The organism is Methylobacterium haplocladii, assembly GCF_007992175.1.
In the GTDB taxonomy this organism is placed as follows: Bacteria; Pseudomonadota; Alphaproteobacteria; order Rhizobiales; family Beijerinckiaceae; genus Methylobacterium; species Methylobacterium haplocladii.
This window is the reverse complement of the sequence record NZ_BJZT01000013.1, coordinates 1-57,671: the sequence shown is the minus strand read 5'-3', so window position 1 is coordinate 57,671 and position 57,671 is coordinate 1. Positions and strand designations below refer to the sequence as shown.

Annotated in this window: 42 protein-coding genes and 2 pseudogenes (1 of these 44 running past the window's edge); 25 read left to right on the top strand and 19 right to left on the bottom strand. The window is 69.0% G+C overall.

Annotated elements, in window-relative coordinates; genetic code table 11:
• On the bottom strand, positions 1-75 hold the start of the coding sequence (hemH, locus tag MHA02_RS06815) for a ferrochelatase (protein ID WP_147077863.1). It extends 1,020 nt beyond the left edge of the window; 75 of the gene's 1,095 nt are visible here — the first part of the coding sequence; its start codon is at positions 73-75; its stop codon lies off the left edge, out of view.
• Positions 76-288: 213 nt separating this feature from the next.
• Here hemH and MHA02_RS06810 point away from each other — a divergent pair, with 213 nt between their 5' ends.
• From MHA02_RS06810 to MHA02_RS06795, 4 genes are all read left to right on the top strand, one after another.
• Positions 289-1,245: a class I SAM-dependent methyltransferase gene (locus tag MHA02_RS06810; RefSeq protein WP_147077861.1), complete on the top strand. Its 957-nt coding sequence runs from the start codon at positions 289-291 to the stop codon at positions 1,243-1,245.
• A gap of 21 nt (positions 1,246-1,266) precedes the next feature.
• Positions 1,267-1,974, top strand: a complete 708-nt coding sequence (locus tag MHA02_RS06805; RefSeq protein ID WP_147077859.1) for a uracil-DNA glycosylase — start codon at positions 1,267-1,269, stop codon at positions 1,972-1,974.
• Positions 1,975-2,035: 61 nt separating this feature from the next.
• Positions 2,036-2,284, top strand: a complete 249-nt coding sequence (locus tag MHA02_RS06800) for a FitA-like ribbon-helix-helix domain-containing protein (RefSeq protein WP_147077857.1) — start codon at positions 2,036-2,038, stop codon at positions 2,282-2,284.
• The gene (locus MHA02_RS06795) at positions 2,281-2,703 is read left to right on the top strand and encodes a type II toxin-antitoxin system VapC family toxin (protein ID WP_147077855.1); all 423 of its coding nucleotides are present in this window, start codon (positions 2,281-2,283) and stop codon (positions 2,701-2,703) included. The genes MHA02_RS06800 and MHA02_RS06795 overlap by 4 nt, the downstream gene beginning before the upstream one ends.
• Positions 2,704-2,713: 10 nt before the next feature.
• Here the strand turns inward: MHA02_RS06795 and MHA02_RS06790 are convergent, their stop codons facing one another.
• Together MHA02_RS06790 and alaS are read right to left on the bottom strand one after the other, a co-directional pair.
• Positions 2,714-4,120: a phosphatase PAP2 family protein gene (locus MHA02_RS06790; RefSeq protein WP_147077853.1), complete on the bottom strand. Its 1,407-nt coding sequence runs from the start codon at positions 4,118-4,120 to the stop codon at positions 2,714-2,716.
• A 122-nt stretch (positions 4,121-4,242) separates the two neighbouring features.
• The gene (gene alaS, locus MHA02_RS06785; protein WP_147077851.1) at positions 4,243-6,933 is read right to left on the bottom strand and encodes an alanine--tRNA ligase; all 2,691 of its coding nucleotides are present in this window, start codon (positions 6,931-6,933) and stop codon (positions 4,243-4,245) included.
• Positions 6,934-7,123: 190 nt separating this feature from the next.
• Here alaS and MHA02_RS06780 point away from each other — a divergent pair, with 190 nt between their 5' ends.
• Complete coding sequence (locus MHA02_RS06780) at positions 7,124-7,939, top strand: phosphotransferase family protein (protein ID WP_147077849.1); 816 nt, start codon at positions 7,124-7,126, stop codon at positions 7,937-7,939.
• A 181-nt stretch (positions 7,940-8,120) separates the two neighbouring features.
• Here MHA02_RS06780 and MHA02_RS06775 read toward each other — a convergent pair whose 3' ends face one another.
• Positions 8,121-9,479 carry an MFS family transporter gene (locus tag MHA02_RS06775; RefSeq protein WP_147077847.1) on the bottom strand — a complete coding sequence of 453 codons (1,359 nt, stop codon included), beginning with the start codon at positions 9,477-9,479 and terminating at the stop codon, positions 8,121-8,123.
• A gap of 458 nt (positions 9,480-9,937) precedes the next feature.
• On the opposite strand from MHA02_RS06775, the gene MHA02_RS06770 reads away from it, so the two are divergent.
• A complete protein-coding gene (locus MHA02_RS06770) occupies positions 9,938-10,807 on the top strand; it encodes a DUF1236 domain-containing protein (RefSeq protein ID WP_147077846.1) in 870 nt (289 codons plus the stop codon).
• Between the two features lie 61 nt (positions 10,808-10,868).
• Here the strand turns inward: MHA02_RS06770 and hrcA are convergent, their stop codons facing one another.
• Together hrcA and MHA02_RS06760 are read right to left on the bottom strand one after the other, a co-directional pair.
• Positions 10,869-11,963: a heat-inducible transcriptional repressor HrcA gene (hrcA, locus tag MHA02_RS06765; RefSeq protein WP_147077844.1), complete on the bottom strand. Its 1,095-nt coding sequence runs from the start codon at positions 11,961-11,963 to the stop codon at positions 10,869-10,871.
• Between the two features lie 132 nt (positions 11,964-12,095).
• Entirely contained in the window at positions 12,096-12,674 is a 579-nt protein-coding gene (locus MHA02_RS06760) for a type 1 glutamine amidotransferase domain-containing protein (RefSeq protein ID WP_147077997.1), read from the bottom strand.
• Between the two features lie 149 nt (positions 12,675-12,823).
• Between MHA02_RS06760 and MHA02_RS06755 the strand changes: the two genes are divergently transcribed.
• Complete coding sequence (locus tag MHA02_RS06755) at positions 12,824-13,045, top strand: hypothetical protein (protein WP_147077842.1); 222 nt, start codon at positions 12,824-12,826, stop codon at positions 13,043-13,045.
• An 80-nt stretch (positions 13,046-13,125) separates the two neighbouring features.
• Here the strand turns inward: MHA02_RS06755 and MHA02_RS06750 are convergent, their stop codons facing one another.
• A complete protein-coding gene (locus MHA02_RS06750; protein WP_147077840.1) occupies positions 13,126-13,515 on the bottom strand; it encodes a hypothetical protein in 390 nt (129 codons plus the stop codon).
• A 304-nt stretch (positions 13,516-13,819) separates the two neighbouring features.
• Between MHA02_RS06750 and MHA02_RS06745 the strand changes: the two genes are divergently transcribed.
• Both MHA02_RS06745 and MHA02_RS06740 read left to right on the top strand, forming a co-directional pair.
• A complete protein-coding gene (locus MHA02_RS06745) occupies positions 13,820-14,029 on the top strand; it encodes a cold-shock protein (protein ID WP_147077838.1) in 210 nt (69 codons plus the stop codon).
• A gap of 256 nt (positions 14,030-14,285) precedes the next feature.
• Positions 14,286-14,528, top strand: coding sequence for an AsnC family transcriptional regulator (locus MHA02_RS06740; protein ID WP_147077836.1), 243 nt, complete (start codon positions 14,286-14,288; stop codon positions 14,526-14,528).
• Positions 14,529-14,630: 102 nt separating this feature from the next.
• Here MHA02_RS06740 and MHA02_RS06735 read toward each other — a convergent pair whose 3' ends face one another.
• Positions 14,631-15,473 (bottom strand): inositol monophosphatase family protein, encoded by an 843-nt coding sequence (locus MHA02_RS06735; RefSeq protein WP_147077834.1) that lies wholly within the window; start codon positions 15,471-15,473, stop codon positions 14,631-14,633.
• A gap of 647 nt (positions 15,474-16,120) precedes the next feature.
• Between MHA02_RS06735 and MHA02_RS06730 the strand changes: the two genes are divergently transcribed.
• The 10 genes from MHA02_RS06730 to MHA02_RS06690 all read left to right on the top strand — a co-directional run bounded on the left by MHA02_RS06730 (position 16,121) and on the right by MHA02_RS06690 (position 27,079).
• Complete coding sequence (locus MHA02_RS06730) at positions 16,121-16,432, top strand: acyl carrier protein (protein ID WP_147077832.1); 312 nt, start codon at positions 16,121-16,123, stop codon at positions 16,430-16,432.
• Positions 16,429-17,625 (top strand): beta-ketoacyl-[acyl-carrier-protein] synthase family protein, encoded by a 1,197-nt coding sequence (locus MHA02_RS06725; protein WP_147077830.1) that lies wholly within the window; start codon positions 16,429-16,431, stop codon positions 17,623-17,625. Before MHA02_RS06730 ends, MHA02_RS06725 begins: the two co-directional genes overlap by 4 nt.
• A 180-nt stretch (positions 17,626-17,805) precedes the next feature.
• Positions 17,806-18,351, top strand: a complete 546-nt coding sequence (locus MHA02_RS06720; protein ID WP_147077828.1) for a MaoC family dehydratase — start codon at positions 17,806-17,808, stop codon at positions 18,349-18,351.
• 242 nt (positions 18,352-18,593) lie between these two features.
• Complete coding sequence (locus tag MHA02_RS06715) at positions 18,594-19,949, top strand: TolC family protein (RefSeq protein WP_170249072.1); 1,356 nt, start codon at positions 18,594-18,596, stop codon at positions 19,947-19,949.
• Positions 19,950-20,254: 305 nt separating this feature from the next.
• Positions 20,255-20,386, top strand: coding sequence for a hypothetical protein (locus MHA02_RS22825; RefSeq protein ID WP_280177967.1), 132 nt, complete (start codon positions 20,255-20,257; stop codon positions 20,384-20,386).
• A 160-nt stretch (positions 20,387-20,546) separates the two neighbouring features.
• Positions 20,547-21,923: an aspartate aminotransferase family protein gene (locus MHA02_RS06710; protein WP_238180316.1), complete on the top strand. Its 1,377-nt coding sequence runs from the start codon at positions 20,547-20,549 to the stop codon at positions 21,921-21,923.
• Positions 21,924-22,216: 293 nt separating this feature from the next.
• Positions 22,217-23,158 (top strand): LpxL/LpxP family acyltransferase, encoded by a 942-nt coding sequence (locus tag MHA02_RS06705; RefSeq protein WP_147077824.1) that lies wholly within the window; start codon positions 22,217-22,219, stop codon positions 23,156-23,158.
• A complete protein-coding gene (locus MHA02_RS06700; protein WP_170249070.1) occupies positions 23,145-24,476 on the top strand; it encodes an HlyD family secretion protein in 1,332 nt (443 codons plus the stop codon). Before MHA02_RS06705 ends, MHA02_RS06700 begins: the two co-directional genes overlap by 14 nt.
• Complete coding sequence (locus tag MHA02_RS06695) at positions 24,473-26,608, top strand: peptidase domain-containing ABC transporter (RefSeq protein WP_147077821.1); 2,136 nt, start codon at positions 24,473-24,475, stop codon at positions 26,606-26,608. The genes MHA02_RS06700 and MHA02_RS06695 overlap by 4 nt, the downstream gene beginning before the upstream one ends.
• Before the next feature lie 246 nt (positions 26,609-26,854).
• The gene (locus MHA02_RS06690; RefSeq protein ID WP_147077819.1) at positions 26,855-27,079 is read left to right on the top strand and encodes a hypothetical protein; all 225 of its coding nucleotides are present in this window, start codon (positions 26,855-26,857) and stop codon (positions 27,077-27,079) included.
• A gap of 199 nt (positions 27,080-27,278) precedes the next feature.
• Here the strand turns inward: MHA02_RS06690 and MHA02_RS06685 are convergent, their stop codons facing one another.
• A complete protein-coding gene (locus tag MHA02_RS06685) occupies positions 27,279-29,474 on the bottom strand; it encodes a xanthine dehydrogenase family protein molybdopterin-binding subunit (protein WP_147077817.1) in 2,196 nt (731 codons plus the stop codon).
• Positions 29,475-29,521: 47 nt separating this feature from the next.
• Entirely contained in the window at positions 29,522-29,977 is a 456-nt protein-coding gene (locus tag MHA02_RS06680; RefSeq protein ID WP_147077815.1) for a (2Fe-2S)-binding protein, read from the bottom strand.
• 355 nt (positions 29,978-30,332) lie between these two features.
• Between MHA02_RS06680 and MHA02_RS06675 the strand changes: the two genes are divergently transcribed.
• Positions 30,333-31,883, top strand: coding sequence for a sensor histidine kinase (locus MHA02_RS06675; protein WP_147077813.1), 1,551 nt, complete (start codon positions 30,333-30,335; stop codon positions 31,881-31,883).
• Positions 31,884-32,089: 206 nt separating this feature from the next.
• Positions 32,090-32,470 carry a nuclear transport factor 2 family protein gene (locus MHA02_RS06670; protein ID WP_147077811.1) on the top strand — a complete coding sequence of 127 codons (381 nt, stop codon included), beginning with the start codon at positions 32,090-32,092 and terminating at the stop codon, positions 32,468-32,470.
• A 129-nt stretch (positions 32,471-32,599) separates the two neighbouring features.
• Here MHA02_RS06670 and MHA02_RS06665 read toward each other — a convergent pair whose 3' ends face one another.
• From MHA02_RS06665 to cobT, 5 genes and pseudogenes are all read right to left on the bottom strand, one after another.
• Positions 32,600-32,803, bottom strand: a complete 204-nt coding sequence (locus tag MHA02_RS06665; protein ID WP_147077809.1) for a CsbD family protein — start codon at positions 32,801-32,803, stop codon at positions 32,600-32,602.
• Between the two features lie 74 nt (positions 32,804-32,877).
• Positions 32,878-33,072, bottom strand: a pseudogene (locus tag MHA02_RS06660) (PhnA-like protein); the annotation flags it as partial.
• Positions 33,073-33,097: 25 nt separating this feature from the next.
• Positions 33,098-33,304, bottom strand: a pseudogene (locus MHA02_RS22620) (helix-turn-helix transcriptional regulator); the annotation flags it as partial.
• Between the two features lie 19 nt (positions 33,305-33,323).
• Positions 33,324-33,461, bottom strand: coding sequence for a hypothetical protein (locus tag MHA02_RS22070; RefSeq protein ID WP_210245054.1), 138 nt, complete (start codon positions 33,459-33,461; stop codon positions 33,324-33,326).
• A 126-nt stretch (positions 33,462-33,587) separates the two neighbouring features.
• Positions 33,588-34,607 carry a nicotinate-nucleotide--dimethylbenzimidazole phosphoribosyltransferase gene (gene cobT / locus MHA02_RS06650; protein ID WP_147077807.1) on the bottom strand — a complete coding sequence of 340 codons (1,020 nt, stop codon included), beginning with the start codon at positions 34,605-34,607 and terminating at the stop codon, positions 33,588-33,590.
• A 133-nt stretch (positions 34,608-34,740) separates the two neighbouring features.
• On the opposite strand from cobT, the gene MHA02_RS06645 reads away from it, so the two are divergent.
• The 3 genes from MHA02_RS06645 to MHA02_RS06635 all read left to right on the top strand — a co-directional run bounded on the left by MHA02_RS06645 (position 34,741) and on the right by MHA02_RS06635 (position 36,552).
• A complete protein-coding gene (locus tag MHA02_RS06645; protein WP_147077805.1) occupies positions 34,741-35,571 on the top strand; it encodes an adenosylcobinamide-GDP ribazoletransferase in 831 nt (276 codons plus the stop codon).
• Between the two features lie 73 nt (positions 35,572-35,644).
• Positions 35,645-35,860, top strand: a complete 216-nt coding sequence (locus tag MHA02_RS06640; RefSeq protein ID WP_147077803.1) for a DUF1289 domain-containing protein — start codon at positions 35,645-35,647, stop codon at positions 35,858-35,860.
• Positions 35,857-36,552, top strand: a complete 696-nt coding sequence (locus tag MHA02_RS06635) for a retropepsin-like aspartic protease family protein (RefSeq protein ID WP_147077800.1) — start codon at positions 35,857-35,859, stop codon at positions 36,550-36,552. Before MHA02_RS06640 ends, MHA02_RS06635 begins: the two co-directional genes overlap by 4 nt.
• 7 nt (positions 36,553-36,559) lie before the next feature.
• On the opposite strand, the gene dusA is transcribed toward MHA02_RS06635, so the two are convergent.
• The 4 genes from dusA to MHA02_RS06615 all read right to left on the bottom strand — a co-directional run bounded on the left by dusA (position 36,560) and on the right by MHA02_RS06615 (position 55,257).
• Complete coding sequence (gene dusA / locus MHA02_RS06630) at positions 36,560-37,531, bottom strand: tRNA dihydrouridine(20/20a) synthase DusA (protein WP_238180321.1); 972 nt, start codon at positions 37,529-37,531, stop codon at positions 36,560-36,562.
• Positions 37,532-37,720: 189 nt separating this feature from the next.
• Complete coding sequence (locus tag MHA02_RS06625) at positions 37,721-41,557, bottom strand: glycosyltransferase (RefSeq protein WP_147077796.1); 3,837 nt, start codon at positions 41,555-41,557, stop codon at positions 37,721-37,723.
• 120 nt (positions 41,558-41,677) lie between these two features.
• Positions 41,678-42,298, bottom strand: a complete 621-nt coding sequence (locus MHA02_RS06620) for an invasion associated locus B family protein (RefSeq protein ID WP_147077794.1) — start codon at positions 42,296-42,298, stop codon at positions 41,678-41,680.
• A 107-nt stretch (positions 42,299-42,405) separates the two neighbouring features.
• Entirely contained in the window at positions 42,406-55,257 is a 12,852-nt protein-coding gene (locus MHA02_RS06615) for an autotransporter-associated beta strand repeat-containing protein (RefSeq protein WP_147077792.1), read from the bottom strand.
• Between the two features lie 394 nt (positions 55,258-55,651).
• Between MHA02_RS06615 and MHA02_RS06610 the strand changes: the two genes are divergently transcribed.
• On the top strand, positions 55,652-57,671 hold a 2,020-nt coding region (locus MHA02_RS06610), incomplete at its 3' end, for an nSTAND1 domain-containing NTPase (protein ID WP_244612406.1).

Below are 57,671 nucleotides of genomic sequence, written 5' to 3'. Positions count from 1 at the left end.
GACCGGCAGAGGCACGGGCTCGTGCGAATGCACGGTCTCGGGCTGCAAGGTCTTGGGCTCGACGCGTTCGTTCATCACGCTTCCGGTCACGGCAGGGCGTCTCCCCGCGGACGATCAACGCCGATAGAGGGAACGCGGTCCGGTTGTCTGCAGGCTAATCTTGCGCCAAAGCGCGCAGTCTGCCGGTCTCGAGTTGCCATCGGACGATCCTCGAGCCGTCCTCAATCGTGTTTTCGCCACACGACCCGATCACACATCGCCCGAAATTGCCCCGGAGGCCAGCGCGGCATGCCGTCCCCCCACTACTTCCTGAAGCATTTCGTGCCGTTCACGGGCTACCCGTACAAGGGGGCACCGGCCGCCTGCAACCTGTGCGGCGCGCATGAGGCGATCACCGTCGCGGAGACCGACCGGCGGCTCAAGACGCTGAAATCCATCGCCTGCGTCCAGTGCGGCCTGATCCGCACCGACCCGATGCCGACACCGGACGAGCTCGCCGAGTACTACACCACCTCCTACCGCGCCGATTACCAGCTCGCCTTCTCCGGCGGCCCGCCGCGCCACCACCTCAACCGCTCGGCCCGCGAGGCGGTGTTTCGCGCCGACCTCCTGTCGGCCAAGCTCGTGCCCGGCGCGCGGCTGCTGGATTTCGGCTCCGGCTCGGGCGAGTTCCTGGCCGAAGCGCGCCGGCGCGGCTGCGAGGCGATCGGCGTCGAGCCGGGCCGCGACTACGCCAATTACGCCCGCGAGCATCACGGCGTCGAAGTCCTGGACGAGGCGGAAGACGCGGGCCGCTTCCCCGCCGGGCATTTCGACGTGATCTCGACGCACCACGTGCTGGAGCACCTGCGCAACCCGGCCGAGGCCGTGGAGCGGCTGGCCGGCTGGCTGAAGCCCGACGGGGTGCTCTACGCGGCCGTGCCGAACATGGCCGCCACCGGCAAGCCGCCGCACGAGCGTTTCCACTTCGCCCACGTCCACGGCTACGTCCGCGAGACCTTCGACCTCCTCGCCCGCCGCGCCGGCCTGGTGCCGCACACCGATTACTGGCGCGAGGACACCACGGTGGTCTATCGCAAGACCGACGCCCCCATCGGCCGCCTCGCCAATCCGGGCTTGGCCGAACGCCTCGCCGTCGACCTCAAGCCGATGCCCGCGGGCGTCTACCTCGCCTCCGGTGCCTGGATCTGGCCGGCGATCCGCCGCAACGCCAAGGCCGTGCGCGACGGGCTGGCCAAGCGCTAGGGCATCTGCGATTCGGCGGCGATGTCTCACGGACCCGTCGCCGACTCCCTGAAAGCATTTCGCGCCAGCGGCTCGCCCTGGCTCACGCTGCCGTTCTTTTCCGACGGGGGCGCCGAGGCTGTGGCCGAGCGGATCGACTCTCGCGCCGCGGCGGGTGCCGAGCTCCTGCCGAGTCCCGAGAACATCTTCCGGGCGCTCTCGCTGACGCCCCTCGATCGCGTCAAGGCGGTGATCCTCGGGCAGGACCCCTACCCGACACCGGGCGACGCCAACGGGCTCGCCTTCTCCTATGTCGGCCCGCGTCGCCTTCCGGCCTCGCTCAAGGTCATCCTGTTCGAAGTGGTCGAAGCGGCACACGGCGAGAAGCCCGTCTTCCGGACCGGCGACCTGACGCCGTGGGCCAAACAGGGCGTGCTCCTGCTCAACGCGGCGCTGACGGTGGAGGCCGGCAAGGCCGGGGCGCACCTGCGGCTCGGCTGGTCGCGGCTGGCGGACGAGGCGGTGGGGGCAGTTTCCGCTCGGACCTCGCCCTCGGTCTTCCTGCTCTGGGGCGCCCAGGCCCGCGCGCGCGCGCCGCTGATCGACGCCGCCCGCCACGGCATCATCGCCTCGGGCCACCCCTCCCCGCTCAACCGCGCCCGCGATTTTCCGGGCTCGCGGCCTTTTGCGCGGGCGAATGCCTGGCTGGTGGAGCGTGGACTGGCTCCGATCGACTGGCGCCTCGAATAGCGGTCTTGCCCGCGCGTCAGTCGATGACTAATCTGCAGTCATTGACTGACGAGAGCGGCCAATGGCGGTCATGACGATCCGCAACATCGACGACGCCATCAAGACGCGGCTGCGCGTCCGCGCCGCCATGAACGGTCGCTCGATGGAAGAGGAGGCGCGCGACATCCTCCGGTCCGCTCTGTCGACGGAGAACCCGGTCCCACAGCATCTCGGTCGGGCAATCCACGGACGATTCTCGACGCTCGGCGGTGTCGATCTCCCGGACGTTTCACGTGAAGCCGCGCGGGAGCCGCCGGACTTCTCGGCGTGATCGTTCTGGATACCAACGTCATCGCCGAGTTGATGCGCGGGATACCGAACGAGCGGGTTCTTGCCTGGATCGGAGATCAGCCGAGCACGGGCCTGTTCACCACGACCCTGACCCAGGCGGAGGTATTCTACGGCTTGAGCCTCTTGCCGACAGGCCGACGCCGGACCGATCTGGTGCAATTCGCACGTCCGATCTTCGAAACCGACTTCGCAGGACGGGTGCTTCCGTTCGATTCCGATGCGGCGCTGGCTTATGCCGAGATCGCAGCCGAGCGCCGCCGTGCCGGGCGGCCGATCAGCCAGATCGACGGTCAGATTGCGGCCATCGTCCGATCACGCGGCGCCCGTCTGGCGACGCGAAGCACGCGCGACTTTTTGGCGTGCGGGATCACGCTCGTCGATCCATGGGCGGCAGGTTAGGCGGCTCGAGTCACGGCGCCGCTGGTTTTCCCGCCGCCAGTGCCGCGGCTTTCCCTGCAGCCGCATAGAGATCGAGCCGCGAATACAGCCCGAACGCCGACCCATCGTCCAGAAATCCGCCGCCCGGCCCGAGGGTCGCCGTCAGGATCGCGTTCGCTTCGTCGAGCGTCAGGGACGGGAAGGCGGCGGTCAGCAGATAGCCGGCTTCGGGTGCCGTCTGGCCGACATCCACCGCACGCCCGGCGGTTGCCGGATACACCACCGGCAGGCCGTAGGTCTGGGTGGTCTCGTAGAAGGCCCGGTTGGCGAATGCATCCTTGAACCGGCCGAGATCCGTCGCGGCGCAGGCGGCGACAGGGCCGCCGCAGGAGGCCGTCAGGAAAGCCGTGAGGTCCGCGCGTGCCACCTTCAGAGCGGCCGGGTAGTCGGCGATGACGACGCCCTCGCCTTCGGTCTGCCCCATCGCGTTGATGACGGCCGGATTCTTCCGGGCCTGACCGACATAGTCCGGGTGGTTGGCCAGGAGATGCGCCACGGCGTGCAGCGCCACGGTGCGCCCGCCGAGCACGTCCATCGCGTAATGCGCGCCGATCACGATACGGTTGTTGCCGTATTCGGCCGCCCGCGTGATCATCTGCTGATAGCGCTCCGGCACCAGGATCGCGAGGAGCACGGACTCGGTGTAGCCGTAGGTGGTGTGGCCGCTGGGGTAGGACGGGCTATCCGTCAGGTTCTGGCTCGGCCCCCGCAGCCAGTCGAGGCTGTGCGACGGCATTCCGAAATAGTCCGCGCCGCGGTAGGCGAGGAGGATCGGATCGGTCTGGAACGGCCGCGAATTTCCGAAAGCGTCGGCGCCGACGCTGCCGGCGAGACGGCCATAGGCCTTGCCGAAGACGTCGGTTGTACCGCCATTGGCGGTGAGGATGGCGGAGGCGGCCAGCGAGACCGGCTCCTTGCCGTGCGTGGTGGCGTTGGCGAAGAAATACTTGCCGGCGTTCGAATCGGACTTGGTGACGTTGTTCGTGTAGCCGATCAGGTCGGCGACGGATTTCGAGACGCTCGAAAAATCCTTGAAGGTCTCGTAGCGCGCCTTGGCCTGATAGGCGCCGCCGAGGGTACTCCCCAGACCATCGGCGAGTTCGGTGGCGTTGCCGTCGGTGATGAAGGCGTCGCGCAGGGCGAGCTGCTGCTGCTCGGCGAAAGGCAGAAGCAGCGGCTGCGTGAGCGCGCCGGTCTGGATACCGCCGGTGACGCTCAGGTTCGCGCGCAGCGCCGCCTGCCCTTCGGGTGTGTTCAGCAGGATGCTGACCGGAGCGAGACCCTTGAGTGCGGCGACGTTCGCCGCCGATTGCGCCCGGGCCTGGAGCGGAACCAGCGCCGTCAGGAGTGCGAGCCCGATTGCCGTGCGATGGCCCATGGTCGTCTCCCGTCGTCCTGCCGGCCGCAATGGAGCGAGCCGGCCGGTCCCGCCGTCTCTCTCACCATCGCTGGTGAAAGGGATATGACAGGACGGGTGCGATTCGAAACGAAGTCGCCGAATCAGGCTGCCGTCAGCGCCGCGACGATCGCCTCCAGCGCTGCGTTGGCACCGGCCCCGTCCGGGCCGCCGGCCTGGGCCATGTCGCGGCGACCGCCGCCGCCCTTGCCGCCGAGATGGCCGGCGCCGGCACGGACGAGAGCCACGGCGTCGTAGCGCTCGGCGAGATCTTCGGTGACGCCGACGACCAATCCGGCCTTGCCGTCGGCCGCGACGCCGACGATGGCGACGATGCCGGAGCCGAGCCGGGTCTTGCCTTCGTCGGCGAGGCTCTTGAGATCCCGCATCTCGACGCCCTCGACGACGCGGGCCATCACCTTGACCCCGGCGATCTCGCGGGTGCCGTCGTCGCTCCCGCCGGCTGCGTTGCCGCCGCCGCTCATCGCGAGCTTCTTCCGAGCGTCGGTGAGCTCGCGCTCCAGCCGGCGGCGATCCTCGACCAGGGCGGCGATGCGATCGGTGACGTCGGCGACGGGCGCCTTGAGCAGGCCGGCGAGCTGGCTCAGCGTCCGGCTCTCGTCGGCGCGGTGGCGGCGGGCGCCATGGCCCGTCATCGCCTCGATGCGGCGAACGCCGGCGCCGACCGCGCTCTCACCGAGCACGGTGATCTGGCCGATATCGCCGGTGCGGCCGACATGGGTGCCGCCGCAGAGCTCGATCGAGAAGTCGGCGAGCCGGCCGCCCTCGACCTCGGTGCCCGCGTCGTCGACCGGCTTGCCCATGGAGACGACGCGCACCTCGTCGCCGTACTTCTCGCCGAACAGCGCACGCGCGCCGGATTCGATCGCCTCGTCCACCGCCATCAGGCGCGTGATGACGCTTTGATTTTGGAGAAGCACCGCGTTGGCGATCTCCTCGACCTTGCGCAGCTCGTCCGCCTCGATGGGCTTCGGGTGGCTGATATCGAAGCGCAGGCGATCCGGGGAAACGAGCGACCCCTTCTGCGCGACGTGGTCGCCGAGCACCTGACGCAGGGCCTCGTGCAGCAGGTGGGTCGCCGAGTGGTTGGCGCGGATCGCCGAGCGGCGGCCATGATCGACCTTCAGCTCCACCGCCGCGCCGAGGGCGAGTTTTCCCTCGACGACCTCGACATGGTGGACGAACAGGTCTCCGAGTTTCTTCTCGGTCGCGGTCACGCGGGCACTGAGACCGGGGCCGGTGAGGCTGCCGGTATCGCCGACCTGACCGCCGGACTCGGCGTAGAACGGCGTCTGGTTCAGAACCGCGAGCCCGCTCTCGCCGGCCGAAAGGGCCTCGACCTCGGCGCCGTCGCGCAGCAGGGCGCCGACGACGGCCTCCGCCTGCTCGCTGTCGTAGCCCAAGAATTCGGTGGCGCCGGTGCGCTCGCGGACGGCGTACCAGACCGTCTCGGTCGCCGCCTCGCCCGAGCCCTGCCATGCGGCCCGTGCCGCCTGCTTCTGGCGCAGCATCGCCGCGTCGAAGGCGGCCGTGTCGACGCCGATGCCACGGGCCTTGAGGGCGTCCTGCGTCAGGTCGAGGGGGAAGCCGTAGGTGTCGTAGAGCGTGAAGGCGGTCTCGCCAGACAGGTTCTGGCCGGACTGCAGATCACGCGTCTCGGTATCGAGGATGGTCAGGCCGCGTTCGAGCGTCCGGCGAAAGCGGGTCTCCTCGAGGCGCAGCGTCTCCGAGATAAGCGGCTCGGCCCGGGTCAACTCCGTAAAGGCCTGCCCCATCTCGCGGACCAGCGTCGGCACGAGGCGGAACATGGTCGGCTCGCGGGCGCCGAGCAGCTCCAAGTGGCGCATGGCGCGGCGCATGATCCGGCGCAGGACGTAGCCGCGGCCCTCGTTCGAGGGCAGCACGCCGTCGGCGATCAGGAACGAGACCGAGCGCAGGTGGTCGGCGACGACCTTGTAGGAGGCGACCGTGGCCGGCTCGGGCGGCCGACCGACGACATGCGCCACCGAATCGATCAGAGCCTTGAACAGGTCGGTCTCGTAGATCGTCGGCACGCCCTGGAGGATCGCGGCCATGCGCTCGAGGCCCATGCCGGTATCGATCGAGGGGCGCGGCAGGTCACGCCGGTCGCCGGGCGCGACTTGGTCGTACTGCATGAAGACGAGGTTCCAGAACTCCAGGAAGCGGTCGCCGTCCTCGTCGGCCGAGCCGGGCGGGCCGCCGGCGAAGGCATCGCCCCGGTCTATGAAGATCTCCGAGCATGGACCGCAGGGGCCGGTATCGCCCATCTGCCAGAAATTGTCGGAGGTCCCGATCCGGATGATCTTGTCGTCGCGGAAGCCCGCGATCTTTTTCCAGAGACCGGCGGCTTCGTCGTCATCCGCGTAGACGGTGACCAGCAGGTTGTCGGGCTTCAGCCCGAACTCCTTGGTGATCAGCGTCCAGGCCATCTCGATCGCCTGCGGCTTGAAGTAGTCGCCGAAGGAGAAGTTGCCGAGCATCTCGAAGAAGGTCAGGTGGCGCGCGGTGTAGCCGACATTGTCGAGGTCGTTGTGCTTGCCGCCGGCGCGCACGCACTTCTGCGACGAGGTCGCCTTGACGTAGGGGCGCTTCTCGATCCCGGTGAAGACGTTCTTGAACTGCACCATGCCGGCGTTGGTGAACATCAGCGTCGGGTCGTTCTTCGGCACCAGCGACGAGGACGGCACCACGGCGTGGCCCGCATCGCGGAAGTAGTCGAGGAAGGTCGACCGGATCTCGTTGACGCCGCTCATCGTGGATCGCTCGGGGGTGTGGAAATGCGTCCTGGGTCGGCCGGGCGCGCGTCACGCCCCGGCCATGCTCGCGTCCTCATAAGGAGGCGCGGACCCCGAGTCACGGGTGGTGTGCGGCCGAGACTGCTTGCCGTCGCCGGCGGGCGCATCTACCCCGCGAGCCGCGCATCAGAGGGCGAGATCGGACCGCATGCCTGCCGAAGGGAATCCAGCCGGCCCGGTGCCCGTCGATTCCGGCCTGAGCTCCGAGGTCTTCCTGCACGGCACCGACCGGGTGCTGAAGCTCTACCGGGAGCCCTCCGAACCCGCCGCGATCGAGAATGAATTCCGCGCCAGTGCCCTGGCGCATGCGCGCGGCCTGCCCGTGGCGCGACCCATCGCGCTGCTGAAAAGGGACGGGCGCACCGGCATCCTGTTCGAGCGCCTGCACGGCCCGACCATGCTGAAGCGCTATGCGAAGAATCCGCTCGGGATGATGCTGGCCCTGCGCCGGCTCGCCGCGATCCAGCACGCGATCCACGCCCTGCCCGCCCAAGATCTGCCCCTGCAACGCGCCCGCTTGGCGCACGATATCGGCTGGGCCCGCGTCTCCGAGGCGACGCGCGAGGCGGCTTTGGCCGCGCTCGATCGCCTGCCCGGAGGCGACGCGTTCTGTCACAACGACATCCATCCGGGAAACGTGCTGTGCACCCCGGCCGGCCTCGCCGTCATCGACTGGCAGAAGGCGGGTGCCGGCTGCCCGGCCGCCGATGTCGCCCGCACGGAACTGATGATCCGCTACGGCCGCCTGCCGAAGGACCGGTCGGGAAAGGCCGACAAGCTCCGGGGCGTCGCAGCCGATTGGTACGTCCGCTGCTATCGCCGCTTGAGTGGTCTCAACCGCGAAGAGATCCGGGCTTGGCACCTGCCGCTGATGGTCGCCCGTCTCTGCGCCCAGCGCATCGACAAGGACGTTCAGATCCTGGAAGTCGTCGACCGGCTGCTGAGCGCCCGGCGCGCGGCCTGAGGCGGCGGCCGATCGATCCGACCGGCCGGAACGCCATGGCCCGATCCAGGAGAACCTCCAGGACGCGTGATCGCCACATGCCTTCACGAGGAAGGCGCTCCCAGTGCTTCCCACAACATTCCCGCGGGGACTCCTTGGGCCGGGGGAGAACTCCCGGGGAACGGGCGTGTTGCGAGAGACCCTACGCCGTCGCCAGCCGGGTCTTGCGCATCAGCGCCTCCTCGACGGTGCCGTCACCGTCGAGATAGCCGTGGCGCTTGGGGTTCGGCATGATCAGCGAGGCGACGAAGGAGATCGCGAGCATCACGGCGACGTACCAGAAGAAGGTGCTCTCCATGCCTTCGTTCTTGAACCACAGCGCCACATATTCGGCTGTGCCGCCGAACATCGAATTCGCGATGGCGTAGGACAGTCCGACGCCGAGCGCGCGGACGTGGGTCGGGAACAGCTCGGCTTTCACGATGCCGCTGATACCCGTGTAGAAGCTGATCGCGACGAGCCCGGTCATGATCAGGCCGAAGGCGAGGACCGGATCGGTGTTGCCGCCGATCGCCGTCATCAGCGGCACGATCAGCAGCATGGTCAGGCCGGAGAACAGCAGCATGTTGGTCTTGCGGCCGATCCGGTCGGAGAGCCAGCCGAAGAACGGCTGGATGATCATGTAGGTGAACAAGGCCGCCGTCATCGTGCGTGAGGCGACGATGGGATTGATGTGCGCCGTATTGACCAGATACTTCTGCATGTAGGTCGTGAGCGTATAGAAGCTCAGCGAGCCGCCGGCCGTATAGGCGAGCACCACGCAGAACGCGCGCCAGTGCTTGAACAGGGCCGAGAAAGTGCCCGACTCCTTGGACTCGAGGTTGTCCTTCGTCGCCGTCTCGGCGAGCGAGCTGCGCAGGAACAGCGCGACCACCGCGGCGAGGGCGCCGATCACGAACGGGATGCGCCAGCCGCCGCCGACAAGCTGCTCCTTGGTCATCACCGTTTGCAGCGTGACCAGCACCAGCGAGGCCAGGAGCTGTCCGCCGATCAGCGTGACGTACTGGAACGAGGCGTAGAACCCGCGCTGCCCCTTGCTCGCGACCTCGCTCATGTACGTGGCGCTGGTGCCGTATTCGCCGCCGACCGAGAGGCCCTGGATCATCCGCGCGAGAAGCAGGAAGACCGGCGCCAGCGTGCCGACGGTTTCGTAGGTCGGGAGCACCGCGATCAGCAGCGAGCCGGCGCACATCATCAGCACCGAGATCATCATCGAGGTCTTGCGCCCGAGCCGGTCGGCGATGCGGCCGAACAGCCAGCCGCCGACGGGGCGCATGAAGAACCCGACCGCGAAAATGCCCGCCGTCTGCAGCAGCTGGCTGGTGCTGTCGCCGGAGGGGAAGAAGACGGGCGCGAAGTACAGCGCGAAGAAGGCGTAGCAGTAGAAGTCGTACCACTCGACGAGATTGCCGGAGGACGAGCCGACGATCGCCAGGATGCGGCGACGGCGATCGTCCGGATCGTCGGGCGCCGCGGGGGCGATCGCGAGGGCGTCGGTCATGGTACCTCCCGCGGCACCGGGCTTTGCGCCGGTTGCCTGTTGAGCCGGACGGTCGCGCAAAGCGCCGGACGGCACAAGCCCTTCGCGAATGCTGTCCGCATCTTGCATACAGGTGGACGGCGCATCGCCTGCCCGGTCTAAGCCAGCGACCTGCTCCCAATCCGGCGCGACAGCACGTTGGCGTCAGCGACGCCGCCGGGCGGCCCGTACCGCAACAGGACGGCTCGGTCCCGCACCAATGTGCCATGCCCAAGCTTTGGGAGACGTCACGAGCGGCGGAAATCCGATGATCGAATATCTCGGCTACTCGACAGGTGAGGCCGATACTCGACAAACGAGGAGCCGTGTGTCGCGCGATTGCGGAACGTCACGGAACGGTTTCCTGCATCTCCTCGTTGCGGGGCTGGATACGGCGCCGTGAGGGTTGCCGGTAAAACCAACAGACGGGAAACGACGCCATGAACAAGCTCTTTCGGAGCACGATGACGGCTGCCCTGGTTGTGGTCGGAGCGACGACGGCCTTCGCGCAGGGCGGTGGCGCCGGCGGCGCGGGCGGTGGAGCAGGCGGGGGCGCTGGTGGTGGTGCTGGCGTCGGCGCAGGGGGAGCCGGTGGTGGTGTGGGCGGTGGCGCCGGCGGCGCTGCGGGCGGAGCCGGCGGTGGAGCTCGCGGCGGCGGCGGCGGTGAAATGGGCGGTGCGGCCGGCGGTGGAGCCCGCGGCGGCGAGGCCGGTGGAGCCGAGGGCGGTGCCCGCGGTGGCGCAGGTGCGCGCGGCGCCGGCGAGGACGGTTCGGCCGGCGGTGCCCGCGGCGGAGCGGCCGGCCGCGAAGACGGCAAGGCCGGTGCGGCCGGCGGCGAGAAGAGCGGCAAGCCGGGCGCAGCCGGCGAGAAGGGAGCGGCCGGCGAGAAGGGAGCGGCCGGCGAGAAGGGCGGCCGCGATGCGCAAGGCGAGCGCGGTGGCCGTGACGGCAAGGCCGACCGCGGGGACCGCGACGGCAAGAGTGAAGCCGGCGAGCGCGGCGGTCGCGGCGAGGCGGGCGGACGTGGTGGCCGCAGTAATGCGGCTGGCGCCTCGCGCAGCCTGAGTTCGACCCAGCGCACCGAGTTCCGCTCCACCATCACCCGCTCGGGCGTCCGGCCGCTCACAAACGTGAACTTCAACGTCAGCGTCGGCACGGCCATCCCGCGCTCGGTCCGGCTCAACCCGCTCCCGGCGGCGATCCTGACCCTGGTGCCGGCCTATCGCGGCTACGATTACGTCCTCGTGGGCGACGACATCGTCATCATCGATCCGGACACCTACGAGATCATCGACGTGATCCCGGCCTGATTATCCGGCCGATCCGACGGCACGAGAGGGCGGGGCTTCGGCTCCGCCCTTTTTCGTGGGCTCAGCGCTGGCGTTCGAGCAAACCCGAAACCACGCGCGCGGTATAATCCACCATCGGCACGATCCGCGCGTAGTTCAGCCGCGTCGGCCCGATCACGCCGACGACCCCGACAATCTTCTGGTCGCCATCGCGGAACGGCGCGGCGATCAGCGAGGAGCCGGAGAGCGAAAACAGCTTGTTCTCCGAGCCGATGAAGATCCGCACGCCGTCGCCGCCCTCGGCGCGCGAGAGCAGCTCGATCACGTCCTTCTGGGTCTCCAGGTCGTTGAACAGCAGGCGGATGCGCTCGAGATCCTCCACCGCGCGCAGGTCGTCGAGCAGGTTCGCCTGCCCGCGCACGATCAGCTGGCGCGCCTCGGACGGCCCCACCGAGGTGGCGAGACCGGCATCGACCAGCCGTTCGGTGAGCGCGTCGATCTCGCGCTTCATCGCCTGCCGCCCGGCCTCGATGTCGAGACGCAACGTGTCGAGGGTTCGGCCTTGCAGGCGGGCGTTGAGATAGTTCGAGGCCTCCTGCAGCGCGCCGGCCGGCAGCCCCGGAGGCAGGTCGACGAGACGATTCTCGACGCTGCCATCGACCGAGACCAACACCACCAGAGCGCGGGCCGGATCGAGGCGCACGAACTCGATGTGCTTGAGTTGCACGTTGGCCTTGGTCGTCAGGACGACGCCAGCGCCGCGCGAGATGCCCGAGAGGAGACTGGAAGCCTCGGCGAGCGCGCTGTCAAAGGTGTGCCGGGAGGCGGCGGCGCGCATCTGAGCCTCGATGCGGGTCTTTTCCTCCTGGCCGACATCACCGAGTTCCATCATCGCATCGACGAAGAAGCGCAGGCCCTGCTCGGTGGGCAGCCGGCCGGCGGAGGTATGGGGGGCGAAGATCAGCCCGGAATGCTCCAGATCCGACATCACGTTGCGGATCGAGGCGGGTGAGAGTGCCATCGGCAGGATCCGCGCGAGATTGCGCGAACCGAGCGGCTCCCCCGTGGTTAGGTAGCTCTCGACGATCTGCCGAAAGATCTCGCGCGAACGCTCGTTCAGCGTCGCGAGCGCCAGAGCCTGCTGGTGGGAGGAGAGGAAGGGGCTGTTCTCGGTCACGCAATCGATCCTGACCGGAGATTGTGTCCGCCCGCGGGTCCGGGGGCAATCCATTCGTGCAAGACCAGCAACGAAGAGCGCCGCCCGTCCCGGGAGGACGGACGGCGCCGGATGTCAGATCGAGCTGATCGATTAGGCGGCGAGGCTGCGCGGCTCGTGCCGGCCTTCCTTCACCTCCTCGATGATCTTGGCGCAAAACGCGTCGAGATCGTCCGGCTTGCGGCTGGTGATGATGCCGCCGTCGGTCACGACCGGCTCGTCGACCCAGTGGCCGCCGGCATTGGTCACATCGGTCCTGATCGACCCGAACGAGGTGAGCTTGCGACCCTTCACCGCGCCGGTCTCGATCAGCAGCCACGGCGCATGGCAGATCGCGGCGACGACCTTGCCCGACGTCAGAAAGCTCTTGATGATCTCTAAGGCCTTCGGCTCGAGGCGCAGCTTATCCGGATTGATCTGGCCGCCGGGAAGCACAAGGGCGTCGTAGTCGTCCGGATTCACGCCCTCGAGATCCTGGTCGACCGCCACGCTCTTGCCCCAGTCGGTCTTGTCCCAACCGCGGATGGCGTCCTTCAACTGGCGCGACGTAGGCGCGGCGACATGGACGGTGGCGCCCGCCTCGGACAGCTTTGCCTGTGGGACGGTCAGCTCACTCTCCTCGAATCCGTCGGTCGCGACGATGAGGATTTTGGATTGTTTGATATCTGGCACCGGCAATACTCCATCAATGCTGGATGTTGCCGGGCCAACCATGCGCCGCGAGCCATGTTCCCGCGGCAATTGGCAACGAGATCCATGTGGAACCGGAGCATCGCGGCGAGATTGCCATGCATCCCCACAATCGATCCAGGAGACGTGCCATGGCCAATCCCGGCATGCCGACCCCCGAACCGTTTCCCGGCGGCAACATCCCCGGAGATCTTCCGCCGCCTGTCGAGCCGGACGAGTTGCCGGATGTCGGACCCACCGGTCCGCGCACGCCGTACCCGATGAACGATCCCGATGTCGGCGAACCGAAGGAACCGGGCTCGGAGCCGGATTACCTGCCCGGTGGCCCGACCGACCCGGGTATTCGAATCTGACGGATCTGTACTGCGACCTCGCCATCGTCATTTGGATCCGCTTCGCGCCGAAGCCCAGTGCGAAGCGTTTTCCTGGGAGATCAGTGGCCGCCGTGAGAGGTGCGCACGTCGCGCGGCGCGGCCAGGATCTCGGCGAGGCTGGTCGCCACGTGCCGGGCCTCCTCGTCGGTGAGCCGGAGTTGGAACGGCGGCAGGGCGCCGGCTTGCAGCGCGACCACGGGCTGACCCTGCTCGTCGGTACCGACCTCGATCGCCGAGGAGGTCACGTCGAGCATCGCAATGTCGTCCTCGTTCAGCTCCTCGAGCATTTCGGGCTCGTCGCCGTCGTCGATCGCGGTCAGCAACTGGCCCACGGCGCGCACGAGGGCACGGGCGGCCCGGGCATCCATCACGACGGCGGTCGACTGCTCGTCTTTCTGAAAAGACAATTGGATGTTCGCGCCTTCGAGGGAAACCGAGATGCCCGCCATGGAATGCCTAACTGCTTGGAGCCGAACCGTATATGGACCGGCGCTCGCCAAAACGACAGGGCTGGACGCGCGCGCTGCCCTCGCCGCCAACGGGTTTCGCGGCTCAGAAAGCGCCCGCGCCGCCTTGTTGTGGCCGCTTCGATCGTCTATGTGACATGCAGCGGGTCTTAACGGATTCGAGCGCGCAGCTCTCAAGTCGCCTCGACACCCGCTCATCCGACATACCGACGGACACGAACCTCGTCGCTCGCGCCGAGCAGGCGCTCGCCCGTGGTTCGTCAGACATACGACAAGGAACGATTACGTGAGTACCGGTACTGTTAAGTGGTTCAACGAGACCAAGGGCTACGGCTTCATCCAGCCTGACGATGGTGGCAACGACGTCTTCGTGCACATCTCGGCCGTGGAGCGGGCAGGGTTCCGCAGCCTCGCGGAAGGCCAGAAGGTCTCCTACGAGGTGATCACCGACAAGCGCAGCGGCAAGGACGCCGCCGGCAACCTCCAGGCGGCCTGACGCCTTTTCCGGTGCCGGCTTTTTCAGCCGGCATCGGACCCGGACGCGGCAAGCGTCCGACCTCCGAAGTGGATACCGATACGGCCCATACGGCCATCGGATCGACGGCCACCACGGTGCCTCGGCCATTGCCGCCGAGCCAGACGACCGTGCGGCAGGCTGCCGTTCATCACGACGTCATTACAAACAACCAGAAACGAGGTCGATCTCGATAAAGTTCGAGAAACACGACCCTGAGAAAGCCAAGACAGACACAATGCAGTTCGAGTACACACCCCGCCGTTCCGGCCGTTCGCCCGTAACCGACGCGACGACGTTCCGGGTCGAGCGGCTGAGCCGCGGCGCTTTCGACAACGCCTCCCCGGCCGACATCACCCACCTGATCGACCGCTCCTACCGATACCACTCGCCGCGCGAATTGCGCTGGCACCTCGCCGAACGCCTCGGCGTCACCCCCGCGGCCGTCCGCCTCAGCGAGACGAACGCGCACAGGGCGTGAAGCCTTGGCGCATGGTCCCGGGTCATCGATCCGGCACGATGCGCAGCGTTTTCGCGAGGCATCGGCTTTCCCGAATGCCCACGGTCACTTTTCGGGCGATGCCTAACCCGCGGCCCTGAGGGCCGCGAGGGCCGGCTCGCACAGGCTCCTGGGAGCTGAGATCAGTTCCCCATGCCGCGGCTCGGGCCGGTTGTAGCGGGCAGCCTCGCCGTCCAGGTCGCAGATCATCCCGCCGGCTTCGCGCAGGATCAGGTCAGCCGCGGCGAGATCCCAGTCCCGCGAATCCTTCGAGATCAGTCCGAGATCGATCGCGCCTTCGGCGACGCGCGCCACGCGCAGGGCCAGGGACGGGATGCGGTCGACCCGCGTCAGGGCCGGGGGCGCACCGTGACGTGCCGCACCGCGCTCCAGCCGATCCTGAAGCGGCTTCGGCCCGGTGACCCGGATGCCGTCGAGCGCCGTGACGCCGGAGACGCGGATCGGCGTGCCGTTCAGGCTTGCGCCGCCACCGGCGCTGGCCTCGTAGAGTGCGCCGAGCACCGGACCGAAGACGAATCCGATCACCGGCTCGCCATGCGCGAGCAATGCCACCGCGATCGACCAGTCGGGATGCCCCGACAGGAAGGCGCGGGTGCCGTCGATCGGGTCGACGATCCAGACGAGGTCGCTGTCGAGCCGGGCGGGATCGTCGGTGGTTTCCTCGGAGAGCCAGGCAGCGCGCGGCTCGATCTCGCTCAGGCGGACCTTGAGAAAGGTATCGACCGCGACGTCGGCTTCGGTGACCGGCGAGCCGCCGGCCTTCGACCAGACGTTCGCGCTGGTCTGGCCGCCCATGCGAAAATGCGGCGTCGCGAGTGCGGCCGCCTCGCGGACGGCGTCGCGGGCACGCGGCAGCAGGGAGGCGACAAGCGCCTGCGTCTCGGCGGGGAGAACGGTGTCGGCCATGCGGTCCGGATGCTGTCGCTGCGGGGAACCGAGCGAGGCTTCGTTGTAGGCGCCATTCGCCGGCCTCCACAAGGATTCCGACGATGCCGGGAAGCCGGCACACAGCCGCGCGCCCGTCGGGAACACCGGAAGCGACCGAGCCGGTCGATCTCGACACGGAGGCATCTTGCGAACCGCCCGCTGAGACGCCGCGACAGAGGAGCAACGCCGTCAGGAGGATTTACAGAGGCGCGTAGGCGTCGACGATCCCGCCGGAACGGTTGACGACGCAGATCAGGGTCGCTTCGCGCACCTCATAGCTGAAGGGCAGGGCATAGGTCAGCCGCATCATACAGCGACGTCGGATCGCGGCGCGTATTCGTTCAGTCAACGGACGGAACGTCGGCCGCACGGTTGCACCGAAGGCTATATCTTGCCGCACGGCCGCAAGCAGGACTGCACAACCTGCACATGATTTTGGGCGGATCCAGTTGCAAAAGCGACCTCGCCAATCTTAACGAATAGGCTTCGGCGCAAAATACCGGAAATAAAGCGCGCCTTCGACAAATTTACTATGAGATCTTTTACAGAGTTAACGCACGTTATAAAACTTGATCAAAGAATTCGAACGATGGCAATCAATGCGTCGGTTCAATCGGAGACGCGCCATGATTCCTTCCGTTGCAGATGTCGCTCCAGCCCAGCCGCCGTTGACGACCGGCGACACGATCGAAGCCGGACTTTTCCAGATCGTCCGCAAGTACCTCAAGACCCAGGACGCGGACTGGACCACCGCGACGACCATGGCCGAGGCGCAGATCGACTCGCTCGATCTGGTCGAGGTGATTTTCGAGATCGAGGATCAGTTCGGCGTCGAGATCACGTTCAACGCGAACGCCAAGTCCGCCGACGAGACGACGTTCGGCGACGTGGTCGACCTGATCCGATCCGCTCTGGCCGCCAAGGCCCGGAAGGCATGAGCACCGTCGTCGTCTCCGGTCTCGGCGTCACATCCCCGAGCGGGCTCGATCTCGACACGTTCTGGGCGAACCTGGCCGCAGGCCGGTCGAGCTTCACGCCGGCCCGTGCGCTGCCGGACTCGGGCGTGATCGCCGCGGAGATCGACGAAGCGGCGGATTTCTCGGGCCTCCCGATCCCGGTGCCGGCCGCCTGCGATCGCAACGCCGTGCTGGCGGTCTCGGCGGCCATGCAGGCACTCGCGGATGCCGGCCTGACACAGGGCTCGGTGGCGCCCGAGCGGATCGCCGTGATCCTCGGCAACGGCGGCGGCGGCCTGACGAGCCTCGACACGCAATACGAGCGGCTCTTCGTAGAGAACAAGCGGCCTCACCCCTTCTCGGTGGTGCGGGCGATGGGCAGCTCCTCGGCGAGCTGGGTCTCGATCGCCTGCGGCGCGCAGGGACCCTGTTTCGTCATCGCCAGCGCCTGCGCTTCGGCGACCCACGCCATCGGCGTGGCGGCGCAGCTCGTCCGCAGCGGCATCGTCGACGTGGCGATCACCGGGGGGACGGAGGCACCGCTTTCGCGGGGCACCCTGATGGCCTGGAACGGGATGAAGATCATGAGCCGCACGGGCTGCCGCCCGTTCTCGCGCGACCGCGACGGGCTCGTCGTCGGCGAGGGGGCGGGCATCCTCGTGCTGGAGCGCGAGGATCATGCGCGGGCGCGCGGACGCCACCCGAAGATCGCGGTGGCGGGCTTCGGCTGCGGCGCCGACGCCGGGGACATCGTGGCGCCGACCGTGGACGGCATGGCCAGGGCGATGCGGGCGGCTCTCGCGGATGCCGGCCTGTCCTCGCGGGACATCGACTACGTCAACGCACACGGGACCGGGACGCGCGCCAACGACATGACGGAGGTCAAGGCCCTGCGGGAGGTTTACGGGCCGGGGGCGATCCCGCCGGTCTCGTCGACCAAGGGCACGACCGGCCACGCGCTCGGCGCCGCGGGTGCGCTCGAGGCGGTGGCCACGGTCCTCGCGATGACGCATTCGGTCGCCCCACCGACGGCCAACCTCACCGAGCAGGATCCCGAGCTCGACATCGACGCGATCCCGCTCCGGTCGCGAGCGATGCCGATCCGGGCCGCCATGTCGAACTCCTTCGCGTTCGGCGGGCTCAATGCCAGTCTGATCCTGCGGCACGTGAGCTGAGCCGCGGGCTCTGGCTCGCTGCCCGGCGACGGAGACGCGAGGTCGCGCCGGAAAAGCCGCGAGAGGGTTCGGCCGTCTCTCAGGGCACCGTCCGCGACGGACAATCAGATCTGAGGATCAGCGATGACGGCGGCTCATGAATCGATCGCGACCGCAGGTGCTCCCGACGGGACCGGTCCGATGTCCATAGGACAGACGGCATTCCTGGCGGCCCTGCGGCTGCGCGTCGGTTCGCAGATCGGCGCTTCCGACTGGGCGATGGTCGACCAGGAACGGATCGATCGGTTCGCGGCGGCGACCGGCGATCACCAGTTCGTCCATGTCGACCCGGTCCGCGCGGCGGCCGAGACGCCGTATGGCGGGACGGTGGCGCATGGCTACCTTACCCTCGCGATGCTCGGGGGAGCCTTAGGCGAGGTTCTGCCCGTTCATCCGTGCGTGCGGGCCGTGCTGAATCTCGGCGCGGACAAGGTGCGGTTCCTCGCGCCCGTGCGCGCGGGCGCACGGATCCGCGGGGTCTTCATCCTCAACGGCGTCGGCGCGCTGCCGGAGAACAAGGCTGCCTTGCGGCTCGCGGCCACGGTGGAGGTGACGGAGGCCGGGGCCGAGGCGGCGCGGCCGGCGCTCAGCGCCGAACTCACCCTGATGCTGGTCTTCTCGGGGGACGCCGATGCCGCAGAAGCGGCCGCCCGTGGAGACCCGCAGACCGCGCACGTGCAACTCTGACCATCGGCCGACGACCGGTGTGCGCTCGACACCCGGGAGCGCAAGCCGGGCGCGAGACGCCCCTGCCGCCGACACATGAAGGCCGGTCCGCCGCCATGCAGCCGGCCTCAAGACAGCCGATCGTTGAACCGAACCAGGCACGCCACTTGTGGTGTAAAAGTCGAGGCTTCACGCGAACTTAACCACGTCGGCGCATGGCTGGGGAGAATTTTCGCGCGGTTCGAACCGGCCGGACAATCTGGATGGGTACTGCATCGTCGGGCGCAAAGACTGGCGCCGGGAGCGCCGGCGCCGTCGAGCGGATCGCACGGGTCGTGCTCGGCATCTTGGTCGGCGCCGGCACGCTCTGCGGCCCTGGGGCGCGCGCCGAGTCCATCGGCGAGGCCATGAACTGGGCCCTGCGATCGAGCTTCGACCGGCGGGCGGACGACGAGCGGCAGGCCGCCGCCGAAGCGCGGCTCATGGGCGGCTACGAGGCCTTCCTGCCGACCATGGGCTTCGCGATCAGCCGCCGCCTCGACAGCCGGATCAAGTATTCGCCCGACTTCACGTCCGATCCGACCATACCGGGGGCGAGCGACACCTTGCAGCGTTGGCAGCCCAATACGTCGGGATTCCAGCTGACCATGCCGCTGTTCGACGGGTTCAGGCGCTACCATGAGCTCCAGGCGGCCCGGAACGCGGTGGCCGCCGGCCGCGGCCTTCAGGATGTGAAGATCCAGCAGATCCTGCTCGACACCGCGAGTGCCTACCTCGCCGTCCTGCGCGATCGGTCCGTCGTACGACTGCGCGAGGCCGCGATCGCCGACGTCTCGAAGGTCGCCCGCAGCGTCGCCCTGCGGCGCGAGGTCCACGACGCCACCAACGCCGAAGCGGCGCTGGCCGAGTCGCGCGTGCTCGCCGCCACGACCAACCTCGAACAGGCGAAGGCCGATCTCGCCGCCTCCGAGACCGAGCTGGCCCGTCTCGCAGGCCCCACCGCGAACCCGACCGCACTGCCGCTCGTCCCCAACGGCCTGCTGCCGAATTCTCTCGAAGAGCTTCGCGCCGTCCTGCTCGGCGCCAACCCGAAGCTCATCGCCGCGCGCTTCGACGCGGAGGCGGCGGGCTCCCTGGCGAAGGCGGCCTATGCCCAGTTCCTGCCGCAGCTCAATCTGGCGGTCACGCACGGCGATCGCGGACCGGCCTCCCTCACGCCCTACAAGGTTGTCGAAACCTCGACGATGCTGCAGGCCCTGATTCCGATCTACCAGCCCGGCGAATTCGGCAACCTCGCCCGCGAGCACGCGATCGCGCGCCAGAAGCGCTACGAGTCTCAGGATCTCGAACTCGTTCTGGTCGCCCAAGCGACCGCCGCCTTCATCCAGCGCCGGTCTACCATCGTCCAGGTCGGCCAGGCCGAGCAGCGCGTGCGCAAGATCACCCGCGCGGTGCAGGGCCGCCAGATGGAGCTGCAGGTCGGCTCGATGACCGTCGTGGACGTCCTCAACACCGTCGCCGAGTTGGCGGAGGCCCGCATCGCCAAGATCAATCTCGAATTCGCCCGCGACAGGGCGACCTATGCGCTCGCCGCCGTGATGAATCGACTCCGCGGTTAGAGCACTTTGCGACCAAGTGGATACCGGTCGGTCGAAGGGACGGTCCCTTCCCTCTCGAGGTTCGGTGGACCCGGCCCTCGTGCGATCCGGCGAAACCACAAGGCTCAATAGTCCCACAATACAATTTCTAGGATGCATTTTCCTTTTTGGACGAAGAGCCGAAATACGATTGAAAAATCGATCCGACTGCCTAGGTAATCATCGGTGTTAGTATTAATTATCTCATTTTGTTGTAATAGAACGCGGCATGTTAGATTGATGCGTTGCCGGCCAGACAACAGAGCCGGGAACGACGGAGATCAGACATGACCGAGATCAAGCTCGACAAGATGAAGACCCTCGCCGGCGGCGGCGGCCCGTGCGGCCGCGACAAGGGCGGCAGCGCCCCGGCTCCGACCCCGGCTCCGACCCCCTCGAAGGGCGGCAAGTGCAGCTGATCTCGACTCGACCGTAGTCGAACGTCACTGAGACCATGCGGGCGAGATCGACCACGGTCCGATCCGGCCCGCATGCAGGACGGGAGTGCTGAGCCGGACGATTCCGATCCGGCGCAGCCTTCGCCGCGTCCCGATCGACCCGCGAACCAGAGGTGATCGCATGCTGGACATCACGCCGATGCCGGCCACCGACGTGGCCGCCGCCGATCTCGCCCATCACCTCCATCCCTTCGCGGACATGAAGGAGCTCGTGGATGGGGGCGTACGCGTGATGACGCGCGGCGAAGGGTGCTACGTCTACGACAGCGACGGCAAACGGTATCTCGATGCCTTCGCCGGGCTCTGGTGCGTGAATGTCGGTTACGGCCGCCGCGAGATCGCGGACGCCGTCTTCGCGCAGATGAACGCGCTTCCCTACTACAACACCTATTTCGCGACGACGACGACGGCCACGGCGCGCTTGGCGGAAAAGATCTGCTCGTATGCCGGACCAGCGATCAACCGGGTCTTCTTCACCAATTCTGGGTCCGAGGCCAACGATACTTGGCTCCGGATGGCACGTGTCTACTGGGCGACGCTCGGCAAATCCGAAAAGTCGGTCGTGATCGCCCGGCAGAACGCCTATCACGGCTCGACGGTGGCCGGTGCGAGCCTCGGCGGCATGAAGCACATGCACGAGCAGGGCAATCTGCCGATCCCGGGCATCGTCCATATCGGCCAGCCCTATTGGTACGGCGAGGGCGGCGATCTCGCCCCGGCCGAGTTCGGCCTGGCGAGAGCGCGCGAACTGGAAGACAAGATCCTGGAACTCGGCCCCGAGCGCGTCGCAGCCTTCGTCGCCGAACCGATCCAGGGGGTCGGCGGCGTGATCGTTCCGCCCGAGACCTACTGGCCCGAGATCCAGCGCATCTGCCGGAAATACGACATCCTGCTGGCCGTCGACGAGGTCATCACCGGCTTCGGCCGGCTCGGATCCTGGTTCGGCTATCAGCATTACGGGCTGGAGCCGGATTTCTGCGCGATCGCGAAGGGCCTGTCGTCGGGCTATCTGCCGATCGCGGGCGTGATGGTCTCCGACCGCGTTGCCGACGTCCTCGTCAACCAGGCCGGTCCGTTCCACCACGGTTTCACGTATTCGGGTCACCCGGTCGCCGCCGCAGCCGCGCTCGCCAACCTGCGTATCCTCGAGGAGGAGCGGCTCGTCGAACGCGTGCGGGACGATATCGGCCCCTATTTCGCGCAGGCTTGGCGCGGCCTCTCCGACCACGTCATGGTCGGCGAAGCGGTCTCCGTCGGACTGCTCGGCGCCGTCCAGCTCGTGCTCGACAAGGCGACGCGCCGGCGCTTCTCGCGGCCCGGCGACATCGGGATGGTTATCCGCAACTTCTGCATCATGCGCGGCGTCATCGTCCGGGCGAGCGCCGACCGGATCCTGGTGTCGCCGCCGTTCACGATCAGCCGGAGCGAGGTCGACGACATCGTCTCGACGTTGCGCGACGTCATGGACTTCGTGTCGGCGGAGTTGTCGTCGGATTGAACGCCTGCAGCCGGACGCGCTTCGTCAGAACGCGGACCGCAGCAAAGGACGGAACCGCGTTCAGTTTATCTTAAAGTTATTTTTCGATGATCGCACGGCCACCGATACCGCGATCCTCGCATTCTCTCGGCTACGGCATCGGCCCGGCACCGCCGCTCGGCCGGGTGCGTCGACGATCATGTTTGCAAGAACTGGCCGTCCTTCAATCGCTCGCATGAGATCTCCGGAACTCATGCCCTCGTCACCGGAATCTCTTGCGCAAAGAGGTCGACAACCGAGGCCATGGTCGGCGCATGACGGCTGTGCTGCAGATCATCAAGCTTCTCGGGCGGTTGCCCCTCGCGGCGCGGCGGCGTGCCCTGCGCCTGCTGTGGCGGGGGACGCTGCCGTTCCGCTCCGAGGTCGGGTTCGGGCTTCAACCCGTGGTCGAGCATTACCTCAAGGTCGGCCGGAAGGCGGCGCAGCGCATCGCGGTCGAGCACGATTACCACGACACTTTGCTGATCATGGAATGGCACGCCAACATCCATAGGAGCCGGCGGCAGCTGATCGGCGACTCCGCCAGGACGCGCGTGAACGATCCGGCGCTCATCGAACGCATCGCGGCGAGCGGCGATACCGTGATCCTCGCTCCGATCCACATGGGCGTCTTCCCGTCCGGGATCACCCACGTCGTCTGGAAGTACTTTGCGGGGCGTCGATTGCTCGTCCTCCGGGCGCGGGACGATCTGGCCGAGAACAACGCGGCGATGGATCGCCTGCGCGACGTGGCCAGCGAATTCCGGATCCTCAATACGCGCAACGAGGCGGATTTCGTCGATGCGATGCGCTTCGCCCGCAAGGGAGGCGTCGTGGTGTCGCTTCTCGACCTGCCCGAAACCTACGGCATTCCGGCCGACACCACCCTGTTCGGAGAACCGGCCGCGATCGCCCTCGGACTCGACGCAATGGCGCGCATGCTCAAGGCCGTCGTCGTGCCGATGACCGTCCGATCGCTGCAATCGCGGGACGAGATCGTCTTCGGACAGCCGTTCGAGGTGTCGGCCACTTCGCCGGAGGCCCGGCAGGAGCTCGCGCGGGCGATCGCGCGTCAGATCGAGGTCTTCGTGAAGATCGCGCCGCCGCAATGGCACATGTGGACGCGCCTTCCCGAGTTCTATCCCGAACGCGTCCGGCGCAGAACGCCGGATGCTTCGCCCGACGCCGGAAAGGTCGAAGCCCATGTCGGTCTCTGACCTCGTCGGGCGTTTCCTCGGACGCAGGCAGCCCAAGCCGGCCGGCATGATGAGCCGGTTCGAGGTGACCGGGCTTCACGAGCTGTCGTCCTCGATCGAATTCCGGCGCGATACCGCCTCGAATCTCCTGGTCCTGTTCTTCGTGACCCTCGCGGCATTTCTGATGGTGTCGATGTGGGTCGGGACGTTCTCCAAGCAGGAGACGATGCGCGGCATCGTGCTCGGCTCGAAGGGCAGCCAGCGGCTCGCCGCCACCGTCGACGGCACCGTGACGAAGGTCTGGGTCGCGCAGGGGGACGAGGTCAAAGTCGGCCAGCGGCTGCTGACCATCGTGCCTCAGCAGAGCTCCGCCGGCGCCAAGCCGCTCTCGGAGGCCGAACTGCAGTCGCTGACCGAGCAGCGCCAGAACATCGGCAAGCAGATCGCCGACCTCGAAGCCCTGATGTCGAACGACGCCGCCGATCTCGGTGCGCTGGAGGGCAACGTCGTCAAGATCAACGAGAACCTGCGCAAGCAGGAAGCCGAACTGACGATGGCGTTGACCGCCCAGGACAGCCTGGTCCGGAAACTCCAGGCCTACCTCAAGCTCGGAGACGTGACGCGCGACGTCGTCATCGCGCAGGAGCGCATCAAGCAGGACTACACGCGACAGCTTCTCGATATCCGCCTGCAGGGATCGCAGCTCGCCTCGACCCAGATCGAACGCCGCCGGACCGTGCAGCAGAGCAAGTCGGCCAACGCCAACGAGCGGGCTCAGCTCACGCGCGGGCTGGCCGATCTCGATTCCCGGATCGAGCGCGCGAAATCCGCGATCGCCACGGACGTAATCTCCGGCACCGCCGGCCGGATCGCGGCGCTCAACGTGCGCGAAGGCTCGGACGTGAAGCTCGGCGACACCATCGCCGCCATCGGCGATCCGGACGCCACGTTCACGATCGGCCTGCAGGCGCCCTCGAAGACCATGGGCCTGCTCGCGCTCGGCCAGCGGGTCGTGCTGAAATACGATGCGTTCCCCTACAAGACCTTCGGCATCAAACACGGCCGGATCATCGCCATCGGCCGGCAGCCCCTGAGCCTGCCGAAGGACGACGACAGCTCCGCGATGGCCGATCTGGCGCTCGCCAAGGCCGGGCCGCGACCGCCGAAGGAGTCGAAGTTCCTGATCGAGGTCGAACCAGAGGACCGGACCATCATGGCCTACGGGGCGGAGCGGCCGGTGCTGATCGGCTCGACGCTGAGCGCCGACATCGTCGTCGAACGACGCCGCCTGATCGACTGGGTGCTCGATCCGATCTTCGCGATGAGGGGCCGGACATGAGCATGCCGTTCGTCTCGAACAAGCCGCGGGTCCGGACCCTGCTGCAGAGCGAGCAGCAGGAATGCGGCCTCGCCTGCATGGCGATGATCGCCAATGCCTACGGCCACAACATCGACCTTCCCTACATGCGCTCGGTCCACCAGATCTTCAAAGGTGGCATGACGGTCGCCGAGCTCTACGGGCTCGCCGGCGTGTTCGGATTCGATGCCCGCGCCCTCGGCGTCGAGAACATCGACGATCTCGTCGGCCTGAAGCTGCCGGCGATCCTTCACTGGGAGGGACGGCACTACGTCGTGCTCGACCGGATCTCGCGCGGAACCTACTACATCCACGATCCGGCGGTCGGCCGCCGGGCGTTCAGCCGTGCGGACTTCGCGAAGCATTTCTCGGGCGTCGCGCTTGAGTTCCAGCCGCGCGTGTCGCTCGAGAAGATCGTCTCCAAGGACGGACTGTCGCTCTGGGCCATCGTCAAGTCGACCGGCGGTTTCCGGGCGACGTTCTGGAAGATCCTGTCGGTCTCGATCGCCGTCGGCCTGCTCGCCCTCGCCTCGCCGATCCTGCTGCAGGTCTCCCTCGATTTCGTTCTGCCGCAGGCCGATCTCGACCTGCTCGCGATCATCGCCATCGGTCTCGCGGCGATGCTGCTCTTCGAAGCCGTGGGAAACTGGCTGCGGGACATGCTCATCCTGCGCGCCTCGATCGGCATGCAGCTGCAGTTCTCCCGCTCGGTCGTCGGCCACGGCCTGCGACTGCCGCTGCGCTATTTCGAGGCCCGTCATCCAGGCGACTTCGTCACCCGGCTGAGCTCGGTCGATCAGGTCAAGGCCTTCGCCGCCGACGGCATGGTCCGGTCGCTCGCCGACACCGGGGTGTCGGTAATCTCGGTCGCCTTGATGCTCTACTACTCGGTCAACATGACCCTGATGGTGCTGGCCACCCTGGCGCTGGCGATCGGCATGCGCACGCTGTTCCTGCAGCGGACGCGCGAGGCGACGACGGAGGCCCTGACCGCGAAGACCGAGGAGGTCTCGACGCTCCTCGACGGCCTCGACCGGATCCAGATCATCAAGGCGCACAACGTCGCCAGCCGGATCGAGCAGCGCTGGTTCGAGAAGCTGTCGCGCTATGCCGGCCGCGACTTCATCTCGCGGCGACTCCAGATCGACACCCAGCTCGCCGTTCACATGATCGTCACCCTCGGCACGGTGGGCACACTCTACGCGGGCGTCGTCTCGGTGCTGCTCAACCAGATGACGATCGGCATGCTCTACGCGTTCTTCGCCTTGCGCGGCAGCTTCTTCACGATGGTCGACACCCTGACGACCAACCTGATGCACCTGACCGTCATCCGATCGCATGTCCGCCGTCTCGAGGACGTGATCCAGAACGAGCCGGAGGCACCGGCGAAGTCGGCGGTGATCCGCAAGGCGATCCGCCGGGACGTGGAACTGACGGACATCGCGATCTCGTTCGGCCGCGAGGAGCGGCCGGTGGTCCGGGCGGCGAACCTGCGGATCGATATCGAGGGCGGCGAACACATTGCGATCGTCGGCGAATCGGGCTCGGGCAAGTCGTCGCTCCTGAAGGTCATCGCCAGCGTGGCGCAGCCGACGAGCGGTTCGGTCCTCGTCGACGGGCAATCGTTGGGACGGTTCGGCACGATGGAGTACCGCTCCAACATCGGCGTCGTCTTCGCGGAGGACGGCCTCTTCACGGCGACCATCGCCGAGAACGTCAGCCTGTTCGATCCGGACATGCCGGTCGAGCGCATCCGGCAGGCGCTCTCGATCGTGGGTCTCGACGCGGAGATGGAGGCGCTGCCCCAAGGCATCGCCACGATCGTCGCGAACAACAACTCGCTCCTCTCCACCGGCCAGCGCCGGAGAGTGCTCGCCGCCCGTGCGATCTGCCGCCAGCCGCGATTGATGTTGTTCGACGAGATCACGGCCAATCTCGACGCGGCTACCGAGAAGGATCTGCTCGAGAGCCTGTGCCGGTTGCCCGGCGGCAAGATCTTCGTCACGCATAGCGATCGGGTGCTGGCCTACGTCGACCGCGCATATCGTCTGGAGGACGGCGTGCTCAAGCCGATGGATCTGTCGGCCGGGCCGAACGAACTGAAGATCGCCTGATCCTCGCTCCGCCCGCGCAGGTTCCGTACCGAACCTCGGATCGACCCGCCGGAGACGCGGCATGCGGACCTCCCCCTCGGAACTGACGGCTGCGTTGCCGGTTTGACCGCAATCGCAGGGTCTAGGTGGAGCAAATCCCGTCGTGATCTCTCCGGACGAACGCCTCGCCCTGCGGGCCCCTCTGCCGTTTTCACGACCGCGTGATCGGCGGACCATCGGTCTCATGACCGAGAAAGGCGAATCGTGATGATGAAATACGCGCAGATGGCCGCTCTGGCCGGCATTCTCACCGGCGGAAGCGTGCTGGCCTGTCAGGCCGCCGACACGTCAGGCGGGAGCGGGACGATCCGCTACGCCCAAATGAACAGCCCCGGCGATGGCCTCGACAAGGAGGCCGCGTCCGAAGGCAACGCCCGCCCGAGCAAGCGCGCCGTGCCCCAGCGGAAGAAGTCCGGCAAGCGTATGCGCTGAGGCTGGAAAGTTCGGGTTCGACGGTCGTTCGAACCCGGATAGGTGGAGCGTCAGCGCCACCGGGGCCGGCGCGAAGCCGTACGAGCGCCATGCCGCTGATATGCAGTCGTCACAGGCGGCTTCGCTGATACCTTGCCCAGCTCACAGGCAGGCGTTCCGACAATCTCCATCCGTCATCCGGATCGTCGACCGAGCAGGATCAGACCCCCTTCAAGCCAGCCAGATCGAGCGGTAGCGAGCGCAGCCGCTGGCCCGTCGCGGAAAAGATCGCGTTCGAGATCGCCGGGGCGATCACCGGGACGCCGGGCTCGCCGATTCCGGTAGGCGCGACGGTCGAGGGCACGATGTGGACCTCGACGCGGGGCATTTCCGTCATCCGGGTCGGCTGGTAGCTGTCGAAGTTCTTTTCCTGCACGACGCCGTCCTTCAGCGTGATGCGGTTGCGCAGCACCGAGGACAAGGCGAAACCGACTGCGCCCTCGACTTGAGCGCGGATCACGTCCGGGTTCACGGCCACGCCGACATCGACGGCGGCGACGATGCGGTTGACCTTCACGGACGAGTCGCCGGCCGTCACGTCCGCCACCATGGCGACGTAGGATCCGAAGGATTCGTGGACGGCGACGCCGTAGCCCCTCCCCTTCTCCGTCGGCTTCCGGTCCCAGCCGGCTTCCTTGGCGGCCAGGGTGAGCACGGCTGAAAGCCGCGGCGCCCGGCCAAGCAGGCTGAGGCGGTACGCGACCGGATCGACGCCGGCAGAATGCGCCAGTTCGTCGATGAACACCTCCATCACATGCGCCGTGTGGGTGTGGCCCACGGAGCGCCACCACAACACCGGCACGCCCTCCCGGCCGTTATGCACGTCGAAGCGGTAGGCCGGGATCTGGTAGGGCGTGTCCGAGGCGCCCTCGACGGTGGTGGCGTCGATGCCGTTCTTGACGATCATCGCCTCGAAGGGCGAGCCGATCATGATCGACTTGCCGACGATGACGTGCCGCCAGCCGGTGATCGCACCCTTGTCGTCGAGGCCGGCCCGGACCTTGTGAAACACCGTCGGCCGGTAATAGCCGCCGGCCATGTCGTCCTCGCGGGTCCAAACGAGGTGGACCGGCGCCTTGCCGTCCCAGGCGGCGACGATGCTGGCGGCCTCCGCGAAATAATCGGCGCCCGGCGTCGCGCGCCGGCCGAACGAGCCGCCGGCCCATTGCGTGTGCAGCCGGACCTTGTTCGGCGTCACGCCGAGAGTGGCCGCCACCACGGCCTGCTCGACGGTCTGGAGCTGGCAGCCGGCATAGACGTCGAACGATCCGTCCGCTGCCCGCTCGATGGTGCAGTTGAGAGGCTCCATCGCGGCATGCGCGAGGTAGGGAAAGCTGAACTCGCCCTCCAGCACCTTGGCCGACGCCGCGATCGCCTTGTCCGGGTCGCCAGCCTGCGAGGCGACGAGGCCAGGGCGCGTGGCGATCTCACGATACTCGGCCAGGATCTTTTCGGACGACCGGCTCTCGGCGGCCGAATCGTCCCACTCGACCTTGAGGGCTTCGCGGCCCTTCATTGCCGTCCAGGTGTCGCGGGCGACCACCGCGACGCCAGACGGAATTTTGACGATTGCAACGACGCCCGGCATCGCCCTGGCCGCCGTGTCGTCGACGCGCTTCACCGTACCACCGAACCTGGGCGGATGGGCGACGACCGCCGTCACCTGGCCGGGGCGGCGGATGTCGAGGGAGTAGATCGCGCTGCCGTCGGTCTTGGCCGTCGAGTCCACGCGGTGGGCCTGCTTGCCGATCAGCGTCCAGGCCGACGGGTCCTTCAGCTTGGGCTCCTGCGGCACGGGCAGGCTGGCGGCGGATTCGGCGAGTTGGCCGAACCGGGCCTCGCGGTTCGAGGCGGCGTGGCGCACCACGCCCTTCGACACCGTGATCTCGGCGACCGGGACCTTCCACTGGAAGGCGGCCGCGGCCACCAGCATCTCGCGGGCGGCAGCGCCCGCCTTGCGCAGCTGGAACCAGGAATTGGCGATGGCAGTCGAGCCGCCGGTGCCCTGCACCGGCCCCATCAGCAGATTGTTGTAGAGCGCGGCATCGGCCGGCGCGAAGCTCGTGCGCACCTGCGCCCAGTCCGCGTCGAGCTCGTCGGCGAGGATGGTGGCGAGGCCGGTGGTGTTCCCCTGCCCCATGTCGAGATGCTTGATCATCACCGTGACGGTGTCGTCGGCGGCGATGCGCACGAATGCGTTGGGCTGGGCCGCGACCTTCGAGAGGTCGGGACCGCCTGCGGCGCGGGCGGGGCTGCGCAGATCGAGCCGGAAGCCGATCAGGATGGCGCCGGCAGCGGCGCCGCCCAGGAAGGCGCGGCGGGACGGCGTGGTGTGAGGCCGGGCAGTCTTGAGCATGACGGGCTCCGCTTCGGCAAAAGGACTTGGGACGAACAGCGAAAGGATCAGCCGAGGGTGCGGGCGGCCTCGTGGATGGCGGCGCGGATGCGCTGGTAGGTGCCGCAGCGGCAGATGTTGCCCTCCATGGCGCCGTCGATGTCGGCGTCCGTCGGCTTAGGATTGTCGGAGAGCAGGCCGATCGCCGACATGATCTGCCCCGACTGGCAGTATCCGCACTGCACGACGTCGAGGCTGCGCCACGCTCCCTGCACCGCCTCGGCGACCCGGCCGTCGATGCCCTCGATGGTGGTGATCTTGCCCTCGCCGACATCGCCGAGCTTGGTCTGACAGGAGCGCACCGGCTGGCCGTCCATATGCACGGTGCAGGCGCCGCATTGGGCGATGCCGCAGCCATACTTGGTGCCGGTCATGTCGAGGCGGTCGCGGATCACCCAGAGCAGCGGCATCTCGGGATCGGCATCGACCTCATGCACGACGCCGTTGACGGTGAGCTTGAGCATCGCGATCTCCGCGTTCAAAATCTTCCGAGGACATGGGCCGGTGGGCGACAGGCCGATGTGCGCCGCCGCACATGGAATTGGAATTGTTCGTGGAAGCGGATTTTCATCGGCGCAAGCGGAAGCGCCGGTCCTGCCCTCACTACGACGGCAGCGGATTCAAGAGATCCAACCGGCGATGGTCACAGAGAACCGACCCGTGCCACGCCATCGCAGCGTAGGGTCGGAGGTGCGGCTGACTCAACTCACGAAAATGCCGCCGATCCCGGCAGCCGCTTTTTAATACATCCCGCGCAAACTCGGGCTCCCCATTCCGGGTGCCGCACCAGCGGACCCGACCGGCGTACCCGATCATCGCATGCCCGACCTGACCGCGGAGATGGTTCAGCGCGGCCGCGGTCCGTCCTCCGAGGAGGTCGCCCGGCGCCGCAGCATGTCGCGCGACCTGCGCTCGGCGCGCGAACGGCTGACCTCGACCAGCGGGTTGGAACGGGCGTTCGATTTCGAGCTGATGCGGCTCTACGCGCAGTATCGCGCCGACGCCGCGATCCCGCTGGTACTGTTCGCACTGACGCTGGCGGCCGCCTCGACCATCTGGATCGATCCCGTCAACGCAGCGCTCGGCTGTGCGTGCGTTCTGGGAGCGCTGGCCGTAACCACAGCGGCATGCCGTCGTTTCCTGCGACGGGAGGCATCGAGTCTCTCGCTCAAGCGCTGGCGCCGCGTCTTCGTGCTCGGCGAGATCCTGCAGAGCACGACATGGGCGCTGATGATCCCGCTCGCGGTCGAGGACGCGCGCACCTTCGCGCTGTTCGGACTCGTCGTGGTGGCGGCGGTGGTGACGATGCTCGCCGCGACCGTGCCGCTCGCCGCGATCTGCGCGCTGGTCCCGCTCACCCTGGCCGCGCTCTCGCTGCTCGCCGATGCCCATGGCACGCACACGATCCCGCTGGTGGTCATGGCGGTGGGCAGCCAGGTCTTCTTCGCCGGGCTCGGCCGGCGGCTCTATGCCTCCGCGGTCGGTGCGCTGCAATCGCGCGCGGAGAAGGATGCGATCTTCGCCGAACTCGAACAGGCCAAGGCGAACTCGGACGAGGCGCGGCGGCGGGCCGAGGAGGCGAACCTCGCCAAGTCGAGCTTCCTCGCCACCATGAGCCACGAGCTGCGCACGCCGCTCAACGCCATCCTCGGCTTCTCCGAGGTGATGAAGAACGAGATCTTCGGGGTCCACGCCGCGCCGGCCTACCAGGAATATTCCACCGACATCCACGACAGCGGGATGCATCTGCTGAACCTCATCAACGAGATTCTCGACCTCTCTCGCGTCGAGGCCGGCCGCTACGATCTCAACGAGGAGGCCGTGACGCTGGCCTCGGCCGTCGAGGAGGCGCAGCACATGATGGCGCTGCGGGCGCGGGGGAAGAGCCAGACCATCCATGTCCATGTCGACGGCACCATGCCCCGGCTCTGGGCCGACGAGCGGGCGCTGCGCCAGATCGTGCTGAACGTCCTCTCCAACGCCGTGAAGTTCACGCCTCAGGGCGGCGAGATCACCGTCAAGGTCGGTTGGACCTCGTCGGGCGGACAGTATCTCAGCGTCAAGGATTCCGGGCCCGGTATCCCGGAGGACGAGATCGGCACCGTGTTGACCTCGTTCGGCCGCGGCTCGCTGGCCATCAAGACCGCCGAGCAGGGCTCGGGCCTCGGCCTGCCGATCGTGAAGGGGCTGGTCGACCTGCACGGCGGCGGCTTCCAGCTGAAGTCGAAGCCGCGCGAGGGCACCGAGGTGATCGTCACCTTCCCGGCCGCCCGCGTGATGGAAACCCTGCCGGCGGTGGATCTCAACCCCGCCAAGGCCATGCCTGAGGCCAAGCCCGACAAGAAGCGCGAGCGGCGCGAGGCGGCCTGATCGCCGTTCGACAGTCATGCCGCCGCATCTGAATGCAGCGCTGCAGTGGCCTATCCCGGAGCTCTGAGCGTCATCGCGCCGCGACCCGTCCCGATCGCCCATGGGTCGCGCGGAGGCCGGCTCGCCCGCCTCGCATCGAAAGCTCGATTCCGGCCGGTGCGTGATATGAAGTCTCGGATCGACGGCAACGGTCGAGGAGACCCGCTATGGATGATCGCGGGATACGGGAAGCATTGGATCGCCATTGGAAGGCATCCGATGCGAACGATTTCGAGGCGGAGCACGCGATCTACCACGAGGACGCGGTTCTGGAATATCCGCAATCCGGCGAGCGTATCCATGGGCGGCATCGAATTCAGTCGTCTCGTGCGGCGCAGCCCGATCGGAAACATTTCGAGGTCCGACGGATCAGCGGCAGCGGCGACCTCTGGGTCACGGAATACGTCCTGACTTACGACGGGCGGCCGTCCTACACCGTGAGCATCATGGAATTCCGCGACGGACGGGTGTCCCGCGAGACCCAATATTTCGGCGACCCATTCGCGCCGGGTTCCTCACGCGCGCAGTGGGTCGAGCGCATGACGTGAAACCGTGCAGTCGTCGCGGATGGCCACCGTCACTGTTTGCGGACCTCTGATGCGGGCATCGGCGACCGGCCTCAAACGACGAGCGGGGTGGCCTCCCGGCCACCCCGCTCGTCGTCGATCGTATCGGCTTCAGATCTTGCTCTTGACCTTGTCGGCCAGGTTCGAGGCGCCGTCCTTGGCGTCGCCGACGGTCTTCTGGGCTTCGCCCTTCAGCTCCTGCGCCTTGCCTTCGGCCTGCAGCTTCTCGTTGTCGGTGGCCTTGCCGATGCCCTGCTTGACGTTGCCGGCGGCTTCGTTGGCGAGACCCTTGATCTTGTCGGTGGTGCTGCTCATCGGATGATCTCCTTGGGTGAGGGGTGGGTCGTGATGGAAGAGTCGACCAGCAACGGTCGGCCCCACAAAAAGGTTCAGGCGCGGCGAGCCGTTTCGTAGGCAACGACGGGACGGACCTTGCCGAGCAGACCGCCGAGGAAGCCGGCAAGCGCTCCGAAGAGAAGGGCGATCGCACCGTAGAAGGCACCCTGGGTTGCCGCCGACTTGGTGGCGATGGCCGCGGCCTCGGCCTTCTGCTTGGCGGTGGTCACGGCCTCCTGGTGCTGCTTGGAGCGTGCGGTTGAGCAGGGCTTCGCCGTGGCCCTCACGGCCGGGATGGCGCAGGTTGGCCAACTTCTCGATCAGGCCGCGGCTGAACCAGAAGGTGTCGGCCATCACCGTCTCGATGGCCGAGAACAGTTCGCGCTCGTTGCGCTTCCGATCGGTGATGTCCTGCAGCACGGCGAGGACGAAAGCCTCGTCGCCGATCTCAACCCGCTCCGCCGAGACGAGGCAATCGAGGTGGCCGCGACCTCGACGATCAGTTCGTCGAAGCTCGCGCCGGCAGCGCCTGCTCGATCGCGTAGCGCTCGGGAGCGCGGTTGGTGCGGCAGCGCAGGCCGAAATGCCGGCGGTACTCGCCGACGGTGCCGCCGAGCCGGTCGAGCGCCTCGGTCACGAAACTCACTCCCGTCGCCGACGATGCGGCAGGCAAGGGACCCGCGTCGCGCGGTTCCGCCCGCGACATGGGCCGTGTGTATCGATCCCCTGGTGCGTGCACTGGTATGGCCATAGCCGTCGCGCCTCAGGACGGTCCGGCCACCCCCGCCTGCGCGAAGGTCGCCATGTCCCGGTGGCAGGCCAAAGCCCCCTTGATCACACCCAGCGCGAGCGCGGCGCCGGAAGCCTCGCCCAGGCGCATGCCGAGCGACAGGATCGGTTCGAGGCCGAGCCTCTCCAGCACCTCCGCATGCGCGCCCTCCACGGACAGGTGCCCGGCGACGCAATGGTCGAGGGCGTGGGGGTCGAGGGCGTACAGCACGGCCGCGGCGGCGGTGGAGACATAGCCGTCGAGCACCACCGGGATGCGCTGTAGCCGCGCGGCGAGGATGGCGCCGGCCATCGCCGCGATCTCGCGGCCGCCGAGCCGGGCGAGTACGCCGAGCGGATCGTCGAGATGCCCGGCATGGGTCTTCAGCGCCAGCGCGATCGCCTCGGCCTTGCGCGCCAGCCCGGCCGCGTCGACGCCGGTGCCGCGGCCGACCCAGTGGGCGGGCTCGCCGCCCCAGAGCGCGCAGTAGATCGCGGCGGCAATGGTGGTGTTGCCGATGCCCATCTCGCCGATGGCGAGGCAATCGGTGCCGGCGGCGACCGCCTCCATGCCGAAGGCCATGGTCGCGACGGTGGCCTTCTCGTCGAGCGCCGGGCCTTCGCAGATGTCGCCGGTGGGCAGGTCGATGGCGAGGTCGAACACCTTGAAGCCGAGGCCGTAGGCCGCGCAGAGCTGGTTGATCGCCGCGCCCCCGGCGGAAAAGTTGTCGAGCATCTGCCGGTTGACCGCATCGGGAAACGCCGAGACGCCCCGCGCGGTGACGCCATGGCTGCCGGCGAAGACGCAGACCAGCGGCCGGTCGAGGGTCGGCGTGGCCTTGCCCTGCCAGACCGCGAGCCATTCGACGAGGGTTTCGAGCCGCCCGAGAGCGCCTGCCGGCTTCGTCAGCACGGCGTCGCGGGCACGCACGGCCGCAAGGGCGTCCTCGTCGGGCCCCGGCATCTCAGCAACGAGGCGGCGGATGTCGGCGAACGGAGCGGAATCGGCTGTCATCGCGGGGCGCTCGAAGAAACTGAAGGGCCAGCTTCGCCCTGACATGGCGAGAGGCTTGCCTGGGAGGCTATAGAAGTCGCGAGGCCTGCGGTGAAGGCGGCCGGACGATCCGACGCGGCGCGATGGGCGGACGATGAGCGACGACGACAGGGTTCACCCGACCCCGTTCTTCCCCGGCGCGGGCGTGCTCTACGACATCGCCGTCTGCCTCCGCTTCTTTTCGCGCGTCAGCGTGCCGGCGCTGCCTGACGAGCCGGCACCCCATGCCGCGCCGGATTTCACCACCGTGCCCCGCGTCCTGCCGCTGGCCGGGCTGCTGCTGGCGCTGCCGGCGGCGCTGGTGCTGGTCGCCGGCTGGGAGTTGCGGCTCGGCCCCTTCGTCGCTTCGGCGCTGGCGCTGGCGGTGCTGGCGCTGATCACCGGGGCGATGCACGAGGACGGGCTCGCCGACGTCGCCGACGGGTTCGGCGGCGGCAGCACCTGGATGCGCCGGCTCGAGATCATGCGCGACAGCCGCATCGGCGCCTATGGCGGCACGGCCCTGGTGCTCTCGTATTCGCTGCGGCTCGGCGCGCTCGCGACGCTGCTCGACCGCTCGGGCGCCCATGCGGCCCTGGCGTTGCTGCTGGCGGCGGCCGTCTCGCGCACCGCCGCCCTGGCGCCGCTGGTCCTGCTCGAACCCGCCCGCCCCGGTGGCGCCGGCGCCTCGGTCGGCCGGCCGACCGGCACGACCCTCGCCATCGCGGTGGCGCTCTGCCTCGTGCTGGGCCTGATCGCGTGGGCCCTCGGCTTGCCTCTGCTCGGCGTCGTGCTGATGCTCCTGCTCGCGCCCGCAGCCGCCTACGGCCTGACGATGCTGGCCGAGCGCCGGATCGGCGGCCAGACAGGGGACGTCATCGGGGCCTGCCAGCAGGTCGCTGAGATCGCCGCGCTGATCGGGCTGCTCGCGGCGACGCCGGTGTGAGTGGACGGTCGATTCTCACGTGGGCAGATCCACCCTTGATTCCGCCCCACGCCCTGGCTCATCTGCGCCTCAGATGATCACCGTGCCCTCCCCCAAAAAACCGTCGAGCCCCTGCACCAAGGTCTGCATCCTCGATGCCGCGTCTGGCCTGTGCGAGGGCTGCGGGCGCTCGCGGGACGAGATCGCGCTGTGGGGCTCGATGAGCGAGCCGCAACGGCTCGCCGTGATGGCCGTGCTCGGGGAGCGCCTGAGCAGGGCTTTCCCGAACGGAGGAGCGCGGACGGCATGAGGCTCTGGATCGGTCTCGGCATCGTCGGCGTCGCGCTGATCGCGCTTCTCGTGGCCGGCGACGACGGGTCGATCGCCGGGTTCGAACCCGACCGTTTCGGCAACCTCGCCTATCTGAGCGCCCTGATCGTGCTCTTGAGCGCCGGCTTCTGGCACCGGTTTCGCGATCGCATGGGCGAGAACCTGCGGGCTCTCCTGATCTGGGTCGGGATCGGGGCCGTGGTGGTCGCGGGATACGCCTACAGGGAACAGGCCCGGGAGATCGGCGGGGGCCTGCTCGGCGCCCTGCGGCCCGGGACTGCGGTGGTCGGCCCCGGCGGCGAGGTCACCATCACCCGCCGCGCCGACGGCGATTTCTCGGTGTTCGCCGAGATCAACGGGCGCACCGAGCAGCGCTTCGCCTTCGATACGGGAGCGAGTTCGGTGGTGCTGACGATGGAGAGCGCCGCCGCGCTCGGCATCAAGCCCGCCGAGAGCGCGTTCCGGACGAAGGTCTCCACCGCCAACGGCACGGCCATGACCGCACCGATCCGGCTCGACTCGATCACCATCGGCCCGATCACCGAGCGCAACGTCGACGCCATGGTCAGCCAACCCGGCGCACTCTCGACGAACCTGCTCGGCCAGAGCTTTCTGACCCGCCTGCCCTCCTACGAGGTGCGCGGAGACCGGCTGATCCTGCGCAGCCGTTGAGGCCGCCTCAGGCCGCCTGCCCCGACGGCGGCGCGAACTGCCATTCGCGCGAGACCTTCGCAACCGCCTCGTGCAGCGTCGCGAGCCCAGCGTCGGGGGCGACACCGGCGGTGGCGAGGTGACGGCGGAAGGCGCGGGCGCCGGGGCGGCCGTTGAACAGGCCGAGCATGTGCCGGGTGAAGGCGTGCAGCCGCAAGCCCCCTTCGAGGCCCGCGGCGATGGTCGGGGCAAACACTTCGATCGCTGCGAACGGGTCGGCGGCCGGGGCCGGCTCGCCGAAGAGCAGCGGATCGACGTCGAGCAGGATCGCCGGATCGCTGTAGGCCGCCCGCCCGACCATCACGCCGTCGACCTGCTCGAGCAGGCCGAGGGCTTGCGCCACGTCGGCCACGCCGCCGTTCAGGGCGACCGGCAGGTCGGGGTGCCCTGCCTTCAGCCGGGCGACGCGCCCGTAATCGAGGGGCGGAACGTCGCGATTCTCCTTCGGCGACAGGCCCTTCAGCCAGGCCTTGCGCGCATGAACAACGAGACCGTCGACGCCGGCTCGGCGAACGGCAGAGACGAGGGCATCGAGCGCTGCCTCCGGGTCCTGGTCGTCGACGCCGATGCGGCACTTCACGGTGACCGGCACCGACACCGCCGCCTTCATCGCCGCCACGCAATCGCCGACGAGGGCCGGCTCGCGCATCAGGCAGGCGCCGAAGCGGCCCTCCTGCACCCGGTCGGAGGGGCAGCCGACGTTCAGATTGATCTCGTCGTAGCCGAAATCCGCGCCGATCCGCGCCGAAGCCGCCAGCGCCGCCGGGTCCGACCCGCCGAGTTGCAGCGCCACCGGATGCTCCGCGGCCGAGAATCCGAGCAGGCGCTCGCGGTCGCCGTGCAGCACGGCGCCGGTGGTGACCATCTCGCTGTAGAGCCGGGCGCGGGCCGAGAGCACACGGTGGAAGGACCGGCAGTTCCGATCGGTCCAGTCCATCATGGGAGCGACGGAGAAGCGCCACCCGCTGAGAGCGCCACCCGTCGAGAGGCTGTCGATCACGTCGGTCATGGATCCGTGTTGAGCCGCCTGCGGTCGTGGGCGCGTCGTCGAGAAGGGGCGGTCGATACCATGCGCAAGCGAGCGTCAAAAGGGACGGGCCGACCGTCTTTCCGGCCGCGAGCAGGCGGTTCAGGGCATCGCCGCAATCTCGGCGAGGCGCTCCGCCATGCGCCGGCCGCTGGCGCGACAGCTCATCCGCGTCGCGAGATCGGCGCGGGCCGCGCTGCCCAGCTCCTCTCCGAAGGCGCGATCCGCGTAGAGCCGGCGCATCTGCGCCGCGGCATGGTCGAGGGACGGCTCGGCCCAGCGCAAGCCGCGCTGATAGGGCGGCAGATCCCGGTCGAGCGTCACGAGACGGAAGTCGACGAGAAGGCTGTTGCCGTCGTCCATGAAGTCGAGGTTGCCGGAATAGCGCGTCGCGATCACGGGTTTGCCGAGCAGCATCGCCTCCGCCATCGACAGTCCGAGCCCCTCGCTGCGATGCAGGGACACGTAGGCGTCGCAGGCCGCCATCAGGCCGAGCGTCTCGTGCCACGTCAGGGTCGCGTCGATCAGGATGACACCCGCCTCCCCCGCGGCCTGCTGCAGCTGGGCGAACGCCTCCGGGTGCTCCCGGCCGAACGCGGTCTTGATGACGAGCTTCGCCCGATTGTCGGGCCGGAACGCCTGCCGGAAGGCCTCGATCAGGCCGAGCGGGTTCTTGCGTTCCATGACGCTCGTCATGTGGAACGCGAACAGGAACAGGTAGTCGTGCTCCGGCAGGTCGAAATGCGCGCGGGGCAAGGGATCGAAACGCGGGAGCTCGACGCCCGGGGGCAGCACCCTCACCGGCTGGCGGAAGGCCCGCCTCAAGCCCTCGGCGACGAACTCCGTCGCGGTCCAGAACTCGTCGCAGTCGAGAGCCGCGCGGTTCCAATCCGGGGGCAGCTGGTCGAACTCCCAGTACCAGTACCCGATCCGGTAGGTCCGCTCGTCGCGTGGCCGGAGCCCCGAACGCGCATAGGCCTCGTTGAACAGAGGCTGCGGCTGCACGTGGATGATCGTGGTGTCGAAGACCTCCGACCCGGTGAGCCGGGGCGCGATCGGCTCGTCCGTGGCGAAGCGGATCGGCACGTCCCGCAGACTCAGCGGCACGCCGGCCATGCGCAGGCCCTCAACCATGCTCTCGGCCGAGATCCGCAATCCGGACGGGTAGGAGAAATGTCCGAGAATGTTGACGCCGCCCGTCCGAAGCTCCGACGCCAGCGCCGGGACGTCCCGCGTCCGCGCCCATTCGCGCGCGACGAACGGGAGCTCAGACCGGCGCGCCGACAGGTACCGCAGCAGCTCTCGCGTCCGGGATTCGTCGGTCAGCGCATCGGGAAAGGCGTCACGCCATGCCGGATGCGCGGCGAAGCCCGAGCGCACCTGCTGTGCATCGGTTGCACCCGAGGGTGCATAGGGTGCGAACAGCCAGTCCGATGCGATGCCGTAGGTCTCGCTCACCCATCTGACGAGGGCGACGATACCGAAGACGCTGCCGCCATCCGGGACGGCCTCCTGCCAGGCCGGCGTGATGGCCCAGGTCGCGCAGAGTTCGTCGAGCGGGGCCTCGGCGCAGGCGAGCAGGAACCACCAGACCTCCTCCAGCGCGAGAATTCCGACCGCGACGGCCTCGAAGAGCCGGCGGCAGGTGGCCCTCCGTCCGTTCGGCAGCAGGAACAGCGGCTGCCCGCTACGAAACGCGGTGTCGTAGGTCAGATACTGGCGGGCGCGGGCACCGGGATCCGTCGCGAAGGCGGCCGCGATGCCGGCGGCCTGGGCCTCCGACAGGCGCAGGATTCCGATCCCCTCCGTCCCTGCCCATTCCGCGAACCGACCTGCCCTCCCCTCGCTGAGCGCGCGCGGGAAGCGGGTACGGAGATCCGGCCGCCGCCGCAGCAGGTCGATGAGGAGTCCCGCGGGGCTTGCGCTTCGGTGCGCACGTCGCCCGGGCTCGGAGCGCCACGTCACCGCGTTCCAGGGCAGGCCGGCGGCGGCGGCCACGGCACCGTCATCGAACAGGTCGAGGGGCTGCGAGGCGTCGAGCGGATGCGCCAGATGCTCGATGGTACGGCGGAGGGCGATGGTTCCGTATTCCGGCCAGTGCTCGCGTAGGCGAGGCTCGGCGCTCCGGGCATCCAGGGCGGGGTGCAGGAAGGAATCGTCCTCGATCCCGAGGGCGCGCAGGCGTTCCGCCAGCAGAACGCGGTCGGTCGATGCATCCGTGGAATCCGGCGTCACGTGCGCCTGGGTGAGGACGGCGCCGGCGGCATAGACGGTTCGGAGGCCGGCACGCGCCGCGTCGAGACAGAACGCGATCGCAGCGCAGCCGGTCCGATACCGTTCGTCGTATCCGCCGATGCGCTCGAACACCGACCGGGCGACGAGCTGGCAGGCTCCGGACACCGCCGCCACGTTGCGCTGGACGTCGGGAGAGCCGAAGACACCCCAGTCGTCCGCCGCGGCTCCCTCGAACACGCGCGCGTAGAAGTCCCGCAAACCGAGACCGATACCGGCCTCCCGGATCCGGCCATCGGGGGCAAGCAGCTTCGGGCCGACCACGCCGACACCGTCGCCGATGCTCGGCCCCACCAGCGCGTCCAGCCAGCCGCCCTCGACGATCGTCAGATCGGGGTCGAGGAACAGGAGAAGCTCCCCCCGCGCCACGGATGCGCCGAGATTGTACGCCCGAGCGCGCGTCAGGCTTCCGTCGAGCGGGACGAACCTGATCGGCCGCTCGCCCAGTCGCGCACAGAACACCTCGGTCTCCGCTGTCGTCGATCGATGCCCGACGACGACGATGTCGATGTCCGGATAATCGGTGCGGTGCAGGAGCCCATCGAGGCAACGCCTCAAGCCATCGGCGTCGCCGGCCTGCGGAATCACGACGGAGACGCGCGGACGGACGGGGAGCGGCCACGCGACGTGGAACGTGCCGTCGCTGCGGGCTTCGATCCTCGGATCCTTCGTCCGATCCGCCCAGAGTCCTTGGAGAACGCCCTCGTAATCGGCGCGATGGGTCAGGGCACGGACACGATCGCACGCGGCCGGCTCGGTGCGCCGGCAGAGGATCACGGGCAGCCGGTCGATCCGGCCGGCACCGGCCGAGGCGCCGAGGTTGAGGCTCCATTCCGAAGCGGCGCCCGCCGACGGATCGGGGCATGCCGCGAGGGCGATCCCGCGGCGGATGGCTGTCAGGCGCCCGAAGTAGTTGTAGGCATCGAGCAGCTCGGGCGACCAGCCCGGCTTCAGCACCGGTGCGGCCCCCTGATGCTCGTCGCTGTAGACGATGTCGCTGTCCGCGCCTGCGAGATGATCCGCCAGCGCCGTCAACGCACCGTCCAGCACGATGTCGCCCGGATCGAGGAGGACGACGTAGTCGTTGACCGCCGCGTCGAGGGCGGCGCCGAGGAACGACCCGCCGGGCGATGCTTGCACCGCGCGGATCGCCGGCATCCGCGGATCGGTCCGAGCGGCGATGACCTCGACGATGGCGTCGTTCTGGCCTCTCAGGCTCTCCAGGGTTCTGTCGCTTGCGCGCGGCGGGCCGTCGAGCAGGATTATGCTGAAGCTGATGGCTCTGGGCCCTATCGCCCCGCCGCCGTGCGGGTCGGCGGCGCGCCGCGTCGCCGTGTTGGAGGCCGGCCCCGTGCTTGCAGCCCGTTCCAGGTAGTGCAGCAGGGCGTTGACCGAGCCGTCGGCGAGCTCCGGATAAGCGGCCAGATAGAGCCGCGTGTCGAAATCCGGGCCGGCCGGACGTCCTTCGCGGGCGCCGTGTCTCAGAAAATGGTCGAGCGGGTCCTGCCCCGAGGCGGCGACATCCGGATTGCGGCTCAGATACCAGCCGGCATTGAACAAGCCCGATTGCGCGACGAGACGCCGCTCCCGCAGCCGCTCACGACGCTCCCGCCGCTTGGCACCGAACGGAAGCAGCCTGCCGATCATCCTGATGCGCCATCTCCTGCTTCGCGCACTCGAACCCCGCTCGATCGGGACGAACCGAGATGGCGGAGTCGCGTAGACGAACCGGACCGGCCTGCATAGCCGGAGGCGGCAGGCGCTTGGCTAACCAGGTTCCTTGACCAATGCATCGAGGGCCTGGGGCAGACCGCGCCAGGACAGGGGGATGGCGACGTCCTGTCCGCCGGCGTTCTTGAAGACGATGCGGCCGGGCTCGCCGGCGGCGCGCCAGCGCTTGAGGGCGTCGTCCTTGGCGGGGGCATCGGCGACGCAGGCGCCGGGCAAGCAGCGGCGCCAGGTCAGGTCGTAGCCGGTGCTGTCCTTCTCGTCGGAGAGCAGACGGACGCCGCTCGGGAAGATCACGTTCGGCGGCAGCAGCACGGTCACCTGCAGCGGCTCGCCCACGCCGGCGCGGCCGATGGCGATCTGGGCGATGGGCTGGTTCTGCCCCTGCACCTGCATGGACTGGGCGACCTCGCAGACGCGCACCGGCTTCTCGGCTGTACCGCCGCGCTGGCAGCGCAGCACCCAGTCGCCGAAGCTCGCGGTGGTGGCGCCGGGCTCGTTCGGCACGGGCTTGGCCGGCGGCGCCGCGGCAGGCTGCGCGACGGCCTTGTTCGCCTGCGCGCCGACCGGCCCGGCCAGGATTGCGGCGATCAGCGCGGCCGTGACCGGCAGAGCGAGCGCGAGGACAGCCGTCCGATGGATCGGGGCGAGACGGAACATGACGGCGGACCTGCTGACGGGAATCGTGAATTTCGGAGCGTTCTTATCGGACGGCGAGGCGCCGCAGGCAGGAGTCATGGTCCCGCCTGCGGCGCCTCGCTTCGATATCAGAACCGGTAGGTGAAGTTGCCCTTCACGCCGTGGTCCTGGGCGCGCTGGCCGACCTGGCCGGTGTAGTTCACGCCGAGCGTGGTGCTCGGGGCGAACTGCCAGTCGATACCGGCCTGCGCCACCAGTGCATCGCGGTCGATCGGGATGCCGGCCGAGACGAACTGCTGACCGCCCGCGAAGGCGAGCAGCGCCGACGGCACCACGTCGCCGTAGGCGCGGCGATAGCCGACCAGCGCCCTGACCATGATCGGCAGATCGCTGGCGAACACCTCGGAGAGACGGCCCTCGGCGCGCAGGCCGATGGTCGAGGTGGCGAGGTCGTAGTCGCGGCCACGGGCCGTCAGCGCGGAGGCACCGCCGGTTTCGCTGAAGCCATCGCGGCCCAGGCGGATCGCGGCGGCTCCGACGAACGGCTCGACATAGCTCGTCCCGGTTCCGACGCGGTAGCCGACCTCGGCGAAGCCCTGGCCGGTCGTGCCGCCGTAGCGGGCGCCCGCGCTCTCGGAGAAGCCGGCGAAGGTGACCGCACGGCGCGTGGTCAGGCTGTTGCCGCCGAAGGTCGCGCCGAGGCGCAGCTGCAGTGGGCTCTGGTCCCCGAGCGGTCCACCGGCATAGAGCGCACCGTAGCCGCTCTCCACCGTGCCGGACGAGAGCCGCCCGGTGACGTCGAGATTGGTGAAGCTGTAGCCGCCGGCCGCGCCGATCCGCCAGTCGTTGCCCACCCGTGCGTCGCCGCCGAGCACGAAGCCCGAGGTCTGGCGGGCGAGACGGGCGGCGTTGCCGTCGGTCGCCGTCGAGCCGAACGAACCGAAGCCCTGGCCCCACACCGCGATCGGCTGCGGATCGACGAGACGCGTCGGGATCGCGGCGAGCGTCGGAGCCCGACCCGGCAGGTCGGCCGTGTAGGCCCCCGGCAGGGTGGTGCCCGGCGCGAAGCGCTGGCCGATGCCCTGGCCGCCGATCCCGCCGCCGAAGCCGCCGGCATCGCCCCAGCGCAGCCGGTCGAGCACCGCCTCGCGGACGAGGAAGGCGTTCTCGAACTGCGCCGAGACCGCGCTCGCATGGATCTCGCCCGAGAGCGCATCGAAGGCCACCCGCGATTGCGGCGCGGAGAGCACGGCAATGGCGTCGTAGAGCCGCGAACCGACCCCCGTCGCCTGGGCCGCGCCGGCGACGTTGCCCTGATTGCGCGTCTGCGCGGTCGTGGCGAACTGCAGATCGTTGCGGGCGAGGCGGAGATAGGCGTCGTTGGCGTCGTAGGTCAGGAACGGCGTCAGGTAGGCGAAGTTCGAGGTCACGCCCGCGAACCGCCCGGTGACGCCGCCGGCCGCGCTGAGGATCGTGTAGCTCGTGGTCGGGTTGTAGAGGCCGGCCTGGGCCGTGACCTGCACCGTGCCGCCCTGGAGCGTGGCGGTGCCGGTCGCCGCGATCCGGTCGGACTGGCCGGATGCGGTGGCGTCCACCTGGTAGAGCGACTGGCTGGCGAACAGCACGTTGCCCGCGACCCGCAGGGTCCCGACCGCGCCGGGGCTGGCGCCCGGAGCGACGGCGCCGCCGGCAGCCGCCACGACCCCGCCGACCGTGCCGGCACCGCCGAGCGTCGCAGCATTCGCCACGGTGACGACGGAGTTCGCGAGGCCCCCGTTGACGCTGAGGCGCCCGGCCTCGACCGTGGTGGCGCCCGAGAGGGTGCCGGTTCCGGTATAGGTCAGGGCGCCGGCACCGCGCTTCACGAAGCGGCCGGTGCCGTTGATGGCGCTGCCGAGGGTGGCATCGCCGGGCTGGTCGATGATCAGGTCGCTGTTGCTGGTCACCGGCCCACTGCCGAGGCTGGCCGCGGTGGCGACGAGCCTGCCGGCGTTGACGATGGTGCCGCCGGTATAGGTGTTGGTGCCGGTCAGCGTCAGGCTGCCGGTGCCGTTCTTGGTGAGCGAGGTCGCGGCCGCGCCGTCGACGATCGTGCCGGCATAGGCGGTCGAGCTGTTGTCGCCGTTGGTGGTCAGCGCGCCGTTCCGCAGGGTCGCCGCAGCGCTGGTGCCCGAGAGCGAGCCGACGGTGAAGGCGGTCCCGCCGAGATCGAGCGTGCCGTTGTTGGCGAAGGTCGTCACGCCGGTGAGCGCACCGGTGAGGGCGAAGCTCGCGCCGGCGCCGTTCGAGACCGCGCCGTTGATCTGGCCGGAGGCCTGGACGCTGCCGGTGTTGGCGACGCCGCCGTTGAGCACGCCGGAGGTGGCGAGCGTCCCGGCATTGGCGAACGGACCGGTGGCCGTCGTCCAGGTGCCCGTGTTGGTCAAGCTGCCGCCGGCATCGTTGCGGCCGTCTCCGCTCCATTGGCCGGCATTGCCGACGGTGCCCGCGTTGGCGGTGAGGTTGCCGGTCCAGACGCCGGTGGCGCGGTTGGCGATGGTGCCGGACGCGGTGTTGCTCACATCTGCATTGTAGGCGCCGTCGTTGACCACGCTGCCGGTGTTGGCCAGCGCGTCGGTGATGGTGCCGCCCTGGGCCACGGCGATCGAGCCGGAGTTGCTGATCCCGGCCGGAGCCGTGAGGCTGCCGCCGGAGGCCACGGTAAGGCTGCCGGCGTTCGTGAGCAGGCCGCTGAGCCCGTAGGCCCCGCCGCCAGCAACGGCGAGGGTCGCGCCGCTGGCGTTGGTGAGCGTGCCGTTGCTCGCCACCTGACCGCTGACCGTGACGCTGCCGGCGTTGTTGGCGATGGCGCCGTCGATCCGTCCGGCCGAGGCCGTCACCGTGCCGGTGTTGGTGAGGCCGCCGCCGATCGTGCCGGAGGTGGCGAGACTGCCGCTGTTCGTGACAGCGCCGCCAACCGTGCCAGTGTTGGTGGCGCTTCCGCTGTTGGTCAGGCTGCCGGCGACGCTGCCGGCATTCGTGAAGCCCGCCGCGTTGTTGACCGAGCCCGCCAGGCTGCCGCCGGCGGCGACGGTCAGCGTGCCGGCCTGGATCGCGGTCAGGCCAGTGAAGCCGTTGGCGCCCGACAGGGTGAAGCCGCCGGTGCCGGTCTTCACCAGACCGCCCGTGCCGGAGATCGTGCCGGCATAGGCCGTGGTGGCGTTGCTGCCGCCGGTGGTGAGGGTGGCCGAACCGAGCGTGACGCTGCCGGCACCCGCCAGCGAAGCCACGGTCTCGTTGAAGCTGTTCAGGTCCATCCGGCCAGCGGTCGCGATCGTCACCGCCGAGGCCGCGGAGAGGGCGTTCACCGCCCCCGCCTGCAGCGTGCCGGCCGAGACCGTGGTCGCGCCGGTGTAGGTGTTCGCACCCGACAGCGTCAGGGTGCCCGTGCCGGCCTTGGTGAGGCCGGTCGCGCCGGCAATCGTGCCGGCATAGGCCGAGGAGGTGTTGTCCGAGCCGGCCGAGAGCGTACCGCCGCCTGCGATGGTGGCCGCGGCCGTGGTGCCCGAGAGCGAACCGACGCCGAGGTTGTTGCCGCCGAGGTCGACCGCGCCGTCGTTGGTCAGACGACCGATGCCGGTGAGCTCGCCGACGACGTTGAGCGTCGCGCTGGTCTGGTTGGTGACATCGCCGTTGATCTGGCCCTGCGCGTTGACGGTGCCGGCATTCACCAGCGCGCCGTTGACGACGCTGGTCGCAGCATTGGTGTTGAAGGTCCCGGCGAGGATCGTCGCGCCGCCGTTGATGGTGCCGGTGTTGGTGCTCGTGCCGGCATTGTTGGTCAGACCGCCGCCGACCGTGCCCGCGTTGGTGAAGATCGCCGCGTTGACGACCGCGGAGGCGACGGAACCACCGGCCGCGATGGCGAGCGTGCCGGATTCCACTGTAGTGCTGCCGGCATAGGTGCTCGCCCCGGTCAGGGTGAGCGTGCCGTCGCCGAGCTTGCGCAGGCCGATCGTGCCGCCGGTGGCGGTCAGCGCGTTGGCGATCGTGACGCCGACGCCCTGGTCGACGTTGACGAAGCTCTGCGTCGCGGAGGTGACCGGATCGCCGATGAGGTTGAGCGTGCCCGTACCAGCGAGCTGGTACCCGGTTGTGACGAACTGCAGGCCCTGCACGCTCTGCGCTCCGGCCACGGTCACCGTACCGGCCGTGCCGCCGAAGATGCCGACGCCGGATCGCCAGACATCGTTGACCTGACCGCCGGGCAGCGTGGTCCAGTTGGTGTTGGCGGCGCTCCAGGTGCCGGTACCGCCCTGGCCGCCGGCCGTGGCGCCGGTCATGTCGGCGCCGTCGAAGTATTGCACGGACTGGTTGCCGTTGGTGAGCAGCACGTTCACCTGGTTCGGGATGTTCGTGTAGACCAAAGCCGTGGAGGCGGCGCTCGGCGTCGTCACCGTGTCGAAGGCACCGCTGAGCGCGCCGCCGTAATTGTAGATCCGGTAGGCGCCCGAGACCGGGGCGCTGGCGGCGCTGGTCGCGGAGACGAGGCTGAGCGTACCGCCGAGTTGCAGGTTGCCGCCCACGGCGATCAGGTCGTTGCTGGTCCCACCGACGACGCCCGACGCACCGAGCTCGAACAGCGAGGTCGAGCCGGCATTGAGCGTGTAGTCGCGGTTGACCGTCAACGTGCCAGGCGAATTGCCGGCGGAGACCGTGCCGCCGCTGGCGACGACGACCGAGCCGGCGATGGTGCCCGAGCCGTGCAGGGTGCCGCCGGTGTTGACGTTGACCGTCGCGTCGTTGGCCGTCGTGTCGCCGAACACGCCGTTGATGGCGAGGGTGCCGCCGCCGATGTTGGCGGTCATGCCGGCGAGCGGGGCGGCCGTCTGGCCGGTGAGGGTCCAGGTGCCGGCATCCACCTTGTTGAACGTCCCGGCCCCACTGACGGAGCCGAGGGCGAGCGTGCCGGCGACACCGTTGGCCGCCGTGCCGTCGCCCGCGCCGCGCAGGGTCAGCGTGTTGATGCCGCCGCCGAGGTCGATGGTGCCGAAGGCGGCCGCCGAGAGGGTGCCGGCGTTCTGGAGACGCACGCCGTCACTGGTCACGACGCCTGCACCGGCGGTGCCCGAGCCGGTATTGAGGGCGACGGTGTCGTTGCCGCCGCCGAGCGTGATCGCGCCGGTGGTCGAGCCGGCGTAGAGGTTGGCCGTGACCGTGGCGAGGTCGGCTCCGCTGCGGTCGTAGGCATAGATGCCGCCGGAGCCGCCATTCGTGGTGCGGGTCGAGTTCAGCGTTCCATAGTTCTCGACGGTGCCGGAGCCGCCGGCGAACTGCACGCCGTAGCCGAACTGCGCGCTCGAGCCGCCGGTGAAGGCGCCCCCCGTCGCGTTGACGATCGTGCCGCTGCCGCTCACGGCGGCGAGGCCCGAATTGACGCTGCTGGAGATCGTGCCGGCGTTGCGGATATCGATCGTCGACGACGTCAGGATGCCGTCGCTGCTCGGCGAGGTGATCGTCCCGGCGTTGCGTAGGACGAGCGCTCCGGCGGAGAGCAGGGCGTTGCCGCCGCCCTGGATCAGGCCGCCGGCCTGGTTGATGACGGTGCCGCCCTGCCGCAGATCGACGCCTGCGACGCCGCCCGGTGCGACGCTCCCGTCTCCGTTGAGGGTGCCGGAGGCGATCGTGCCCGCATTGGTGACCTGGTCGCCGGCGTTCGAGCCGACGACCCCGTACCGGCCGACGATCCGGCCGCCAGCGGCGTTCGTAAGGGTCAACGCGCCGCCGCCATCGCTGCCGACGCCGTAGCCGTTGCCGGACATCGTGCCGTTCTGCCCGTAGATAACGCCGGTGCCGTTATTCGTGACGGTGAGCGCACCCGTGCCGTGCTGGGTCACGCCATCGTAGCCGTTGCCGCGGATCAGGCCGGAATTGGTGACGGCGAGCGCCGCCGGGACGGCGGACTGGATCTGTATGACGCCGCTGAACCCGCCCACGATCTGCGCGCCGGCCTCGTTGATGACCGTGGTGCCAGCGGTCTGGCTGGTCAGGATCGCGTCGCTGGAGGCGTTCACGGAGCCCTGGTTGGTGAACGTGCCGCCGCCCGCGAGCGAGACCGAAGGGGCCGCGGAATAGCTGCCGGTCAGCGTGACGTTCGAGGCGTCCGCGACGGTGAAGCCGCCGGTCTGGCGCAGCGCGCCGAACAGCGTGATGCTGTCGTTGGCGCCGGTCGCGCCGCGCACGGTGAGCGAACCCGCGCCGGAGACGGCGTTGCCGAAGGCCAGCGTACCGGAGCGGTTCAGCGCCAGGGTGGCGCCGCCCGCGATGGTGACGGCCGAGCCTGCGGCGAGCGAGCCCGACGTGCCGCCGCCGCCGACCTGCAGCGTGCCGGCCCCGATCGTGGTGGCGCCGGCATAGGTGCTCGCGCCCGTCAGGGTCAGCATGCCGGCGCCGAGCTTGGCGAGGCTGCCGCCCGACGAGGTCAGGCCGGTGGCGTAGGTGACGTCCCGGCCGTTGGTGTCGACGCGGTAGGTCTGGTTGGCAGCCGTCGAGAAGCGGCCGGAATAGTCGGTGGCGTTGGCGGCGCTGTATTGCAGCGTGCCGCCCGTGAAGCTGAGCGTGCCCGTGGTGCCCAGCGCATTGGCGCTGCCGGCGTTGAGGATGCCGGCGGCGAAGGTGGTGCCGCCGCTGTAGCCGTTGTTGCCCGTCAGCGTCATCGTGCCGGCGCCGAGCTTCGTCAGGCCTACCGTCGCCGAACCGACCACCGCGCTGCTGATCGTCGTGGCGACGTTGGCATCGACGTTGATGAAGCTGCTGGTGTCGGTGTTGAAGGGATTGCCGCTCAGGTTGAGCGATCCGCCGGTGACCGTGTAGCCGGTCGTGGCGAACTGCAGGCCCTGCACGTCCTGCGTGCCGACCACCGTCACCGTGCCGGCCGTGCCGCCGAAGATGCCGACGCCCGAGCGCCACACGTCGTTGACCTCGCCGCCGGGCAGCGTGGTCCAGTTGGTGTTGGCCGCGCTCCAGGTGCCGGTACCGCCCTGGCCGCCGGCCGTGGCGCCGGTCATGTCGGCGCCGTCGAAGTACTGCACCGACTGGTTGCCGTTGGTGAGCAGCACGTTCACCTGGTTCGGGATGTTCGTGTAGACCAACGCCGTTGAGGCGGCGCTCGGCGTCGTCACCGTGCCGAAGGTACCGGCGAGGGCGCCGCCGTAATTGTAGAGCCGGTAGGCGCCCGAGACCGGGGCGCTGGCGGCGTTCGTCGCGGAGACCAGGCTGAGCGTACCGCCGAGCGTCAGACTGCCGCCGACGTTGATCAGGTCGTTGCTGGTGCCGCCGACGACGCCCGCCGAGCCCAGCTCGAACAGCGAGGTCGAACCGGCCTGGAGCGTGTGGTTGCCGGCGATCGTCATCGTGCCCGGCGAGTTGCCGGCCGAGACCGTGCCGCCGCTGCCGACGACGACCGAGCCCGCGATCGTACCCGAGCCGTGCAGGGTACCGGCGGTGTTGACGTTGACGGTGGCGGTCCGGCCTGCGGTGTCGCCGAAGGTGCCGTTCACTGCGAGCGTGCCCGCCGTGACGTTCGCCGTGCCGGTGAACTGGTTTCCGGTGCCGTTCACGCCGGTCAGCGTGGTCGTGCCTGCGCCCGCCTTGTTGAGCGCACCCGCCCCGGTGATCGTGTTGGCCAACGTCAGGGCGGCCGTCCGGTCGACGGTGAGGGTGCTGCCGGCTGTGGCGATCGCGAGATTGCCGCTCAGCGTGCCGGCCTGCTCGCCGATCACCAGCGTACCGCGGTCGATCTGCACGGCGTTGGCGCCGACACCGGTGGCGCTGCTGGCGATGGTGCCGTAGTTGGCGAGCGTGGCGACGCCGGTGCCCGACGCACCGCCGTCGATGCGCAGGCCTATCGCGCCCCGCACGGTCGGCTCGATCGGAGCCCCGCTCGCCCCCACCGTGACCGTGTTGCCGGTGCCGGTGCCCGTCAGGAAGATGCCGGCATTGGTCGCAACGCCGGTGCTCCCGGATGTGATGGCACCGTTCGCCGTCACAGCGACCACGCCCGACGTGCCGGTGGCGACGACGCCGGAACCGTTCGTCGTGGTGATCGGGCCGGCTGAGACCGTCACCGTGCCCGCACCGAGCGTCGTGGCGTTGACGCCGGTGGTCGCGGCGGTGACGGTCCCCGAGCGCGTCACCAGCATGTTGCCGGCGTTGCCGGCATTGAGGATCGCGGCGTCGATGCCGATGCCGGTCGTGCCGGTGGTCGCGCCCGTGCCGGAGATCGTCACGGCGGCGTTGCCCGCGCCCGGTCCCGTCCCGGCATGGGTGGCCCGGATGCCCGTGCCGCCCGAGATCGCGCCCGCGCCGCGGACCGTGACCGTGCTGCCCGCACCGGAGGAGCTGTTCTGGGCTTGCGCGATGACGCCCCGCGTCGCCGCACTGACGTTGGCATCGGCCTGGACCGTCACCCCACCAACCGACGAAGACGCCACGATGCCGTTCGAGGTCGGGAGCAGGGCGGCCCCGATGACGCCCGCCCCCGACGTGGTGACGGTGACGCTGCCGTAGGTCGACGCGGCGTTGATGCCGTTACTGAAGGCTCCGAACCCGGCAGCCCCGCCGATCGCCCCCGTGTTGGTGATCGTGACGCCGCCGGACCCGAAATCCGTCACGCCGATCGCGTCGACGGAGGGCGCGCCAGCGGCACGCTGAAGCGTCGCTGCGTTGCTGATGGTAACCGCGCCCGTCGCGTCATTCGAGTCGTTCTGCGCCGCGATCACCGCGGTACCGGCGCCGCTCTGGATCGTGCCGGCCGCGGTGTTCACGCTCACCCCGCCAAGTTTGGAGTAGGCACTGATGCCGAAGCCGCCGGTTGTGATGCTGCCGATCGCGGTCGTGCCGCCGACGACGACGTTGCCGGTCCCCGAGGTGGTGGCGAAGATGCCGCCGCCGGTTGCAGTGATCGAGCCGCCCGAGACGCCGTCGACCTTGATGTTGCCCGTGCCGGTGCCGCCGTTCGACGCGAGCACGCCGGTGCCGGTCGAGAAGATCGTGCCGGCCGTGACCGTGATGTCGCCGGCCGTGGCGCGCGTCGCGTTGATGCCGATGCCGCCGACGCGGGTGGTCGCATCGGTGCCGATCCGGCCGCCGGACTGGTTCACGACGATCGCGCGCCCCCCGGTCGTGGTGGCGTCGATGCCGTTGCCCGTCGCCTGGACCACGCCGGCCGTCTGGTTGACGGTGACGACACCGCCCGCGCTCTTGGCGCTGACGCCGGTGCCGCTCGTTCCGGTGACGTTGCCGCCGACATTCACCGTGACCGCGCTGGTGCTCACCGTACCGGCCGAGGAGGCGGTGATGCCCGAGACGCCCGAGACCGCGCCCGTGCCGGTGGTGACGCTCACCGTCCCGGTCGCGCCTGCATTGGTCTCCAGGGCCGCGTTGATGCCGACATTGGCGCTATCGTTGTTCGCGGTGGTGGTACCGATCGTGTTGCCCCTGATGGCACCGGCACCGGCCGTCACGGCGATGTCGCCCGTCGTGCCCCTGATCTTCGCGTTGATTCCGATCTTGGCCGTGATGCTTCCCTGCGCGTCGACGCCGACATTGCCGCTGCTGAAGTTGATCGCCCGCACGCCCTCTGCCTGGCCGTAGATCGTTCCCGACGTGACGGAGATCGTGCCCGCGGCGTTGCGCTCCGCATTGAGGCCAACCATGGGATTGCTCACGGTCGAACCGATCGTGCCGCCCGCCTGGTTCACGATGACCGCGCCCGATCCGGTCGACCGGGCGTCTATGCCGTTGCTGGTTGCCTGAATGAGGCCCGCCGTCTGGTTGACGGTGACGGCACCGTTCACGCCGCTGGCGGCAATGCCCATGGCGTTGGCACCGGTGCTGGTGACGTTGCCGGCGGTGACGACGTCGACAGTGCCCGTCCCGGTGGTGCTGGCAAAGATCGCGCTCGCGCCCGAGACGGCGCCGAGGGCGGCCCCCGTCGTGCCGAGGACGACATTGCCGCCGAGGCTGACCGCCCGGATGCCGAAGCCGCCGGTGCCGGTGTAGGAACCGTTGCCGGTGATGGAGATGGCGGCGGCCGAGGTCAGGCTGGCGTCGATGCCGTTGACGCCGCTGATCGAGCCCGTGCCCGTGTTGGTGATCGCGACCGCACCCGTCAGTGCGAAGACGCCGCTCTGGTTCGCCGCGGTGACGCTGCCGGTGTTGTTGAACGTGCCGCCCTGCAGCGCCACGCCCTGGTTGGTGGCGGTGATCGTGCCGGCATTGCCGAAGATCGCGCCGGTGTTCACGAGCACCGCGGCCTGGGCCTGCCCACCCGTTGCGCCCGGGACCAGCCCGGCCACGCCGGCCGTGTTCAGCGAACCGGTCGTGCCGAGAGCGAGCGTGCCCTGGTTGACCACCAGCGCGCCGCCGGTCATCGCGCCCGACAGCGTCTGCGTGCCGCCGCCGGTCTTGGCAAGGATGCCCGTGCCGTTGGCGTTGATCGCGCCGGCGTAGACGCCGTCCGTGGTGGCGTCCCCGCCCGCCGTCAGCATGGTGCCGGCCGCGATGTTGACCGTGCTGCTGGTATTGCCGTCCGAGAGCGAGCCGATCGTCTCGTTGGTCTGCGTCCGAAGCGTCGCCGCCGTGCCGAGCAGGTTGCCGAACGTCACCCGGGTGGTGTCGGCGATGGCGGTGCCGGCGGCGTTGTTCAAAGCCAGCGTGCCGGCATTGATCGTAGTCGCGCCGGTGTAGGTGTTGACACCGGACAGCGTCCAGGTCCCCGCCCCATCCTTGGTCAGGCCGCCGACATTAGCGCCGATCGCGCCCGAGACCGTATTGGCACCAGTGCTGGCACCACCCAGCGTCAGGCCGGTATTGGCCGCACCGCCGTTGATGCCGCCCGACAGCGTCAATGTCCCGGCGTTCGCGTTGATGCGGCTAGCCGCACCCAGCGTGATTGCGCCGCTGTAGGTGTTGTTGCCGATGAGGCTTTCGAGGGCGCCGTTGTTGGTGCCCGTGCCTGTGCCGCCGCTGCCGCTGCCGGAGAGCAGGAGGGCGTTGGCGACCGTGATGCCGCTCTGAAGGCCGAGGGTGCCACCCAAAGCGACCGTCGCGCTGCCGGTTCCCAAGGCCGCACCGTTGTCGACGATGAGCGAGCCGGCGTTGATGCTCGTACCGCCCGAATAGTTGCTGGCAATGCTCAGGCGCCAGATGCCGGTGCCATCCTTGGTCACGGTGTTGGCACCGGTGGCGATCGCACCCGTGATCAGGCCGTTGCCGGCGCCGCCGAGCGTGAGGCCGAAAGCGCCGGTGATTGCGGTGCCGGCCGTGAGTTGCAGCGTGCCGGCATCCGAGTTGATGCGGCTGGCGGCCGCCAACGTGATCGTGCCGCCGAAGGTGTTGACGCCGGACACGTTCTGGAGCGCGCCGTTGGGAGACGTCTGGTTGGACCCGTTGCCCGACAAGGTCAGCGCTTCGCCGAGGACCGCGATGCCACCTTGCAGCTGCAGCGTGGCGTTGTTCGCCACCGTGGTTCCGGCAGCCGTGGTGCCCAAGGCCGAAGCATTCTGGATATTGAGGATGCCGGCCGCGATCGTGGTTGCGCCCGCGTAGGCGTTGGCGCCGGTCAGCGTCGTGGTGCCCGTCCCGATCTGCTGAACGGATCCGACGTTACCGATGACGCCGCCGAAGGTCAGCGCATTGTTCCGGTTGAACACCAGCGTGCCGGCGTTGGCGACATTGCCGGCACCGAGCGCGCCGGTGCTACCGCCATCGCCGATCTGCAGGGTGCCCGCGAGAATCCTGGTGTCGCCGACATAGGTGTTGGCGCCGGTCAGAGTCGTGGTGCCCGTCCCGATCTGGTTGAGCGGTCCGTTGCCGGAAATGATGCCGGCGACGGTCACCGCATCGGACCGGTTGATCGTCAGTTCGGCGTTGTTGGCGAGATTGATATTGCCGGCTACCGAACCGGTGGTGCCACCGCTGCCGATCTGGAGCACGCCGCCCGAGACCGTGGTACCGCCAGTGTAGGCGTTGTCGCCCGTCAGCGTAAGTGTGCCTGAACCGACCTTAGTGAGAGCGGCGGTGGATGCCCCGGCGCCGGTGCCGATCACGCCGGAATAGACGGTGCTGGTATTCAGGCCGCCGACCGACAGGGTCTGGTTGTTCTGCTGGAACTGGACGGTGCCGGAGCCCGCGAGCGAGCCGACGTTGAGGGTGGTGTTCGCGCCGGTGTTGACGGTGAGTGGGCCGCCGTCGTCGAAGCGGACCTGCGCCTGACCCGCCTGCCCGCCGGCGTCGAATCGGAAACCGCCGCCGGGCGTCCCGACGACGCTGGTGCCATCAGGCGTGCTTGTCGAGATCAGCGTGATGTTGCCGGCATTCGCCGAGAAGGCGACGTCCACGCCACCGGTGTTGGAGTAGATGAACTGCTCGCCGGAATTGCTGACGATGTCCGACGTGAACGTGACGGCGTGACCGTTGTTCGAGATATAGTACTGGCTCCCCCCGGCCTCGAACGTGATGCCGCCGACGGTCGTGGATTGGGTGAAGAACGGGCTCCGCGTGCCGCTTGATCCGAAGATGGCCCGCTCGTCGGCCGTATCCGGCACGTTGACCCCGTCCCAGCTTGCGGGCGCGTTCCAGTCGTTGTTGCCGTTGCCGGACCAGGAGATGTCCTGCGCCGCGGCGGCGGACGCGCCGCCGATCAGAGCCGTAGCCGCAAGCAACGCCCGCTGCCACTTCCGCCGACCGACCCGCGCCGCCGGCCGCACCTTGCGCACCCGCAGCGGGTTCAGCCGCGCCAGCAGCGAGGCCGGGGTCTCGATCGCCAGCGCCAGGAGCCGGGCCATCCGGGCCTGCAGCAGCGAGGCCGAAGACGGCAGGTGCAGCACGCTCGGAGCCGGCTGCGGCAGGATCCGGATCCCGACCAGGGCCGTGGAGGCGAGCCAGAGGCCGCGCATCCGCGAAGCCACCGACACGGCCGTGCTGTTGACGCTCGACATACTCTGCCCCCTGAGGCGAAACGCTTTGGCGCGGCCGCACCCCTTTGCAGGGCTTTTCGGCGCGCTCTCAACGCGCTTCGTTAGAGTAGAGTCAAACCCGGCGCATTGACTGGGCGTCCCAATCTACGGTCGCGTCGTCGCGATCGATTCATAACCCGAAGGTGATGCATTCCTGACACGGACAAAGCGATGATCGGGTCCGGGATTTGTCTGGTACAATACAGAGAGTGCCGGAAGTCCGACTTGGCGAGCCGGATATTTCTCGGTTTCCGAACGTTGCGGCAGAGCCGGACATCGATGCCGATCTCCTCCGGGATCGGCGGTCAGCATCCGAGACCGCGCGCCGATTAACGGCTAAGCTGTTGCGGTCCTCGCTCTGCAGCCTCCACGAGCCATGCCGTCGCCGCTACGCATCTTCGTCTCGTCACCCGGCGACGTGCGCGAGGAGCGTCTGCGCGCGCAGTTGATCATCGCCAAGCTCGCGCGGGACTATGCCGGCTTGGTCGAAGTGCGGCCGTATTTCTGGGAGAGCGAGCCGCTGCGCGCCAGCAGCCACTTCCAGGACGAGATCGAGCCGCCCTCGCAGCACGATATCGTCGTGCTGATCCTGTGGTCCCGGCTCGGCACGCCGCTGCCGGTGCGCACGGCTCTGCGCGCCTATACCGGCATGGACGGCCGCACGCCGGTGACGGGCACCGAATGGGAGTTCGAGGACGCGCTCGCCGCCTTCCAGCTCCGCAGCACCCCCGATCTCCTGGTCTATCGCCGCAGCGGCGATCCCGGCACCTCGCTCACCGACGCGGGCCTTCGCGCCGAGCAGGAGCAGCAATGGCAGGCGCTCCAGGCGTTCTGGGCGCGCCACTTCGAGAACAGGGGCGAGTTTCTCGCGGCCAGCGCCCGCTACGACAGTCTGGAGGCCTTCGACGCCCGGCTCGAAGCCGACCTCGCCAAGCTGATCGAGCGGCGGCTCCTGGCCGCGTCTGGCGGGGCCGCCCCCACCCATCTGAAGGGACCGCCCTATCGCGGGCTCTCGACCTACGACTTTCCCGACGCGCCGGTGTTCTTCGGCCGGGACGGGGCGATCCGGACCGGGCTGGTGCGCCTGTCGGAGGCTGCGACGGCGCGCGCCGGCTTCCTGATGGTGCTCGGCGCATCGGGCTCGGGCAAGAGCTCGCTCGCCCGCGCCGGCCTGCTGCCGGCGCTGGTCGCGGCCAAGGCCGTGCCGGGGGTCGGGCTCTGGCGGAGGGTCGCGATGCGGCCGGGCGATGCGGGCGCGGACCCGATCGCGGCGCTGGCGGGCGCGCTGCTCGCTGGCAACCCGGCCCATGGAGAAGGGCTGGCGGAGCTCGGCGGTCCCGGCGCAGGTGCGGCGGAGCTCGCCCGGCACCTGCGGGCCTCCACCGGGGACGCCTCGTATCCGTTCCGCACCGCGCTCGGGGCCCTCGCGGCGCAGGAGCGCAGCGCCAAAGCCCTGCTGTCGCACGAGGAGGCGCGCCTCGTCCTGCTCGTGGACCAGCTGGAGGAACTCTTCACCCGTCCCGACATCACGGAGGACGACCGGCTCGCGTTCGTGCGCCTGCTCGCGGGGCTCGCCCGCTCGGGCGTGGTCTGGGTGATCGCGACGATGCGCTCGGACCTGTGGCATCGCGCAGCCGCGATCCCCGAGCTTCTGCTGCTGACCGAGGAGGGCGCGCGCCTCGACCTGCTGCCGCCCGATGGCGCCGAACTCCTGGAGGTGATCCGGCGTCCGGCCCGCGCCACCGGCCTGCAGTTCGAGGAGAACGAGGCGCGCATCGGTCTCGACGCGGTCCTGGCCGAGGCGGCGGCGGCCGAGCCGGGGGCGCTGCCGCTTCTCTCGGTGGTGCTCGAGGACCTCTACCGGCGCGACGTCACCGAACTCGGCGGCCGGCAGCTGACCTTCGACGCCTACCGGGTGATGGGCGAACTGAAGGGCGCCATCGCCACCCGGGCCGAGATGGCCTGGACCGGCCTGCATTCGCGCGATTCCAAGGCGGCGGAAGCATTGCCGGAGGTCCTGCGGACGCTGGTCACGTCGAGCACGGGGGAGGCGGTGACCTCGCGCCCGAGCCGCCTCGACGCCTTCGCGGAGAACTCGCCGGCACGCCGCCTGATCGAGGCCCTGCTCGCACCCGACATCCGCCTGCTGACCGTCGAGGGAGACGCCCGGCAGACCAGCCTTAGGCTGTCGCACGAGGCGCTGATCGAGCACTGGCCGCGGGCCAGGGCACAGATCCAGGCCGACCGGCGCGACATCGAGACCCGAAGCCGCCTGGAAAGCCTGCTCAAGCGCTACGAGGAAGCGCCGGCCGGCAGGCAGCGCTCGCGCGCCCTCCTCACGGGGCTGCCGCTGGAGGAGGGCATCGACCTCGTCCGGCGCTGGGCCTTCCCCCTCT

Excerpts from the sequence above, each read along its gene's own strand:
- MHA02_RS06810 (WP_147077861.1), top strand. The coding sequence starts at position 289 with ATGCCGTCCCCCCACTACTTCCTGAAGCATTTCGTGCCGTTCACGGGC.
- MHA02_RS06805 (WP_147077859.1), top strand. The coding sequence starts at position 1,267 with ATGTCTCACGGACCCGTCGCCGACTCCCTGAAAGCATTTCGCGCCAGC.
- MHA02_RS06800 (WP_147077857.1), top strand. The coding sequence starts at position 2,036 with ATGGCGGTCATGACGATCCGCAACATCGACGACGCCATCAAGACGCGG.
- MHA02_RS06790 (WP_147077853.1), bottom strand. The coding sequence starts at position 4,120 with ATGGGCCATCGCACGGCAATCGGGCTCGCACTCCTGACGGCGCTGGTT.
- alaS (WP_147077851.1), bottom strand. The coding sequence starts at position 6,933 with ATGAGCGGCGTCAACGAGATCCGGTCGACCTTCCTCGACTACTTCCGC.
- MHA02_RS06780 (WP_147077849.1), top strand. The coding sequence starts at position 7,124 with ATGCCTGCCGAAGGGAATCCAGCCGGCCCGGTGCCCGTCGATTCCGGC.
- MHA02_RS06775 (WP_147077847.1), bottom strand. The coding sequence starts at position 9,479 with ATGACCGACGCCCTCGCGATCGCCCCCGCGGCGCCCGACGATCCGGAC.
- MHA02_RS06770 (WP_147077846.1), top strand. The coding sequence starts at position 9,938 with ATGAACAAGCTCTTTCGGAGCACGATGACGGCTGCCCTGGTTGTGGTC.
- MHA02_RS06755 (WP_147077842.1), top strand. The coding sequence starts at position 12,824 with ATGGCCAATCCCGGCATGCCGACCCCCGAACCGTTTCCCGGCGGCAAC.
- MHA02_RS06750 (WP_147077840.1), bottom strand. The coding sequence starts at position 13,515 with ATGGCGGGCATCTCGGTTTCCCTCGAAGGCGCGAACATCCAATTGTCT.
- MHA02_RS06740 (WP_147077836.1), top strand. The coding sequence starts at position 14,286 with ATGCAGTTCGAGTACACACCCCGCCGTTCCGGCCGTTCGCCCGTAACC.
- MHA02_RS06735 (WP_147077834.1), bottom strand. The coding sequence starts at position 15,473 with ATGGCCGACACCGTTCTCCCCGCCGAGACGCAGGCGCTTGTCGCCTCC.
- MHA02_RS06730 (WP_147077832.1), top strand. The coding sequence starts at position 16,121 with ATGATTCCTTCCGTTGCAGATGTCGCTCCAGCCCAGCCGCCGTTGACG.
- MHA02_RS06725 (WP_147077830.1), top strand. The coding sequence starts at position 16,429 with ATGAGCACCGTCGTCGTCTCCGGTCTCGGCGTCACATCCCCGAGCGGG.
- MHA02_RS06720 (WP_147077828.1), top strand. The coding sequence starts at position 17,806 with ATGTCCATAGGACAGACGGCATTCCTGGCGGCCCTGCGGCTGCGCGTC.
- MHA02_RS06715 (WP_170249072.1), top strand. The coding sequence starts at position 18,594 with ATGGGTACTGCATCGTCGGGCGCAAAGACTGGCGCCGGGAGCGCCGGC.
- MHA02_RS22825 (WP_280177967.1), top strand. The coding sequence starts at position 20,255 with ATGACCGAGATCAAGCTCGACAAGATGAAGACCCTCGCCGGCGGCGGC.
- MHA02_RS06710 (WP_238180316.1), top strand. The coding sequence starts at position 20,547 with ATGCTGGACATCACGCCGATGCCGGCCACCGACGTGGCCGCCGCCGAT.
- MHA02_RS06705 (WP_147077824.1), top strand. The coding sequence starts at position 22,217 with ATGACGGCTGTGCTGCAGATCATCAAGCTTCTCGGGCGGTTGCCCCTC.
- MHA02_RS06700 (WP_170249070.1), top strand. The coding sequence starts at position 23,145 with ATGTCGGTCTCTGACCTCGTCGGGCGTTTCCTCGGACGCAGGCAGCCC.
- MHA02_RS06695 (WP_147077821.1), top strand. The coding sequence starts at position 24,473 with ATGAGCATGCCGTTCGTCTCGAACAAGCCGCGGGTCCGGACCCTGCTG.
- MHA02_RS06690 (WP_147077819.1), top strand. The coding sequence starts at position 26,855 with ATGATGAAATACGCGCAGATGGCCGCTCTGGCCGGCATTCTCACCGGC.
- MHA02_RS06685 (WP_147077817.1), bottom strand. The coding sequence starts at position 29,474 with ATGCTCAAGACTGCCCGGCCTCACACCACGCCGTCCCGCCGCGCCTTC.
- MHA02_RS06680 (WP_147077815.1), bottom strand. The coding sequence starts at position 29,977 with ATGCTCAAGCTCACCGTCAACGGCGTCGTGCATGAGGTCGATGCCGAT.
- MHA02_RS06675 (WP_147077813.1), top strand. The coding sequence starts at position 30,333 with ATGCCCGACCTGACCGCGGAGATGGTTCAGCGCGGCCGCGGTCCGTCC.
- MHA02_RS06670 (WP_147077811.1), top strand. The coding sequence starts at position 32,090 with ATGGATGATCGCGGGATACGGGAAGCATTGGATCGCCATTGGAAGGCA.
- MHA02_RS06665 (WP_147077809.1), bottom strand. The coding sequence starts at position 32,803 with ATGAGCAGCACCACCGACAAGATCAAGGGTCTCGCCAACGAAGCCGCC.
- cobT (WP_147077807.1), bottom strand. The coding sequence starts at position 34,607 with ATGACAGCCGATTCCGCTCCGTTCGCCGACATCCGCCGCCTCGTTGCT.
- MHA02_RS06645 (WP_147077805.1), top strand. The coding sequence starts at position 34,741 with ATGAGCGACGACGACAGGGTTCACCCGACCCCGTTCTTCCCCGGCGCG.
- MHA02_RS06640 (WP_147077803.1), top strand. The coding sequence starts at position 35,645 with ATGATCACCGTGCCCTCCCCCAAAAAACCGTCGAGCCCCTGCACCAAG.
- MHA02_RS06635 (WP_147077800.1), top strand. The coding sequence starts at position 35,857 with ATGAGGCTCTGGATCGGTCTCGGCATCGTCGGCGTCGCGCTGATCGCG.
- dusA (WP_238180321.1), bottom strand. The coding sequence starts at position 37,531 with ATGATGGACTGGACCGATCGGAACTGCCGGTCCTTCCACCGTGTGCTC.
- MHA02_RS06625 (WP_147077796.1), bottom strand. The coding sequence starts at position 41,557 with ATGATCGGCAGGCTGCTTCCGTTCGGTGCCAAGCGGCGGGAGCGTCGT.
- MHA02_RS06620 (WP_147077794.1), bottom strand. The coding sequence starts at position 42,298 with ATGTTCCGTCTCGCCCCGATCCATCGGACGGCTGTCCTCGCGCTCGCT.
- MHA02_RS06615 (WP_147077792.1), bottom strand. The coding sequence starts at position 55,257 with ATGTCGAGCGTCAACAGCACGGCCGTGTCGGTGGCTTCGCGGATGCGC.